At 71.9% G+C, this 56,375-nt stretch carries 54 protein-coding genes (2 of these 54 cut by a window edge); 39 read left to right on the forward strand and 15 right to left on the reverse strand.

Annotated features, from left to right (window positions below; translation table 11 throughout):
• From dop to uppS, 5 genes are all read left to right on the forward strand, one after another.
• Positions 1-29, forward strand: partial view of a depupylase/deamidase Dop gene (gene dop / locus ACWGJ2_RS07295; RefSeq protein ID WP_453345001.1) — the 3' end only. 1,483 nt of this gene lie to the left of the window's left edge; the window shows 29 of its 1,512 coding nt (coding positions 1,484-1,512); its start codon lies beyond the left edge, outside the window; the stop codon is at positions 27-29.
• A 143-nt stretch (positions 30-172) separates the two neighbouring features.
• Positions 173-388, forward strand: coding sequence for a ubiquitin-like protein Pup (locus ACWGJ2_RS07300; protein WP_453345002.1), 216 nt, complete (start codon positions 173-175; stop codon positions 386-388).
• Between the two features lie 124 nt (positions 389-512).
• Entirely contained in the window at positions 513-1,358 is an 846-nt protein-coding gene (gene prcB / locus ACWGJ2_RS07305; RefSeq protein ID WP_453345003.1) for a proteasome subunit beta, read from the forward strand.
• Positions 1,359-1,425: 67 nt separating this feature from the next.
• Complete coding sequence (gene prcA, locus ACWGJ2_RS07310) at positions 1,426-2,253, forward strand: proteasome subunit alpha (RefSeq protein ID WP_453345004.1); 828 nt, start codon at positions 1,426-1,428, stop codon at positions 2,251-2,253.
• Positions 2,254-2,569: 316 nt separating this feature from the next.
• Positions 2,570-4,189: a polyprenyl diphosphate synthase gene (gene uppS, locus ACWGJ2_RS07315; protein ID WP_453345005.1), complete on the forward strand. Its 1,620-nt coding sequence runs from the start codon at positions 2,570-2,572 to the stop codon at positions 4,187-4,189.
• 20 nt (positions 4,190-4,209) lie between these two features.
• On the opposite strand, the gene ACWGJ2_RS07320 is transcribed toward uppS, so the two are convergent.
• Positions 4,210-4,857: a hypothetical protein gene (locus tag ACWGJ2_RS07320; RefSeq protein ID WP_453345006.1), complete on the reverse strand. Its 648-nt coding sequence runs from the start codon at positions 4,855-4,857 to the stop codon at positions 4,210-4,212.
• 205 nt (positions 4,858-5,062) lie between these two features.
• A complete protein-coding gene (locus ACWGJ2_RS07325; protein ID WP_453345007.1) occupies positions 5,063-6,172 on the reverse strand; it encodes a LacI family DNA-binding transcriptional regulator in 1,110 nt (369 codons plus the stop codon).
• Positions 6,173-6,320: 148 nt separating this feature from the next.
• Between ACWGJ2_RS07325 and ACWGJ2_RS07330 the strand changes: the two genes are divergently transcribed.
• The 11 genes from ACWGJ2_RS07330 (at position 6,321) to ACWGJ2_RS07380 (ending at position 18,812) form a co-directional block, all read left to right on the forward strand.
• Positions 6,321-7,592: an MFS transporter gene (locus tag ACWGJ2_RS07330; RefSeq protein ID WP_453345008.1), complete on the forward strand. Its 1,272-nt coding sequence runs from the start codon at positions 6,321-6,323 to the stop codon at positions 7,590-7,592.
• A gap of 9 nt (positions 7,593-7,601) precedes the next feature.
• A complete protein-coding gene (gene pafA / locus ACWGJ2_RS07335) occupies positions 7,602-8,963 on the forward strand; it encodes a Pup--protein ligase (RefSeq protein WP_453345009.1) in 1,362 nt (453 codons plus the stop codon).
• Between the two features lie 165 nt (positions 8,964-9,128).
• Positions 9,129-10,091 (forward strand): FKBP-type peptidyl-prolyl cis-trans isomerase, encoded by a 963-nt coding sequence (locus ACWGJ2_RS07340; RefSeq protein WP_453345010.1) that lies wholly within the window; start codon positions 9,129-9,131, stop codon positions 10,089-10,091.
• A 173-nt stretch (positions 10,092-10,264) separates the two neighbouring features.
• The gene (locus tag ACWGJ2_RS07345) at positions 10,265-10,639 is read left to right on the forward strand and encodes an FKBP-type peptidyl-prolyl cis-trans isomerase (RefSeq protein WP_453345011.1); all 375 of its coding nucleotides are present in this window, start codon (positions 10,265-10,267) and stop codon (positions 10,637-10,639) included.
• Positions 10,640-10,813: 174 nt separating this feature from the next.
• On the forward strand, positions 10,814-11,860 hold the full coding sequence (locus ACWGJ2_RS07350; protein ID WP_453345012.1) for a helix-turn-helix transcriptional regulator: 1,047 nt from the start codon (positions 10,814-10,816) through the stop codon (positions 11,858-11,860).
• Positions 11,861-11,876: 16 nt separating this feature from the next.
• Positions 11,877-12,839 (forward strand): helix-turn-helix transcriptional regulator, encoded by a 963-nt coding sequence (locus ACWGJ2_RS07355; RefSeq protein WP_453345013.1) that lies wholly within the window; start codon positions 11,877-11,879, stop codon positions 12,837-12,839.
• Between the two features lie 189 nt (positions 12,840-13,028).
• A complete protein-coding gene (locus ACWGJ2_RS07360; protein ID WP_453345014.1) occupies positions 13,029-13,268 on the forward strand; it encodes a hypothetical protein in 240 nt (79 codons plus the stop codon).
• A gap of 211 nt (positions 13,269-13,479) precedes the next feature.
• A complete protein-coding gene (tatA, locus tag ACWGJ2_RS07365; RefSeq protein WP_453345015.1) occupies positions 13,480-13,773 on the forward strand; it encodes a Sec-independent protein translocase subunit TatA in 294 nt (97 codons plus the stop codon).
• A gap of 126 nt (positions 13,774-13,899) precedes the next feature.
• Complete coding sequence (gene tatC / locus ACWGJ2_RS07370) at positions 13,900-14,880, forward strand: twin-arginine translocase subunit TatC (protein ID WP_453345016.1); 981 nt, start codon at positions 13,900-13,902, stop codon at positions 14,878-14,880.
• A gap of 17 nt (positions 14,881-14,897) precedes the next feature.
• Positions 14,898-15,959, forward strand: coding sequence for a diacylglycerol kinase family protein (locus tag ACWGJ2_RS07375; protein ID WP_453345017.1), 1,062 nt, complete (start codon positions 14,898-14,900; stop codon positions 15,957-15,959).
• Between the two features lie 45 nt (positions 15,960-16,004).
• Positions 16,005-18,812 carry a DEAD/DEAH box helicase gene (locus ACWGJ2_RS07380; protein ID WP_453345018.1) on the forward strand — a complete coding sequence of 936 codons (2,808 nt, stop codon included), beginning with the start codon at positions 16,005-16,007 and terminating at the stop codon, positions 18,810-18,812.
• Here ACWGJ2_RS07380 and ACWGJ2_RS07385 read toward each other — a convergent pair.
• Together ACWGJ2_RS07385 and ACWGJ2_RS07390 are read right to left on the reverse strand one after the other, a co-directional pair.
• Positions 18,794-19,327: an ABA4-like family protein gene (locus ACWGJ2_RS07385; RefSeq protein WP_453345019.1), complete on the reverse strand. Its 534-nt coding sequence runs from the start codon at positions 19,325-19,327 to the stop codon at positions 18,794-18,796. The genes ACWGJ2_RS07380 and ACWGJ2_RS07385 overlap by 19 nt on opposite strands.
• Complete coding sequence (locus ACWGJ2_RS07390; protein ID WP_453345115.1) at positions 19,324-20,235, reverse strand: hypothetical protein; 912 nt, start codon at positions 20,233-20,235, stop codon at positions 19,324-19,326. The genes ACWGJ2_RS07385 and ACWGJ2_RS07390 overlap by 4 nt, the downstream gene beginning before the upstream one ends.
• Before the next feature lie 263 nt (positions 20,236-20,498).
• On the opposite strand from ACWGJ2_RS07390, the gene ACWGJ2_RS07395 reads away from it, so the two are divergent.
• Together ACWGJ2_RS07395 and ACWGJ2_RS07400 are read left to right on the forward strand one after the other, a co-directional pair.
• A complete protein-coding gene (locus ACWGJ2_RS07395; RefSeq protein WP_453345020.1) occupies positions 20,499-21,533 on the forward strand; it encodes an L-rhamnose mutarotase in 1,035 nt (344 codons plus the stop codon).
• A gap of 134 nt (positions 21,534-21,667) precedes the next feature.
• On the forward strand, positions 21,668-22,969 hold the full coding sequence (locus ACWGJ2_RS07400; protein WP_453345021.1) for a phosphatidylinositol-specific phospholipase C1-like protein: 1,302 nt from the start codon (positions 21,668-21,670) through the stop codon (positions 22,967-22,969).
• 141 nt (positions 22,970-23,110) lie between these two features.
• Here ACWGJ2_RS07400 and ACWGJ2_RS07405 read toward each other — a convergent pair whose 3' ends face one another.
• The gene (locus tag ACWGJ2_RS07405) at positions 23,111-23,977 is read right to left on the reverse strand and encodes a siderophore-interacting protein (RefSeq protein WP_453345022.1); all 867 of its coding nucleotides are present in this window, start codon (positions 23,975-23,977) and stop codon (positions 23,111-23,113) included.
• An 82-nt stretch (positions 23,978-24,059) separates the two neighbouring features.
• Complete coding sequence (locus ACWGJ2_RS07410) at positions 24,060-24,968, reverse strand: 5'-3' exonuclease (RefSeq protein WP_453345116.1); 909 nt, start codon at positions 24,966-24,968, stop codon at positions 24,060-24,062.
• A 337-nt stretch (positions 24,969-25,305) separates the two neighbouring features.
• On the opposite strand from ACWGJ2_RS07410, the gene ACWGJ2_RS07415 reads away from it, so the two are divergent.
• From ACWGJ2_RS07415 to ACWGJ2_RS07425, 3 genes are all read left to right on the forward strand, one after another.
• On the forward strand, positions 25,306-26,469 hold the full coding sequence (locus ACWGJ2_RS07415) for a quaternary amine ABC transporter ATP-binding protein (protein ID WP_453345023.1): 1,164 nt from the start codon (positions 25,306-25,308) through the stop codon (positions 26,467-26,469).
• Positions 26,462-29,086 carry an ABC transporter permease/substrate binding protein gene (locus ACWGJ2_RS07420; RefSeq protein ID WP_453345024.1) on the forward strand — a complete coding sequence of 875 codons (2,625 nt, stop codon included), beginning with the start codon at positions 26,462-26,464 and terminating at the stop codon, positions 29,084-29,086. The genes ACWGJ2_RS07415 and ACWGJ2_RS07420 overlap by 8 nt, the downstream gene beginning before the upstream one ends.
• A gap of 396 nt (positions 29,087-29,482) precedes the next feature.
• Entirely contained in the window at positions 29,483-31,099 is a 1,617-nt protein-coding gene (locus ACWGJ2_RS07425) for a TROVE domain-containing protein (protein ID WP_453345025.1), read from the forward strand.
• A 38-nt stretch (positions 31,100-31,137) separates the two neighbouring features.
• On the opposite strand, the gene ACWGJ2_RS07430 is transcribed toward ACWGJ2_RS07425, so the two are convergent.
• Positions 31,138-31,323, reverse strand: coding sequence for a DUF397 domain-containing protein (locus ACWGJ2_RS07430; protein ID WP_453345026.1), 186 nt, complete (start codon positions 31,321-31,323; stop codon positions 31,138-31,140).
• Complete coding sequence (locus tag ACWGJ2_RS07435; protein ID WP_453345027.1) at positions 31,320-32,126, reverse strand: helix-turn-helix domain-containing protein; 807 nt, start codon at positions 32,124-32,126, stop codon at positions 31,320-31,322. The genes ACWGJ2_RS07430 and ACWGJ2_RS07435 overlap by 4 nt, the downstream gene beginning before the upstream one ends.
• Positions 32,127-32,603: 477 nt before the next feature.
• Here ACWGJ2_RS07435 and ACWGJ2_RS07440 point away from each other — a divergent pair, with 477 nt between their 5' ends.
• A complete protein-coding gene (locus ACWGJ2_RS07440) occupies positions 32,604-33,362 on the forward strand; it encodes a helical backbone metal receptor (RefSeq protein ID WP_453345028.1) in 759 nt (252 codons plus the stop codon).
• Here ACWGJ2_RS07440 and ACWGJ2_RS07445 read toward each other — a convergent pair.
• Positions 33,310-34,431, reverse strand: a complete 1,122-nt coding sequence (locus ACWGJ2_RS07445) for a TDT family transporter (protein ID WP_453345029.1) — start codon at positions 34,429-34,431, stop codon at positions 33,310-33,312. The genes ACWGJ2_RS07440 and ACWGJ2_RS07445 overlap by 53 nt on opposite strands.
• A gap of 119 nt (positions 34,432-34,550) precedes the next feature.
• Positions 34,551-35,192 (reverse strand): class I SAM-dependent methyltransferase, encoded by a 642-nt coding sequence (locus ACWGJ2_RS07450; protein ID WP_453345117.1) that lies wholly within the window; start codon positions 35,190-35,192, stop codon positions 34,551-34,553.
• Positions 35,193-35,314: 122 nt separating this feature from the next.
• Here ACWGJ2_RS07450 and ACWGJ2_RS07455 point away from each other — a divergent pair, with 122 nt between their 5' ends.
• Together ACWGJ2_RS07455 and ACWGJ2_RS07460 are read left to right on the forward strand one after the other, a co-directional pair.
• Positions 35,315-35,905 carry a helix-turn-helix domain-containing protein gene (locus ACWGJ2_RS07455; protein WP_453345030.1) on the forward strand — a complete coding sequence of 197 codons (591 nt, stop codon included), beginning with the start codon at positions 35,315-35,317 and terminating at the stop codon, positions 35,903-35,905.
• 88 nt (positions 35,906-35,993) lie between these two features.
• Positions 35,994-36,947 carry a LysR family transcriptional regulator gene (locus ACWGJ2_RS07460; protein ID WP_453345031.1) on the forward strand — a complete coding sequence of 318 codons (954 nt, stop codon included), beginning with the start codon at positions 35,994-35,996 and terminating at the stop codon, positions 36,945-36,947.
• A 326-nt stretch (positions 36,948-37,273) separates the two neighbouring features.
• On the opposite strand, the gene ACWGJ2_RS07465 is transcribed toward ACWGJ2_RS07460, so the two are convergent.
• The 3 genes from ACWGJ2_RS07465 to ACWGJ2_RS07475 form a co-directional block, all read right to left on the reverse strand.
• Complete coding sequence (locus ACWGJ2_RS07465; RefSeq protein ID WP_453345032.1) at positions 37,274-38,014, reverse strand: gamma-glutamyl-gamma-aminobutyrate hydrolase family protein; 741 nt, start codon at positions 38,012-38,014, stop codon at positions 37,274-37,276.
• A gap of 162 nt (positions 38,015-38,176) precedes the next feature.
• Positions 38,177-39,664 carry an ethanolamine permease gene (gene eat / locus ACWGJ2_RS07470; protein WP_453345033.1) on the reverse strand — a complete coding sequence of 496 codons (1,488 nt, stop codon included), beginning with the start codon at positions 39,662-39,664 and terminating at the stop codon, positions 38,177-38,179.
• A 131-nt stretch (positions 39,665-39,795) separates the two neighbouring features.
• The gene (locus ACWGJ2_RS07475; RefSeq protein ID WP_453345118.1) at positions 39,796-40,542 is read right to left on the reverse strand and encodes a FadR/GntR family transcriptional regulator; all 747 of its coding nucleotides are present in this window, start codon (positions 40,540-40,542) and stop codon (positions 39,796-39,798) included.
• A gap of 148 nt (positions 40,543-40,690) precedes the next feature.
• Between ACWGJ2_RS07475 and ACWGJ2_RS07480 the strand changes: the two genes are divergently transcribed.
• The 6 genes from ACWGJ2_RS07480 to ACWGJ2_RS07505 all read left to right on the forward strand — a co-directional run bounded on the left by ACWGJ2_RS07480 (position 40,691) and on the right by ACWGJ2_RS07505 (position 46,391).
• A complete protein-coding gene (locus ACWGJ2_RS07480; RefSeq protein ID WP_453345119.1) occupies positions 40,691-42,055 on the forward strand; it encodes a glutamine synthetase family protein in 1,365 nt (454 codons plus the stop codon).
• Between the two features lie 83 nt (positions 42,056-42,138).
• A complete protein-coding gene (locus ACWGJ2_RS07485) occupies positions 42,139-43,551 on the forward strand; it encodes an aldehyde dehydrogenase family protein (RefSeq protein ID WP_453345034.1) in 1,413 nt (470 codons plus the stop codon).
• Positions 43,548-44,372, forward strand: a complete 825-nt coding sequence (locus ACWGJ2_RS07490) for a 3-oxoacyl-ACP reductase (protein ID WP_453345035.1) — start codon at positions 43,548-43,550, stop codon at positions 44,370-44,372. The genes ACWGJ2_RS07485 and ACWGJ2_RS07490 overlap by 4 nt, the downstream gene beginning before the upstream one ends.
• 78 nt (positions 44,373-44,450) lie before the next feature.
• Positions 44,451-45,374, forward strand: a complete 924-nt coding sequence (locus ACWGJ2_RS07495) for a DUF2510 domain-containing protein (protein WP_453345036.1) — start codon at positions 44,451-44,453, stop codon at positions 45,372-45,374.
• 90 nt (positions 45,375-45,464) lie between these two features.
• Complete coding sequence (locus tag ACWGJ2_RS07500; RefSeq protein ID WP_453345037.1) at positions 45,465-45,653, forward strand: hypothetical protein; 189 nt, start codon at positions 45,465-45,467, stop codon at positions 45,651-45,653.
• A gap of 219 nt (positions 45,654-45,872) precedes the next feature.
• On the forward strand, positions 45,873-46,391 hold the full coding sequence (locus ACWGJ2_RS07505; protein WP_453345038.1) for a proline dehydrogenase: 519 nt from the start codon (positions 45,873-45,875) through the stop codon (positions 46,389-46,391).
• A gap of 39 nt (positions 46,392-46,430) precedes the next feature.
• On the opposite strand, the gene ACWGJ2_RS07510 is transcribed toward ACWGJ2_RS07505, so the two are convergent.
• Positions 46,431-47,645 carry an amino acid deaminase/aldolase gene (locus tag ACWGJ2_RS07510; RefSeq protein ID WP_453345039.1) on the reverse strand — a complete coding sequence of 405 codons (1,215 nt, stop codon included), beginning with the start codon at positions 47,643-47,645 and terminating at the stop codon, positions 46,431-46,433.
• Positions 47,646-47,970: 325 nt separating this feature from the next.
• Here ACWGJ2_RS07510 and ACWGJ2_RS07515 point away from each other — a divergent pair, with 325 nt between their 5' ends.
• The 4 genes from ACWGJ2_RS07515 (at position 47,971) to ACWGJ2_RS07530 (ending at position 52,548) form a co-directional block, all read left to right on the forward strand.
• Positions 47,971-49,488: a hypothetical protein gene (locus tag ACWGJ2_RS07515; protein WP_453345040.1), complete on the forward strand. Its 1,518-nt coding sequence runs from the start codon at positions 47,971-47,973 to the stop codon at positions 49,486-49,488.
• A complete protein-coding gene (gene mycP, locus ACWGJ2_RS07520) occupies positions 49,485-50,783 on the forward strand; it encodes a type VII secretion-associated serine protease mycosin (RefSeq protein ID WP_453345041.1) in 1,299 nt (432 codons plus the stop codon). The genes ACWGJ2_RS07515 and mycP overlap by 4 nt, the downstream gene beginning before the upstream one ends.
• Positions 50,784-50,889: 106 nt before the next feature.
• Complete coding sequence (locus tag ACWGJ2_RS07525; RefSeq protein ID WP_453345042.1) at positions 50,890-51,636, forward strand: SseB family protein; 747 nt, start codon at positions 50,890-50,892, stop codon at positions 51,634-51,636.
• A gap of 162 nt (positions 51,637-51,798) precedes the next feature.
• Entirely contained in the window at positions 51,799-52,548 is a 750-nt protein-coding gene (locus ACWGJ2_RS07530; protein WP_453345120.1) for an MIP family channel protein, read from the forward strand.
• 20 nt (positions 52,549-52,568) lie between these two features.
• On the opposite strand, the gene ACWGJ2_RS07535 is transcribed toward ACWGJ2_RS07530, so the two are convergent.
• Positions 52,569-52,949: a DUF1844 domain-containing protein gene (locus ACWGJ2_RS07535; protein WP_453345043.1), complete on the reverse strand. Its 381-nt coding sequence runs from the start codon at positions 52,947-52,949 to the stop codon at positions 52,569-52,571.
• Positions 52,950-53,268: 319 nt separating this feature from the next.
• On the opposite strand from ACWGJ2_RS07535, the gene infC reads away from it, so the two are divergent.
• The 5 genes from infC to ACWGJ2_RS07560 form a co-directional block, all read left to right on the forward strand.
• The gene (infC, locus tag ACWGJ2_RS07540; RefSeq protein ID WP_453345044.1) at positions 53,269-53,940 is read left to right on the forward strand and encodes a translation initiation factor IF-3; all 672 of its coding nucleotides are present in this window, start codon (positions 53,269-53,271) and stop codon (positions 53,938-53,940) included.
• 115 nt (positions 53,941-54,055) lie between these two features.
• The gene (rpmI, locus tag ACWGJ2_RS07545) at positions 54,056-54,250 is read left to right on the forward strand and encodes a 50S ribosomal protein L35 (RefSeq protein ID WP_028431538.1); all 195 of its coding nucleotides are present in this window, start codon (positions 54,056-54,058) and stop codon (positions 54,248-54,250) included.
• 88 nt (positions 54,251-54,338) lie between these two features.
• Entirely contained in the window at positions 54,339-54,722 is a 384-nt protein-coding gene (gene rplT / locus ACWGJ2_RS07550) for a 50S ribosomal protein L20 (protein WP_453345045.1), read from the forward strand.
• Between the two features lie 177 nt (positions 54,723-54,899).
• Complete coding sequence (locus ACWGJ2_RS07555; RefSeq protein WP_453345046.1) at positions 54,900-55,757, forward strand: TrmH family RNA methyltransferase; 858 nt, start codon at positions 54,900-54,902, stop codon at positions 55,755-55,757.
• 111 nt (positions 55,758-55,868) lie between these two features.
• Positions 55,869-56,375, forward strand: the start of a protein-coding gene (locus ACWGJ2_RS07560) for an ATP-binding protein (RefSeq protein WP_453345047.1). Its footprint extends 666 nt past the window's final position; the window shows 507 of its 1,173 coding nt (coding positions 1-507); its start codon is at positions 55,869-55,871; its stop codon lies off the right edge, out of view.

Here is a 56,375-nt window from a genome sequence, read left to right on the forward strand (position 1 = left end):
ACCTGGTGAAGGTCCTGTCCGGGGGCTGAGAAACGGTAGATGTTGGCCGATCCGGGAATCATCGAGGTGGCTTCCGGGCGTTATGGCAAGTGAAGGGCCGATGTCAGTCCCTGCTTGTAGGGTCTGATCTTGTACGTCTCGCGTACACACCGAACCGAGCGGGGTGAGGGAAATGGCGACCAAGGACACCGGCGGACAGCAGAAGGCGACGCGCCAGACCGAGGAGACCGAGGAGGAAGCGCAGGACGCGCAGGTCTCCGAGGACCTCAAGGAGCGCCAGGAGGCGCTCTCGGACGACGTGGACTCCGTGCTCGACGAGATCGATGACGTCCTGGAGGAGAACGCCGAGGACTTCGTGCGGTCGTTCGTCCAGAAGGGCGGAGAGTAAGGCGAGTGACCCCCGTCCTGCGTCCCCGTGAACGGGGGCGCAGGACGGATGACATTCGCGGTCCCGGGTAAGGTCCGGGCAGTATTCCAAGATCTCTTCTTCACGAACTCGTGGAAGGAAACGCGTGGAAGCCAACACACGTGACACAGGGCGTCTGCCGGCAGCCTTCCTGACGCCGGGCTCGTCGTCTTTCATGGACTTCCTGTCCTCGCACGCGCCGGACCAGCTGCCGCACAACCGGCCGCTGCCCCGCGTGGAGGGGGCTGTGCAGGCACCGCACGGCACCACGATCGTCGCGGCGACCTTCTCCGGCGGCGTGGTGCTCGCGGGTGACCGCAGGGCCACGATGGGCAACGTCATCGCGCAGCGCGACATCGAGAAGGTCTTCCCCGCGGACGAGCACTCCGCGGTGGGCATCGCCGGCACGGCCGGGCTCGCGGTGGAGATGGTCAAGCTCTTCCAGCTGGAACTGGAGCACTTCGAGAAGGTGGAGGGCTCCCAGCTCTCCCTGGAGGGCAAGGCCAACCGGCTCTCCACGATGATCCGCGGCAACCTGGGCATGGCGCTCCAGGGCCTCGCCGTGGTCCCGCTCTTCGCGGGCTATGACGTGGACAGGCAGAAGGGCCGCATCTTCTCCTACGACGTGACGGGCGGGCGCTCCGAGGAGACGGGCTTCACGGCCGTCGGCTCCGGGTCCGTCTTCGCGCGCGGCTCGCTGAAGAAGCTGCACCGCGAGGACCTTACGGAGCAGCAGGTCGCCACCGTCGTGCTCCAGGCGCTCTATGACGCGGCGGACGACGATTCGGCGACGGGCGGCCCGGACCTCACCCGGCGGATCTATCCCATCGTCTCGGTCATCACCGAGGACGGCTATCGCAGGCTGGCCGAGGAGGAGATCTCCGAGCTGGCCCTGGCCGTGCACGAGGGCAGGCTCCAGTCGCCCAACGGGCCGCAGGCCCCGCTCTCCTAGGTTCCAGGCTCACCCACTGGGCCGTGGGCCCTTACGCACGCACAGGACAGGAAGGGACGGATAGCCGGTGTCGACGCCGTTCTATGTCTCACCCCAGCAGGCCATGGCCGACCGCGCGGAGTACGCCCGCAAGGGCATCGCGCGCGGTCGCAGCGTGGTCGTGTTGCAGTACGCCGACGGCATCGTGTTCGTTGCCGAGAACCCCTCGCGCGCGCTGCACAAGGTCAGCGAGATCTATGACCGCATCGCCTTCGCCGCCGTCGGCAAATACAACGAGTTCGAGAATCTGCGCATCGGCGGCGTCCGGTACGCGGATCTGCGGGGCTACACCTATGACCGCGACGATGTCACGGCCCGTGGTCTCGCCAACGTCTACGCACAGACGCTGGGCACCATCTTCTCCAGCAACGCGGAGAAGCCCTATGAGGTCGAGCTGATCGTGGCCGAGGTCGGCCCGTCGCCCGAGGACGACCAGATCTATCGCCTGCCGCACGACGGCTCGATCGTGGACGAGCACGGCTCGGTCGCGGTCGGCGGCAATTCCGAGACGATCGGCAACCACCTCAACGAGCGCCACCGCGACGACATGTCGCTGAGCGAGGCGCTGAAGCTCGCGGTCGAGGCCCTGGCCCGCGACAACAACGGCGGGGAACGGGACCTGACGGCCGAGCAGCTGGAGGTCGCGGTGCTGGACCGCAGCCGCCCGCAGCAGCGCAAGTTCAAGCGCGTCCTGGGCAGCCGCCTCTCGCAGCTCCTGGAGGAGAACGGCTCCGGCGCCACCGATTCGGGCGACGGAGACGGCGACGCCGAGTCCGGCTCGGACTCCGGTTCGTCCTCGGACTCCGACTCCGGCCCGCACAAGCCGAAGGGCAAGCCGTCGGCCGACGAGAAGTAGGCCCCACGGCCACCCCGCACCACCCCTGACAACGGTCCCCGCCAGGCAACGGCCCCGGCGGGGACCGGGTCGTTACCGGGGGAGTGGAAGGGAGAGCGGGAGCAGGGCCTGTGCGCTCCGCTGTACCGGGTCCGGGGCCCGTCGGGGCACCGGGTGTGTTCCGGGCCCGCCTGGCCCGTCTCGTGGCGCTTCACGGCCCCGCCGTGGCGTCCCGTACTCCTCTACGGCGCCCGGTACGCCACTGATGGGCCGGTGGATCGTTGGTGCTGGGGACAACGGTGGTGACGGTGGCGATGGGGAAGCGGTGGTCCGGGGAATGGCGGAGAGAGCCGGGGGTTTCGGTGAGTCGCCGGAACTGCGTGCGGCGTACGGGGCGTGCGAGGACGAGGTGCGGCAGTTCTACGCCGCGATGTGGGCGGCGATCGCCGTGCTGCCGACCGAGGTCCGGCCCGCCTTCTACGCGATTCACGGGTGGGCGGTGCGGACGGACCAGACCGCCGACGAAGGCGCACCCGAGGAGCGTGCGGCCCGGTTCGTCCGCTGGCGGTCCGACACCCTGGCCGAGCTGCGGTCCGGGCACAGCGCACACCCCGTACGCCGTGCGCTGGTGGACACGGTGCACAGGTGGGATCTCGACGCGGCGCTGCTCGTGGAGCATCTCGACACGGTGTGGGCCGACTGCACGGCGGCCCCGGAATTCGAGACGTTCGCGGACCAGCGGCGCTATATGAGGGGCAGCACGGGCGCTCTGGCGGAGCTGTGGACGGCCCTGCTGGAGCCGTGCGGTCCTGAGGTCTTCCGGCTGGCATCGGTACTGGCCGAGGCGTGCCAGATGAGCGACTTGTTCGAGGACCTGCCGGACGATCTCGCGGCGGGCCGGTGCTATCTGCCGAGAGAAGACCTGCGACGGTTCGGGCTGGAGGCCGATGACCTGCGGCGCGGGGAGCCGCGGGAGGCGCTGGACGCGCTGGTGGAGATCCAGCTCTCCCACTGGCGCGAGCTTCTGGACGAGGCCGTCCCGGTCGCCGCGATGGTGGGTGCGGAGTACCAGCCGTTCCTGCACACCCTGCTGCTGGGCGCGCAGATGCACTACGACGAGGTGACCCTGCTGCGGTCCCGGGTGCTGACGGAGGGAGTGGAGCCGCTGAGCGTGGACGGCGGTGCGCGCCGCCGTCCGGCCCGGCCCGTTCCGGGGCCGGTCCCCGGCCACCTCGCAGTGATCATGGACGGGAACCGGCGCTGGGCCAAGGTCCGCGGCCTGCCGGCGGACCAGGGCCACCGCGCGGGTATGCGCACGGCGATGCGGCTGGTCAACGCGGCGCAGCGGCTGGGCATCCGGCACGTGAGCATCTACATGTTCTCCACGGAGAACTGGGGCCGCTCGCAGGAGGAGGTGACCGCGCTGTTCGACGCTTTCGCCGACTGGATCGCCCGTGGCGCCGAGTGGCTGCACGGGCTCGGTGTGAAGGTGCGCTGGTGCGGGCGCCGGGACCGGCTCGACGCGTCGCTCGCGTCCTCGATCGCGCTGCTGGAGAGCATGACGTCGCACAACGACGTGCTCACACTGACCATGTGCGTGGACTACGGCGGGCGGGAGGAACTGACCGCCGCTGCCCGTGGGCTGGCCGCCGAGGCGGTGGCGGGAACCCTGCGCCCCGAGGACATCGGCCCCGCCGATCTGGCCCGGCACCTGTACGTGCCGGAACTGCCCGACGCCGACCTGCTGATCCGTACCTGTGAGCAGCGGATCAGCAACTTCCTGCCCTGGCATCTCGCCTACGCGGAACTGGTGTTCGACCCCGCACTCTGGCCCGATTTCGACTTGGCCCGGCTGCGGGACGCCGTCGACGCCTACGCGGGCCGCGGGCGCCGCTTCGGCGGGAACGACAGCCTGCCCGTCCAGACCGGCTGCGCGGAGCCGGTCCGGACCGGCTGAGCGTCCGGACCGGCGGTGACTCACTTCTTCGGCGGGGTGTACACGCCCTCTCCGGCCGCGTGCGCCAGCACCGTGTCCTCAGAGAACGCGGGCGAGCCGAAAGCGAGGGTGAACTGACGCAGCAGCTCCTGCGTGGGCCGCAGCGGTACCTCCTCGATCCGGACCTTCATCGGCTGGCCCGGCGGCACGTTCTCCGTCGTCAGCCGGCCCTCGTCCAGACCGGGACGGAACACCGGGCCGTGCCCGACGTCAGCACCGTTGATCAGATACTTGCCCGTCGCCTGGCCGTCCTTGAGGACGCTCTCCAGATCGACTGCCTGGACTGTGACGCCTGGCGTGCGGAACGTGATCCCGCCGTCCAGCCTCCCGGTGCCGTGAGCCCTGCGCGGGTCCGCCAGGGAGGGGTCGCCCTCACCGGAGCGCACGGGGAACCGGATCGCCCTGCCCCTGGCGTCCTTCACCGTCCGTGCCGGGGCCACCGGCTTCACCTCCGCCTGGTAGCGGTCCAGCAGAGCCTGGGTCTGCGGGGTCCAGCGGACCTCGGCCCAGCCGTCGGAGACCGTGCCCAGCCGGGTGGACGCGGCGGCGTCGGGGGCCGCGCCGGTGAATTGGGCGAGTAGTGGCGTGGCCATGGCCGCGCTCAGAATCGAACGTCGTGTTGCGTTCATCGCACCGTCCTTTCGCGGACCGCAGGTCACGGCCCGAACGGTCAACGGCCCACTTCCGCTTCCGGCAGACCGGCACGGCGCAGAACCACTCGAAAGCAGGGCGCATCCGCACCAGCGCACGTCGGTCTTGCGCGGCGAGCCGTTCCGCGCCCCGTCCCGTCACGGGCCCGCCGTCCCGCCCTGTGCCGTACGGCGCCCGCGAGGCTCAGTTCCGTGGCGCCGGGCCCGTCGAGCCGCGGGGGATCAGTGCGACGGGGAGCACGGCCGTGTCGGCGGGGCGCCCCTCCAGCACCGCCAGCAGCGCCCGCATGCCCGCGGCGCCCATCTCCTGCGCCGGCAGCCGCACCGTCGTCAGCTCGGGCTCGACGGCCGTGGCCAGCGCGAGGTCGTCGAAGCCGGTGACCGACACGTCCTCCGGCACGCGCAGGCCCAGCCGCCGCGCTGCCTTGCAGGCGCCGGCGGCCACCAGGTCGTCGTCGCAGATCAGCGCCGTCGGGCGGGGCTCGCGCGCAAGGGCCTCCGTGGCGGCGGCGAGCCCGTCGGTGACGCTGAGCCCTGTGGGACGGGTCCGTACGAGCACGGGCGCCCCGTCCCCGTGCCCCTCACCGAGCGCCTCCGCCAGCGCCCGCGCCCGTACGCCGAAGGTCCAGGAGTCCACGGCGGCGGCCAGGTGCGCGATGCGGCGGTGGCCCAGGGCCGTCAGATGGGCGACCGTCGCGCGCATGCCGTCCGCGATGGCCAGGTTGACGGTGGCAGCGGCCCGGTCGCCCTCCGGGTCGCTGTCCAGCATGACCAGCGGCAGCCCGTCGCCCTGCAACCCGTCGCCCCGTAGCCTCCCGCCACCTGGCCCTCCGCCCCGCAGCGCGGCCAGCGCCTCCGGGGCCATGGAGGAGGCGATGACGCCGTCCAGCGCGGCCCGCGCCGAGCCGAAGGGGTCGGGTGCGGGGCCGATGCCCTCGGGCGAGGGGTAGAGCACCACCCCGAAGTCGTGCTCGGCGGCGACGGCCGCGGCCCCCGCGTGCACACGGGCGAAGAAGTCGCTGGTCAGCGCCGGGACGACGAGCAGCGCCGTGCGGGTGCCGCCGAGGCGGAGGCTGCGGGCCGCGAGGTTGGGGCGGTAGCCCAGCGTCCGGGCCGCCGCACGAACCGCCTCGGCGGTACGTGCCGAGACCCTGCCCTCCCACTTGTCGCCCAGCACGAGCGAGACCGTGGCCTGCGAGACGCCCGCGCTGCGGGCGACGTCGCGGCTGGTGGGACGGGCCTGCCTGCCGTCGCGCGGCCGCGCCGCGTCCTCGTCCCGCCGGGTGCTGGTCACGCTGGGCTCCTCTCCCCCGGGGCCCCAGGGCCTCGGGAATCCCCGGGAACGGGGTGGACCCCGGATCAGCGACATGGTACGTATGACCACGCAGGTTATACGTACAACTCATCCAACCCCCGGTCACCGGGCGGAGAGGAGCCGACCGATGGCGACGGGCTATGCCGAGCTGCTGCGGGCCAGACACGCCATGCGGCTGCTCGCGGGGACGCTCGTCGGGAGGCTGCCGAACGCGACCGGACCGCTGGCGATCGTGCTCTTCACGCGCGCGGAGGGCGGCAGTTACACCCTCGCGGGCGTCCTCTCGGCGGTCTACGGCGTCGCCACGGCCGTCGGACAGCCCCTGCTGGGGCGGTTCGTCGATCTGTACGGGCAGCCCCGGGTGATGCTCCCGGCCGCCGCGCTCTCCGCGCTCGGCATGGGCCTGTTCGCGCTCCTGGGCACCGACCCCGTCGCGCTCGCCGCCGCAGCCGTGCTCGTCGCCGGGCTGTTCACACCCCCGCTGGAGGGCGGGCTGCGCGCGCTGTGGCCGAGCGTGCTCAAGCGCGAGGACCGCGTCCACTCCGCCTACGCGCTGGACGCGGTGGCCCAGGAGGTGATGTTCGCGCTCGGGCCGCTGCTGGTGACCCTGTTGGTGGCCTTCTGGAGCGAGGCCGCGGCGCTTCTGGTCATCAACGTCCTGGGCGTGCTCGGCGCCCTCTCCGTCGTCGTCTCGCCGCCCTCGCGGGCCTGGCGTTCCGCGCCGCGCGAGGCGCACTGGCTGGGGGCGCTGCGCTCGCCCGGGCTGCTGGCGCTGCTCGGCTCGTTCTTCTTCGTCGGCGCCGCGCTCGGCTCCATCGCCGTCGCCGCCGTCAGCTACGCGGACGACCATGGTGACAGCCTCATCTCCAGCTATCTGCTGTCCGCGCTGGGCTTCGGCGCGCTGGTCGGCGGAGTGGTGTACGGGGCGCGGCAGTGGGCGGGGCAGCCCGAACGGCGGCTGCGGTGGCTCTCCCTGGCCCTCGCGCTGGGCTATCTGCCGCTCGCGCTGGTGCCGGGGGTGGCCGCGATGACACTGCTGGCGGGTGTCGCCGGTGTCTTCCTGGCGCCCGCGCTCGCCTGCGCCTTCGTGGTCGTGGACCGGCACGCCCCCTCGGGGACCGTGACGGAGGCGTTCTCCTGGCTGGTGACCACCTTCGGTGTCGGTGCCGCCGCCGGTACCGGTGTGGTGGGTCCCGTCATCGAGTGGGGAGGTGCCTCGGCGGGCTTCGGCGTCGCGGGGGCCGGAGGGATCGCGGCGCTGCTCGTGCTGCTGCTGACGCGGGGCGCGCTCGAAGCTCCCGTCGCAGGTCCTGGCGGTGCGTCAGTCCGGGTGGCCAGGTCGGAAAATGATCGGAACGGTGCCGCCGAACCCGGTTTCAGATCAGGCCATCAGGCGTAATGTTCACTCATGGACCGCCGAATCTTCGGGCTGGAGAACGAGTACGGCGTCACATGCACGTTCCGGGGACAGCGGCGGCTGTCCCCTGACGAAGTGGCGCGGTACCTCTTCCGCCGTGTCGTGTCATGGGGCCGCAGCAGCAACGTCTTTCTGCGGAATGGCGCACGCCTCTACCTGGACGTGGGCTCGCACCCGGAGTACGCGACTCCCGAGTGCGACAACGTGACCGAGCTGGTCACCCACGACAAGGCGGGCGAGCGCATCCTTGAGGGCCTCCTCGTCGACGCCGAACGCCGCCTGCACGAGGAAGGAATCGCGGGCGACGTCTATCTCTTCAAGAACAACACCGACTCGGCGGGCAACTCCTACGGCTGCCACGAGAACTATCTCGTGGCCCGGCACGGGGAGTTCTCGCGCCTCGCGGACGTACTGATCCCCTTCCTCGTCACCCGCCAGCTCATGTGCGGCGCGGGCAAGGTGCTCCAGACGCCCCGGGGTGCCGTCTACTGCGTCAGCCAGCGTGCCGAGCACATCTGGGAGGGCGTCTCCTCGGCGACGACCCGCTCCCGGCCCATCATCAACACCAGGGACGAGCCGCACGCCGACGCCGAGCGGTACAGGCGGCTGCACGTCATCGTCGGCGACTCCAACATGTCCGAGACCACCATGCTGCTGAAGGTCGGCGCCACCGACCTCGTCCTGCGCATGATCGAGGCGGGCACCGTGATGCGCGATCTGACGCTGGAGAACCCGATCCGGGCCATCCGCGAGGTCAGCCACGACATCACGGGGCAGCGCAAGGTGCGGCTGGCCAGCGGGCGCGAGGCGTCCGCGCTGGAGGTCCAGCAGGAGTACTACGAGAAGGCGCTGGACTTCTGCGAGCGGCGTGGCATCCGCACGGGCCGGGTCGAGCAGGTGCTGGAGCTGTGGGGCCGCACCCTGGAGGCCATCCGCAGCCAGGAGCTGGACAAGGTCAACACCGAGATCGACTGGGTGATGAAGTACCAGCTCATCGAGCGGTACCGCGCCAAGAACAACATCACGATGTCGCACCCGCGCATCGCCCAGATAGACCTGGCGTACCACGACATCCACCGGCGTCGTGGCCTCTACTACCTGCTGGAGCGGAACGGGCAGGCCGCCCGCATCTGCAACGACCTCAAGATCTTCGAGGGCAAGTCCGTGCCGCCGCAGACCACGCGTGCGCGGCTGCGCGGTGACTTCATCCGGCGCGCCCAGGAACAGCGGCGGGACTTCACCGTCGACTGGGTGCACCTCAAGCTGAACGACCAGGCGCAGCGCACCGTGCTGTGCAAGGACCCCTTCCGCTCCGTCGATGAACGAGTGGAGAAACTGATCGCCGGAATGTGACCGGCGCCGGAATGTGACCGGATTTCTCCGGAGCGTGCGCTTGACCGTACGGAACCACGCGTGTGCGCCGGGAGAAGTCACCGTGTCGTGGGTGGCGGGGGTGCCCGGGCGTAGTCGTAGGGTTGGCTCGACTGCCCGGACACCCCTACACCGCGAGTTGGACACATGCTGCTAACAACCGGGGGAACGACTCCCCGTCTTTCCAAGAAGTTCGCGCGCCGCGCCGCCGCCGCGCTGGTCGTCCCCATGCTGATCGCGTCCGCCGCGGCCTGCGGCAGCGAGGACGGATCGTCCGACTCCAAGGGCGGCGCCCCCGCCGTCACCGGCGACGCGGGCAAGAAGCCCAAGGTCGCCAAGGGCGAGGGCGACCCGCCGAAGGACCTTCAGGTCAAGGTCCTCAAGGAGGGCAACGGCGAGAAGGTCAAGAAGGGCGACGCGCTCAACGCGGACTACCTCGGCCAGCTCTGGAACGGCAAGGAGTTCGACAGCAGCTGGAAGCGCGGTCAGCCGGCCACCTTCGAGATCGGCACCGGCAAGGTCATCAAGGGCTGGGACGAGGCCCTGGTGGGCAAGAAGCTCGGCAGCCGCGTCGAGATCGTCGTGCCCCCGGACAAGGGCTACGGCAAGCAGGGCCAGCCGCCTCAGATCCCCAAGAACTCGACGCTGGTCTTCGTCGTCGACCTGAAGAAGATCATGCCGAGCCAGATCGACGGCAAGGCCAGCGACGCCGAGCACAACTCGGAGCTGCCCAAGGTCAGCAGCAAGGTCGAGAAGGGCAAGGCCCCGTCCGTCGAGATGCCCGACGGCAAGGAAGAGGCGCCCGACAAGATCGTGAGCGAGACCGTGGTCGAGGGCGACGGCAAGACCGTCGACGCGAAGAGCACCGTCCTCGCGCACTTCACCGCCAAGCTGTGGAAGGGCGGCAAGCAGCTCGACGACACCTGGCAGCAGGGCGGCCCGCAGGAGATCCCGGTCTCCCAGATCCCCGGCTGGAAGGACGGCCTCAAGGGCGCCAAGGCAGGCAGCCGCGTGGTGATCTCGGTCCCGAAGGACGAGTTCCCCAAGGAGCAGCAGAAGCAGTTCAAGTCCGGCGTCGTCTTCTCCGTGGACGTGCTCAACGTCAGCTAGCGCCTGGCGGGAGAGTCCGGCGGGTCCCGGCAGGAGTGCAGGGGGCGCGGCGCGCCCCCCTCACCCACCTTTCACCCGCCTCGCCGGAGCGCTCCCAGGCTGGTCGCGCGCGGTGCTCCCGGGCGTGGCAGACTGGCGCAGTTGTCCGAAAGATACGTTCGTAGGAGCCATTCGTGAGCATCGACAAGCCCGAGGTCGACTTCCCCGAGGGCGAGCCGCCGGCAGACCTGGAGATCGTCGAGATCTGGGAGGGCGACGGGCCGGAGGCCAAGGCGGGCGACAACGTCGCCGTCCACTACGTCGGCGTCTCCTTCTCCTCCGGCGAGGAGTTCGACGCAAGCTGGAACCGCGGCAAGCCGCTCCAGTTCCAGCTCGGCGCCGGACAGGTCATTCCCGGCTGGGACAAGGGCGTGCAGGGCATGAAGGTCGGCGGGCGCCGTCGGCTGACCATCCCGGCCCACCTCGCCTACGGCGAGCGCGGCGCGGGCGGGGGCCGGATTCAGCCGAACGAGACGCTGATCTTCGTTTGCGACCTGGTCTCCGTCTGAGCGACGGCCGGTACACGTCCGAGGGCCCCGCGGCAGCCGCGGGGCCCTCGGACCGTTCCGGGCACCCCTCCGCACCGGCGTTCTCCCCGGCTGTACCCTTCGCTTTTGCCGGGCGTTGCCGGAGCGGTACGGTCAACTGCCGAGAGCAGCATGAGAGAGGGCAAGAGGGATCCCATGGCGATTGCCAAGGCCGAGCGGCTGATGAACCTCGCGCTGTGCCTCCTGGGAGCCCCGCGCCCGCTCACCAAGCGTGAACTGCGCGATTCCATCGAGGCGTACATCGAAGCGGGCGGCGACGACTCCTTCAACCGGATGTTCGAGCGCGACAAGGACGACCTGCGCGAGCTGGGCCTCGTCATCGACACCGTGGAGAACCTGGACGGCGAGACCGGCTACGTCGCCCGGCGCGACAGCAACCGCCTCCCTCCCGTCACGCTCGACGCCGAGGAGGCCACGGCGCTCAACCTCGCGGCCCGCGTCTGGCAGCAGGCCAGGCTCGCCGGGGCCGCGAGCGGGGCGCTCCAGAAGCTGCGCGCGGCCGGAGGCATGCCGCAGCAGCCGGAGGGCACGGAGAGCGTTTCCGGCGCGAGCGGTGCGGACGGCGCGGGCGGCGAGCGAGCTGCGGGCGGCGCGTCCGCGGGCCAGGCGGCGCAGCCGCACAGCACCCTGGAGCCCCATATCCCGGCCCGCGAGGCCGCGTTCGAGCCGCTGATGCTCGCGTGCCGCGACCGCCGCCCCGTCGTCTTCGACTACCGCAAGTCCAACGCGGCACACCCCGAGCGCCGCCAGGTCGAACCGTGGACGCTGGAGTGCTGGCGCGGGCACTGGTACCTCGCGGGCTACGACCGGGACCGGCAGGCCGAGCGTGTCTTCCGGATCTCCCGCATCACCGGTTCCGTCCGGTCCCGCGCCGGTGCCTTTACGGCGCCCGTGCCCGACCAGGTCACCGTCCGCGAGACCGTCGAGCGGTTCGCGGGCGAGAGCGCCTCGCGCAGCGCCCGTATCCGCCTGCGGTCCGGTTCCGGATACCCGCTGCGGGCCCGTGCGACAGAGGCGCGGGAGCTGGGCGGCGAGTGGACGGGCTGGGAGGAGCTGGAGGTGCCCTACGGGCACGGTCTGGACGCCTGGCTCGTCGAGTTCGGCGCCGACGTGATCGTGCTGGAGCCCGCTGAGCTGCGGGCCGACGTGCTGGACCGGCTGCGCGCCGTGGCCAAGGGCTGAGGGGGAGACGTACGGCATGGCATCGAACGCCATCGACCAGACACGCCGGATGCTGTCCCTGGTCACCTATCTGCGCGACCGGCCGGGGGCCCGCGTCGAGGACGTGGCCCGCGCCTTCGGCATCAGCACGGACGAGCTGATCTCGGACCTCAACGTGCTGCCGATGTGCGGCACCAGCTTCCGGGGCGGCGATCTGCTGGAGATCGACACCGACGGCGAGCGGATCTGGTGGCGCAACGCGGAGGCGCTGGGCAGCGACACGGCCCAGCCGCTGCGGCTGGCCGCCGACGAGGCCACGGCCCTGCTGGTCGCGGCGCGCGCCGTGGCGACCCTGCCGGGGCTGCGCGAGAGCGACAGGGACGCGCTGCGCCGGGCCACCGCGAAGCTGGAGGAGGCGGCGGGCGAGAGCGCCGGTGCCAGCTCCCGGCTCTCGGTGACCTTCGAGTCGGAGGGCGGGGTCTTCGCGGCCGTCGACCGCGCACTCGCCGAGCGCCGGAGGCTCTGGATCCGCTACTACTCACCGGCGCGCGACGAGCTGACCTCGCGCGAGATCGACCCGATCCGGCTGTTCGCCGTGGGCCACACCTACGTCGAGGCGTGGTGCCGCCTCTCCGAGGCGCGGCGCACCTTCCGGCTCGACCGCGTCGCGGAGATCCAGTTGCTGGACGAGACCGCCGATCCGCCGCCCATGGAGCTGCGCGATCTGAGCGAGGGCCTGGTCCAGCCCGCGGCCGAGGACCCCGAGGTCGTGGTGGAGGTCGGTCCTGGCGGGCGCTGGGTCGCGGAGTATTACCCGCACGACAGCGCCGAGGAGCTGCCCGACGGAGGGCTGCGGATCACGCTCCGTACGCCTGACCCCGCCTCGCTGCGGCGGCTCGCCCTGCGGCTCGGGCGCGACGGACGCATCACCGAGCCCGCCGAACTGGCGGCCAGCGCCCGCGAGGCGGCCCGACTGGCGCTGGCGGCGTACGGGGAGTGACCCCGGCCACCCGTGGGGTGCGCCGTGCGAGTGGGCTCCGCGAGTGCGCCCCGCGAGTGATACGGCCCACTCGGGTGACGGGTGCGCGTCGCGGGCGTGGCGCGGGCGTGGCGCGTTCCGCGTGTTCCGTGCGCCCGGGCGGGTGGGCGCCGTGACCCTCGGGTTCCGCTTGGCCGATAGGCTTCCCGCATGCTCTGGCCCATGTTCTTTGTCGCGCTCGCCTTCTGCGGAATCGCCGTGCTCGGCGTGCTGGCCGTCCGGGTCGCGCTGGAGGTGAGGCGCTTCTCCCGCGCCGTCGGGGACAGCGCGGAGCGGATCACGCTGGCCGCCGAGGACCTGGAGCGCGCGGCGCTTCCGCTGGCCGGGCGCGCCTCGCGCGCGACCGTACGCCCTGCTCCGACGACCCGTGCGGATTCCGCCGATCGTTGACGGCGCTCTCCAGTCTCGTACGGACGACCGGTACGCTGCTGTATGCGGCGTCTGTGATACGTGGTGGCGGTAATCAGGAGTACGCACGGGCATTGCCCCGCGTTCACTCCCCAGGGTTACGATCGCTGTCAGCACGACAGCACGACGCAGCCAGTCCGAATTCATACGGCAGGCACGGAAACACGCCGCCCCGGCGAGAAGGTAGTGGCACATGATCGCAGGTCTGAAGCCCATGGAGATCGTTCTGATCCTCCTGGTCATCCTGCTGCTGTTCGGCGCCAAGAAGCTCCCGGACATGGCCCGTTCGCTGGGCAAGTCGGCCCGCATCCTCAAGAGCGAGGCCAAGCAGATGAAGAAGGAGGGCGCGAGCGAGGACACCGAGGCGGGCAAGTCCACCGACGCCGAGCAGTCCGCGCCCCGGACCATCCAGGCGGCACCGGGCGATGTCTCGACGTCGCGTCCCGTGAGCGAGCCGGCCGCGCAGCAGCAGTCGAAGCAGAGCTGACGGCAGCCGAAGCGGAGCCGATCGACGGCCGGTCCGAAAACCGGCATGTGACCGGGTGAATGCCTCCTTCAAGGCTTCCCCGGCATCTTCTGGTAATTCCGACACTTCTGACAACGAGGACACGGGTTGCTCAAGTCCGCCCGCACAGAGGGTAAGCAGCAGAAGGACCCCGAGGGGCGGATGCCGCTCGCGGAGCACCTGCGGGAGTTGCGCAACCGTCTGATGAAGTCGGTGCTGGCGATTCTCGTCGTCTGTGTTGTCGCGATGATCTACTACAAGCAGATCGCCGATTTCCTCACCGACCCGGTCCGTGACTCCGTCGGCTGCACCAAGGGCTTCGGCCAGGCAGCCCAGGACGGCGAGACCTGTGCCGAGATCACGATCAACGGCCTGATCGCGCCCTTCACCATCATGCTGAAGGTGGCGCTGACCGCCGGTGTCGTCGTGGCCTCCCCGGTCTGGCTCTACCAACTGTGGGCGTTCCTCGCGCCCGGTCTGCACAGCCACGAGAAGAAGTACGCGCGCAGCTTCGTCGGCGCGGGCGTGCCGCTCTTCCTCGGCGGCGCCTACCTCGCCTATCTGGTCCTCCCCGCCGCCGCCAAGGCGCTGCTCGACTTCAGCCCCGACGGCACCGGCAACCTGATCCCGCTGGACGACTTCCTCGACATCGTCACCCGGCTCGTCGTCGTCTTCGGGCTCGCCTTCGAGCTGCCCCTGCTGCTCGTCCTGCTCAACCTCGGCGGCATCCTCAAGGGCAAGCAGCTTCTCGGCTGGTGGCGGATCATGGTGCTCTGCATCACGGTCTTCTCGGCCATCGCCACGCCCACCGGCGACCCGCTGACCATGGGCGCGCTCGCCGCTCCCATCGTGCTCCTCTACTTCGGCGCCGTCGGCGTCTGCCTCTTCAACGACCGCCGCCGCGCGAAGAGCGACCCCTACGCGGGACTGGACGACGACGAGGCGTCCGAGCTGGACATCCCCGAGGCGATCGGCACCTCCGAGTCCGTGCCGTCCCCGCGCGCGCTGCCCGAGGGCGAGAACGGCTCAGGCAACGGTGACGGACGCCAGGGCCCGAGCGGCCGGAACGGTTTCGACGACGCGACCTGATCCGGTACCGTCCGCGCGTGACCAGCGAGATCACCCTCTTCGTCAACCCGACGGCAGGCCGCGGACGCGGCGCCCACGCGGCACAGCCCGCCGCGCACGCCCTGCGGGAAGCGGGTTTCGCGGTACGCACCGTGGTCGGAAACGACGCCCCTGACGCGCTCGCCCGCGCCCGCGAGGCCGTCGCGGGCGGCACCGGCGCTCTCATAGCGGTTGGCGGCGACGGCATGGTCTCCCTCGCGCTCCAGGCCGTCGCCGGTACGGGCACCCCGCTCGGTGTCGTCGCCGTCGGCACGGGCAACGACTTCGCCCGCGCGAGCGGGCTCCCCGTGCGGGCCCCCGCCGAGGCGAGCCGCGTGATCGCCCGCGCGCTCAAGGGAGGCTGCGGCCGGGAGATCGACCTGGCCCGCGTCACCCGCGTCCCCGCTTTCCCCGGCCCGCGCGGCGCGGACGACACGCCGGGGCCCGAGACCGGTTCGGAAGCAGCCAGCCCGGAAGCGAGCGGTCCGGAATCCGTCGGCGCGCCGACGGACCCCCTCGCGGGCGCAGGGAAGCGACGGCACTGGTTCGGCACCGTCCTCGCCTCCGGCTTCGATTCGCGCGTCAACGACCGCGGCAACCGGATGCGCCACCCGGCCGGACGGCTCAAGTACGACCTGGCCATGCTCGCCGAGCTGGCCACCCTGCGCACCGTCCCGTACCGCCTCACCCTCGACGGCGGCGACGGCGGCGAGGGCGGCGAGCCCAGGCGGATCGTGGAGACCGAGGCCGTTCTGGTGGCCGTCGGCAACGGCTCCTCGTACGGCGGCGGCATGCGCATCTGCGCGGACGCGTCGATGACGGACGGGTTCCTGGACGTGACCGTCGTCGGCGCCTGCTCCCGCAGCACGCTGCTGCGGGTCTTCCCCCGCGTGTACAAGGGCACCCACCTCGGACATCCGGCCGTCACCGTCCACCGGGTGCGCGCGGTGACGGTGGAGGCGCGCGACGTGACCGCGTACGCGGACGGGGAGCCGCTGGGCGCGCTGCCGCTGAGGGCGGAGGCGGTGCCCGGAGCCGTGCGTCTCCTCATGGACGATTAAAGATCGTGATCTGTGTCAGAGGTGGCCGGTAGTCTCGTAGACACGATGACCGAGGACCTGTCCCCAGCAGAGCGATACACCGAGGCTCGGAGGCGCGCAGCCGAGCAGGCCACCGCTCTCGCCCCCTTCCGTGACCTGTACGACTTCGATCTCGACGCGTTCCAGGTCGAAGCGTGCCAAGCCCTCGAAGCCGGAAAGGGAGTGCTGGTCGCGGCGCCGACCGGCTCCGGCAAGACGATCGTCGGCGAGTTCGCCGTCCATCTGGCCCTGACGCAGGGCCGCAAGTGCTTCTACACCACCCCCATCAAGGCACTGTCCAACCAGAAGTACAACGACCTGGCCAAGCGCTACGGCGCGGACAGGGTCGGCCTGCTGACGGGCGACAACAGCGTGAACTCCGACGCCCCGATCGTCGTCATGACGACCGAAGTGCTCCGGAACATGCTCTACGCCGGTTCGCAGGCCCTCGTCGGCCTGGGCTATGTCGTCATGGACGAGGTGCACTATCTCTCCGACCGCTTCCGCGGGGCCGTCTGGGAAGAGGTGATCATCCACCTTCCCGAGTCGGTCACCCTGATCTCGCTGTCGGCCACCGTCTCGAACGCGGAGGAGTTCGGCGACTGGCTGGACACCGTACGCGGCCACACCGAGGTGATCGTCTCCGAGCACCGGCCCGTGCCGCTGTGGCAGCACGTGCTCGCCGGGCGGCGGATGTACGACCTCTTCGAGGAGAAGGGGGACAAGCGGGAGGTCAATCCGGACCTGGTGCGGATGGCCAGGATGGAGAACAGCCGCGTCGGGCCGCGCGAGCGCCAGCGGGGCCGCCCCAAGCGGGAGGCGGACCGCGAGCGCGAGCGGCGGCAGCGCTCCCGCGTCTGGACGCCCAGCCGTGCCGAGGTCATCGACCGCCTGGACTCCGAGGGCCTGCTGCCCGCCATCACCTTCATCTTCAGCCGCGCGGGCTGCGAGGCGGCCGTCCAGCAGTGCCTCTACGCCGGACTGCGGCTCAACGACCAGGCGGCCCGCACCCGGGTGCGGGAGATCGTCGAGCAGCGCACCGCCGACATCCCGGACGAGGACCTGCACGTCCTGGGCTATTTCGAGTGGCTGGAGGGCCTGGAGCGGGGCATCGCGGCGCACCACGCGGGCATGCTGCCGACGTTCAAGGAGGTCGTCGAGGAGCTGTTCGTGCGCGGCCTGGTCAAGGCCGTCTTCGCGACCGAGACACTGGCGCTGGGCATCAACATGCCCGCCCGCTCCGTGGTCCTGGAGAAGCTGGTCAAGTGGAACGGCGAGCAGCACGCCGACATCACCCCGGGCGAGTTCACCCAGCTCACGGGCCGCGCCGGGCGCCGCGGCATCGACATCGAAGGGCACGCCGTCGTCCTGTGGCAGCGCGGCATGGACCCGGGCGCGCTGGCGGGTCTCGCGGGCACGCGGACGTATCCGCTGCGCTCCTCCTTCAAGCCGTCGTACAACATGGCCGTCAATCTCGTCGGCCAGTTCGGGCGGCACCGCTCGCGCGAACTGCTGGAGACCTCGTTCGCGCAGTTCCAGGCGGACCGCTCCGTCGTGGGCATCTCGCGCCAGGTGCAGAAGAACGAGGAGGGTCTGGAGGGCTATCGCGGCTCGATGACCTGCCATCTCGGCGATTTCGAGGAGTACGCGCGGCTGCGCCGTCAGCTCAAGGACCGCGAGACGGAGCTGGCCAAGCAGGGCGCCGTGCAGCGCAGGGCCCAGGCGTCCGCCTCGCTGGAGAAGCTGAAGCCGGGCGACGTCATCCATGTGCCCACGGGCAAGTTCGCCGGGCTGGCCCTGGTCCTCGATCCGGGCACCTCCGGAGGGCGCAGCCCGAGCCACCGGCAGGGCTGGGACCCGTATCAGGACGGCCCGCGTCCGCTCGTGCTCACCGCGCAGCGGCAGGTCAAGCGGCTGGGCTCGGTCGATTTCCCGGTGCCCGTGGAGGCGCTGGACCGGATGCGGATCCCCAAGTCCTTCAACCCCCGCAGCCCGCAGTCGCGCCGCGACCTGGCCTCGGCGCTGCGCACGAAGGCGGGCCACCACGAGCCGGCGCGGCACCGCAAGCAGCGCTCCGAGGCGGCGGATGATGCCGAGCTCGCACGGCTGCGCACCGAGCTGCGGCAGCACCCCTGCCACGGCTGCGACGAGCGCGAGGACCACGCGCGCTGGGCCGAGCGCTATCACCGGCTCAAGCGGGACACGCGTCAGCTGGAGCGCAAGATCGAGGGGCGCACGAACACCATCGCGCGCACCTTCGACCGCGTCTGCGGCGTGCTGACGGACCTCGGCTATCTGCGCGGTGACGAGGTGACCGAGGACGGCCGCCGTCTCGCCAGGCTCTACGGCGAGCTGGACCTGCTGGCCTCCGAGTGCCTGCGCGACGGCGTCTGGGAGGGCCTGCCGCCCGCCGAGCTGGCCGCCTGCGCCTCGGCGCTGGTCTACGAGGCGCGTTCCAACGACGACGCGCTGCCGCCCAAGCTGCCGGGCGGCCGTGCCAAGACCGCACTGGACGAGATGGTCCGCATCTGGGGCCGTCTCGACGCGCTGGAGGAGGAGCACCGCATCCAGCAGACCGAGGGCGTGGGCCAGCGCGAGCCCGATCTCGGCTTCGCCTGGGCCGCCTACCGCTGGGCCGAGGGCCACGGCCTGGACGCGGTCCTGCGGGACGCGGACATGCCGGCCGGTGACTTCGTGCGCTGGTGCAAGCAGTGCCTCGACGTGCTGGGGCAGATCGCGGCGGCGGCCCCGGAGGGCGGCACGGTCGCGAAGAACGCCCGCCGTGCCACCGACGCGATGCTGCGCGGGGTCGTCGCCTACTCCAGCGTGGGCTGAGCCTGCTGAGCCGCGGGCCCGGCGTGTGCCGTCGGGCCGTGCGCCGTCGGGCTGTGGCTGTGGTGTGCCGCGTCCCCGTTCCGCTCCGGCGGCGCGGGGACGCGGCGCTTCACGGCCCGTAGCAACAGGAAGACGGCGACGCCGATGGGCGAGAGCAGGATCGACAGCACCAGCACCGGGCCCATGACCAGCGCGGAGATGCCCAGGGCGCGGGCCTCGCGGTACATCCACTGGCCCAGGAACAGGTCCCAGGCGATGACCTGCGCCCAGACCGCGCCCGCGCCGCCCGGCAGGGCCAGCAGCTCCTGCCAGGTGCCCAGGTCCGGGCTGCGTACGGCGGTCCACAGCTCGCCGAACACGGGCGCGGCCAGCGCGAGGTAGACCAGCAGCACGGGGACCATCGGCAGCGGCGAAGCGGCGATCCGGTCGGTGAGGCGCCGCCCCGGCGCGAGGATCATCAGCGCCCAGAACGGGGCGGCGAGCAGGAACGACAGCTCGAAGAGGGTTTCGGTCACGGGGTGCCTCCAGAAGGGGAGCGAAGTGCGTGGGCCGCGACGGCGGCCGTCAGCGCGAGGAGCACGGCGAGCGCGGTGAGCGTCAGCGCGTCGGGCCGGAGCAGTGGCTGACCGCGCAGCGCCTGCCACGTCAGCAGCGCGGTGAGGCCGCCCGTCGCGAGGGCCGCTGCCCGTACGAGGCGGAGGCGCACGAGCGGGTCCCGCAGCCGGGCGAGCCGGGCGAGCCGGGCAGACCGGGCCGGGTGGTCCGACGACCGGGGCAGGCGCGTCGCCACGGTGTCGAGGGCGAGGAGCAGCAGGGGCAGGGCCTGGAGTGCGTGCATGCCCACGAAGTGCGGTATCCGCAGGTCACCGCCGGTCGTGCTCCAGCCTGTGAGCGGCATTCCGGGGCCGCCGTCCGGCACGCCCACGGCGTGCGCGCCGCTCGCCTCCAGCGCGGGCGCCGCCTGCTGGGGGAGCGTCATCAGCACGCCCACCGCCATTCCGGCCAGCGCGATGAGGAGCCCGGCGCGCAGGGCGAGGGCCGCGGCCCTGTCGGGGAAGGGCACGCGGGCGAGGAGCACCGCGACGAGGAGCGTGGCGCCCCAGAAGAGGGCGATGGTGCCGCCCATGACCTCGAACAGCGTCGCGTCGAAGGGCGTCTCGGTGTTGAAGTGGCTGCGCCTGCCCCGGGCGGTCTGGAACACGATGATCACCATCTCCGTGGTCGCCGTCGCCACCAGGGCGGCCGAGGCGGCACCGACCGTCCTGCGGCGCCCCGGGATCAGGGAGAGCAGCCAGGCGAGCGAGAGCCCGTAGGCGGCGAAGGACACCGAGAATTTGAGCGGCTTCAGCCAGACCGGCGAGCCGAGCAGCGTCCTGTCGTCCACGAGCAGTCCGATGGCGCTGACCACGGCGAGCACGGCCATGGCCGCGGAGAAGAACAGCATCGGGCGGTTCCACGCGGCGACGGTGGCGACGGCGCGGGCGGGCGGCGGTACGGGGTCACGTCGGCGGCGTAAGCCGGAAGCGGCGGGCACGGCGGAAGCGGGCATGGGTCCCCCTGGGCGTCATGGCATCCGAATATGGATAGCGGCACTTGCTGCTATCGGTTAGGGGGACTATCTATGATGGAATCCGTGTTGGCAAGGGCCGTCTTGCGAACAGTCGGACAGAGCAGGGGAGTTGGGGCATGCGCATCGGTGAACTGAGCAGGAGGACCGGCGTCGCGATCCCGACGATCAAGTTCTACGTACGGGAGGGGCTGCTCCCACCCGGCGAGCTGACCAGCCCCAACCAGGCGCGCTACGGCGAGGAGCACGAGCGCAGGCTCCGGCTCGTCCGCGCGCTGATCGAGGTGGGCGGGCTGTCCGTGGCCGCCGTGGGCGAGGTGCTCTCGGCCGTGACGTCGCCGGACAGGCCGGTCCACGATGTGCTCGGTGTCGCCCAGTACAGCGTGACGGCGGCCCCCGAGGGGGACGGCGAGGGGCGTGCCGAGGCGGAGCGGGCCGTACAGCGGCTGAGCGAGCGGCGGGGCTGGCCCGCGGAAGCGGCCGAGAGCCCGGCGACGGCCACCCTCATCGACACGCTCACGGTGCTGGAACAGCTCGGGCACGGCGGCCTGTGGGGGCTGCTGGACACCTACGCGGAGGCCAGCGAACTGATAGCGGAGGCCGACGTCTCCTACGTCGCCGACGCACAGGACGCGGAGGCGGCGCCCGAAGTGATGGCCGAGCGCCTCGTGGTGGGGACGGTGCTGGGGGACACCGTGCTCATGGCGCTGCGCAGGCTCGCGCAGGAGGCGGGTTCGGCGCGGCGGTTCGAGGACGGCGGTCCGGACCACGAGAAGACCGCCCCCGCTTCTGCCCCCGCCCCCGCCTCCGCGTCGGAGGCCGGGCCCGGCGTCCAGCGCTACGGGAAGGTCATCAGGCTTCGGCCCGAGCACGCGGAGGAGTATCTGCGGCTGCACGCGCAGCCGTGGCCCGCCGTGCTGGAGGCGATCACCGCCTGCAACATCCGCAACTACTCGATCTTCCTCGACGACGGGCTGCTCTTCTCGTACTTCGAGTACGTCGGCGACGACTACGCCGCCGACACGGCCCGCATGGCGGCCGACCCGGTCACCCGTGACTGGTGGAAGCTGACGGATCCCTGCCAGGAGCAGACCGCGAACGCGGTGCCGGGGGAGTGGTGGACGCCGATGCGGGAGGTCTTCCACCACGACTGAGGCCCCGTCGCACTGCCGCTGTCACGCCCAGGAGGGGAACGCGGAGTTCAACTTGCCGCCCGGAGCGCGATGTTGACCAGGTGCGGGGGCGACGGCATGTTGAGCCCGTATCCGCCGCCTGACGGGAGACCCACGTGCGCCGACACCTCAGCGACCACCGGAACCACCGGGACAACCGGGACAACCGGAACCACCTGACCGGCCGGACCGGTTCCGCTCTCACACCCCGTACCGGCACGGTCCGCGCACGGGCCAGACCCGTGCTCCGCGGCTGGCTCCGCGCCGCGACCGCGCTCGCCGCCGTCGCGGCGCTGTCGTCGGCGGCCCAGGCCGCGCCTCAGCACGCGCCCCCGCGACACGGGCACGGGGGCGACCCGGCGGGCTCGCTGCGCCTCACCCAGGTGCAGGCCATGGCCACGCACAACAGCTACCACCGCGAGGCGTCCTTCGCCGAGCAGCAGCTCATGAGCCAGCACGACCCCAACTTCCAGACGCTGCTCTACAGCCACGCGTCCCTGCCCGTGCAGTTCGAGCGCCAGCGGGTGCGCGGCATCGAGCTGGACGTCTTCCCCGACCCCGACGGCGGGCTCTACGCGGACCCGCTGATCCGGAAGCAGGCCGGACTGCCCCCGCTCACCGATCCCGGCTGGAAGAAGCCGGGCTTCAAGGTGATGCACTGGGGCGACTTCGACTACGGCACGAGCTGTGTGACGCTCACGGGCTGTCTGAAACAGGTCAAGAAGTGGTCGGAGAACAGCCCGGGGCACGTCGCCGTGCCGATCCTGCTGGAGCTGAAGCAGACCGACCCGCGGCTGGAGGAGCGGGGTGGCGCCAAGAGTCCGCCCTGGGACACGGCGATGCTGGACGCGCTCGACGCCGAGATCCGTTCCGTCTTCCCCGACGAGGACACCGTCACCGCCGACGACATACGCCACCGGGGCGAGACCCTGGAGCGCTCTGTGCTCAAGCGCGGCTGGCCGAAAGTCGCTGACACCCGGGGCAAGACGATGTTCTTCATGGACAACGACGACCCGAAGCTCCAGGACGCCTACCGCGCGGGCGGGCGCGAGAGCCTTCAGGGCCGGGTGCTGTTCACCGACTCCGAGCCGGGGCGCGCCGACGCCGCCTTCATGAAGGTCAATGACCCGACCGGTGCCAACAAGGCTGTCATCCAGGACCTGGTGAAGCGGGGCTACTACGTGCGCACGCGCTCCGACGTCCCCCTGACGCAGGCGAGCACGGGTGACACGCGCATGCTGCGGGACGCGCTGGAGTCCGGTGCCCAGATGGTCAGCACGGACTTCCCGGTGCCGGGGCCGGCGGCGCGCTACGGGTCCGACTATGTCGCCGAGCTGCCGCCGGGGAGCGGTCCCGTGCGGTGCAACCCGGTCACGGCGACCGGGCACCGTTGCCCCGGAAATCGGCTGGAACGCTGACCCGGCCTGGAACGCTGCCCAGGCCCGGGGCGCCGACGCCGTGGGGCGGCCGGTCGGGCGACGGCCCTGGGCCGGGCCGTGCCGTGCCGCCCCCTTCCCCCTCCCCGCTCTCCGCGCGAGCGGGATCAGCTCCGAGCGGGATCAGCCCTGCGCCGCGCCCGCGCGCTCCGCCCCGCTCTCCTGCTCGGCCTCCACCTGCGCGTTCCATTCCTGCTTCGACGCCTGCCAGCCGTCCTCGTTGTGGCCGACGCGCCAGTACCCGGAGATGGAGAGCTGCTCGCGCGTCACCTCGCGCTCCAGGCGCAGGTGGCGGCGCAGCTCCTTCACGAAGCCCGCCTCGCCGTGCACGAACGCCTGCACCTGTCCGGCCGGGAACTCCAGCGCGCGGACGGACTCCACGAGCCGCTGGCCCACGGGGGCCGAGCCGCGGTGCAGCCACGTCACCTGCGCGCCCAGCGGCGCGTCCAGCTTCTGCTCCTCCTCGGGGCCCTCGACCTCGATCAGCGCGTACACGGGCGCCCCGGCGGGCGCGGCCTCCAGCGAGGCGGCGATGGCGGGCAGCGCGCTCTCGTCGCCGACGAGCAGGTGCCAGTCCGCGTCGGCGCCGGGCGAGTAGGCGCCGCCGGGGCCGAGGAACCTGATCTCGTCGCCCGGCTGGGCCTTGTCGGCCCAGGGGCCCGCGAGGCCCGCGTCGCCGTGCACCACGAAGTCGATGGTCAGCTCGCGGGCCTCAGGGTCCCAGCGGCGCACGGTGTACGTGCGGGTGACGGGCCACTGGTGGCGCGGGAAGTCGGCGCGGATCTGGGCCATGTCGAAGGGCTCGGGATAGGTGACGTCCGGCAGCGGGAAGAGCAGTTTGACGTAGTGGTCGGTGTGCTCACCGGCGGAGAAGTCCGCCAGTCCCTCGCCGCCGAGGACGACGCGCACCATGTGCGGCGTCAGTCGCTCCGTGCGCGTCACCCGCGCGCTGTGGAGCTGGGGCTTCTTACGTGCCGGACGTTCTGCCACGGTGGCCTCCCTGAAGCGCTGCGGCGATCACTGGTTAGGTTTACCTAACCTAACACCTCGGCCCGTGTGTGCGGAGACCTCCTCACGCCTGTTCAAGTGCGGACAGCAGCCTCTCCAGCGAGCCGCCGAGCCCCCAGCGCTCGCCGAGGCGCGCCAGCTCGTCCGCGTCGCGCGGGCGCGCGGGCAGCGCCGGGTCGAACTCCGGGAGCGCCACGTCGTCCGCGACGCGCACCACCTTCGGGGCCACGGCGATGTACGGGCGCGCCTCGTCCAGCTTCTTGCGCTGCGACGGGGTCAGCTTGGCGCCGGGGTCGTCGACGGCGGCCATGATCCCGGCGAGGTCCCCGAACGCGTCCAGCAGCTTGGCCGCGGTCTTCTCGCCGATGCCGGGCACGCCGGGCAGCCCGTCGCTCGGGTCCCCGCGCAGCAGGGCCAGATCGACGTAGCCGGAGCCGTCCACGCCGTACTTCTCGCGCAGGGCCTCCCCGTCGTAGGCGGCGAGGGTGCCCACGCCCTTGACCGGGTACAGGACGCGGACGCCGCGCTCGTCGTCGATGAGCTGGAAGAGGTCGCGGTCGCCGGTGACGATGTCGACGGGGCCCGTCGCGCGGGCGGTGAGGGTGCCGATGATGTCGTCGGCCTCGTAGCCCTCGGCGCCGACCCGGGCGATGCCCGCCGCGTCGAGCACGGCCTCGATCACCGGGACCTGGGGCGAGAGCGTGTCGGGGATCTCCTCGGCGTCGGCGCCCCCGGCGACCTCCTCGGCGACGCGGTGCGCCTTGTAGGAGGGGATCAGATCGACCCGCCACTGGGGGCGCCAGTCGAAGTCCATGCAGGCCACGAGGTCGTCGGGGTGGTGGTCGCGGACGAGTCTGGTGATGAAGTCCAGCAGCCCGCGTACGGCGTTCACGGGCGTCCCGTCGGGGCTCCTGACGGAGTCGGGCACTCCGAAGTACGCGCGGAAGTAGAGCGAGGCGGTGTCGAGGAGCATGAGGCGGCGCGCTGTTGTGGTCACGCCCCGATGATGCCGTATCCGGTGGCGCCGTTACGGGTGCCCGCTGACGCCGTAAGGGCGCCCGCGAATGCCCGAAAGCGGCGTTCAAGTGTGCGCACGGAGAGCGTTCTCCAAACACGCGGACGCATGTGACCCGCACCACTGCGGCGTTTACAAGCCATCCGGCGGGGCAGGTGCGCACGCGGACCGGCATCGGTGTCGCCTACATCGATTCCGTAAGGTGTGCATTTGTCCGGTAGGCCCGGATGCCGGTCGGCGACCCGCCAGCGGGGGAGGCGGGTCGTTTCCCGTTCCGCGACTTCGAGAGGTATATGTGTCAAGGCTGCAAGCCGAGAACCTGTACAAGGTCTTCGGCAAGAAACAGAACGAGGCGGTGACCCGGCTCGAAGCCGGTGCCGACCGCGACGAGCTGCGTGCCGAGGGCACCACGGCAGCCGTGATCGACGCCTCCTTCGAGGTCGAAGAGGGCCAGATATTCGTCGTCATGGGCCTCTCCGGATCCGGTAAGTCCACGCTGCTGCGGATGCTGAACGGCCTGCTCGAACCGACGTCGGGCCGCGTGCTCTTCGACGGCCAGGACATCACCCACCTCAGCCCCCGCGACCTGCGCGCCGTCCGCTCCAAGAAGATCAGCATGGTCTTCCAGCACTTCGCGCTCTTCCCCCACCGCAGCGTCATGGAGAACGCCGCCTACGGCCTTGAGGTCCAGGGCGTGCCCCGCGAGGAGCGTCAGCGGCGTGCCGTCGAGGCGCTGGAGCTGGCCGGGCTCAAGGGCTGGGAGAACTCCTGGCCCGACGAGCTGTCCGGCGGCATGCAGCAGCGCGTCGGCCTCGCCCGCGCCCTGGCCACCGACGCGGACCTGCTGCTCATGGACGAGTCCTTCAGCGCGCTCGACCCGCTGATCCGCCGTGACATGCAGGACCAGTTGCTTGAGCTTCAGCAGAAGCTCAAGAAGACCATCGTCTTCATCACCCATGACCTGAACGAGGCCATGCGCCTGGGCGACCGCATCGCCGTGATGCGCGACGGCCTGATCGTCCAGAACGGCACAGCCGAGGACATCCTGGTCCGCCCGGCGAACGACTACGTCGCCTCCTTCATCCAGGACGTCGACCGCTCCCGCGTGCTCACCGCGGGCTCGATCATGGGCGACGCCGAGCCCGTGGACGCGGCGGCGGTTCAGGGCGCGCCCGCCTCCGGCTCCGGCGACGACGCGGAGGCCACCGACGCGCACGCCACCGTGACGGCGGAGACCCCCATAGCCGAACTGTTCTCGCCGTTCTCCGTCAGCGACGACGCCGTCGTCGTGACGGACGCGGCCGGAACCCCCGTCGGCGTCATCGACCGCGAGCGGCTGCTGGCCGCCCTCGCCGAGGAGCCCCAGGTGAACGGCGGTGCCGCCACCGCGAGCACCGCCGCCACCGGCAGATCCGATGACGAGCCGAAGGACGCAGCAGAGGTGACCGCACGTGCCTGAGTTCCATCCCGGTGACTGGGTCGAGAAGGCCGTGGACTGGCTCCAGATCCACCTCGGCTGGCTCTTCGACTTCGCCACCACCGTTCTGACCGGCCTGAACGACGGCATCAACGCCGTACTCGGCGCGGCCGACCCGCTGATCATGGCGGGCATCTTCGCCGTCATCGCCTTCTGGCTCCGGGGGCTGCTCCCCGCCGTTCTCGCCTTCGTCGGATTCGCGGTCGTCGACTCCTTCGGACTGTGGGACGACGCGATGCTGACGCTGTCGCTCGTCCTCGCGGCGGCCGTCATCACCATCGTGATCGCCGTGCCGCTCGGCATCTGGGCGGCGCGCAGCGACAAGGTCAGCGCCACCGTGCGCCCGGTGCTCGACGTCATGCAGACGATGCCGGCGTTCGTGTACCTGATCCCCTGCGTGATGTTCTTCTCCGTCGGCCCGACCCCGGGTCTGCTGGCGACGATCGTCTTCTCCATGCCGCCCGGCGTGCGCATGACCGAGCTGGGCATCCGCCAGGTCGACAGCGAGCTGGTCGAGGCGGCCGAGGCGTTCGGCACCCGCCCCAAGCACACCCTCACGCGGGTGCAGTTCCCGCTGGCGCTGCCGACGATCATGGCCGGTATCAACCAGGTCATCATGCTCGGCCTGTCCATGGTCGTCATCGCCGCCATGGCCGGTGCCCCAGGGCTGGGCGAGCGCGTCTACTCCGCCGTCACGCAGCTCCAGATCGGCCTCGGCGTCGAGTCCGGCATCGCGGTCGTCATCCTCGCCGTGTACCTGGACCGCATGACGGGCGCCCTCAACCAGCGCGTCTCCCCGCTCGGCCGCCGCGCAGCGGCCAAGGCCGCCGCGCTCATGGGCCGGATGCGGTTCCTGCACTACAAGCCGGGCACCGCGGTCGCGATGTGCGGCGTCGTGGTGCTCGCGCTGATCGCCGGCGGCATGAACGTCGCGCACAGCGGCGGCGACGACGCCCAGGCCACCGGCGCGAACGTCGGCAAGGGCAAGCAGATCAACATGGGCTACATCCCGTGGGACGAGGGCATCGCCACCACGTACCTGTGGAAGGAACTGCTCGAACAGCGCGGCTACAAGCCCAACGTGAAGCAGCTCGACGCTGGCCCGCTCTACACCTCGCTCGCGCAGGGCAAGACCGACTTCCAGACGGACGCCTGGCTGCCCACGACGCACGAGCAGTACTGGAACAAGTACAAGGACAAGCTGGAGGACCTGACCGACTGGTACGGGCCCACCTCGCTGGAGCTGACCGTCCCCTCCTACGTCAAGGGCGTCGAGTCGCTCGAAGACCTCAAGGGGAAGGGCAAGGAGTTCAACGGGAAGATCATCGGCATCGAGTCCAGCGCCGGTGAGATGAAGATCCTGAAGGAGAAGGTCCTCAAGGACTACGGCCTCAAGGGCGAGTACAAGGTCGTCTCCTCCTCCACCTCCTCCATGCTGGCCGAGCTGAAGCGCTCCATCGCGAAGAAGGAACCGGTCGTCGTCACGCTCTGGTCCCCGCACTGGGCGTACAACGCGCACGACCTCACCAAGCTCAAGGACCCCAAGGGCTCCTTCGGCAAGGGCGAGAAGCTGCACTCCGTGGCTCGCAAGGGCTTCAGCAAGGACGAGCCGACGGTCGCCAAGTGGCTCAAGGACTTCAAGCTGAAGGAGAAGCAGCTCACCTCCCTGGAGAACGAGATCCAGAAGGCGGGCCAGGGCAAGGAGCAGGACGCCGTCCGCACCTGGCTCAAGGACAACCCCGGCCTGGTCAACAAGTTCGCGCCCGTCCCCGGCGGCAGCGGCGGTACGCAGAAGGGCAAGGACGCGGGCAAGTCCGTCAACATCGGGTACTTCCCGTGGGACGAGGCCATCGCGACCACCCACCTGTGGCAGAACATCCTCGAGGACCGCGGCTACAAGCCCAAGCTCAAGCAGCTCGACCCGGGCCCGCTCTACACGTCGCTCGCGCAGGGCCAGATGGACTTCCAGACGGACGCCTGGCTGCCGACGACGCACGAGCAATATTGGAAGAAGTACAAGGACAAACTCAGTGATCTGGGCTCCTGGTACGGGCCCACCTCGCTGGAGCTGTCGACGCCCAAGTACGTCAAGGGCATCGACTCCATGGAGGACCTGAAGGGCAAGGGCGACACCTTCGGCGGGAAGATCACCGGCATCGAGTCCAGCGCCGGTGAGATGAAGATCCTGAAGGACGTCCTCAAGGACTACGGCCTGGACAAGGAGTACAAGGTCGTCTCGTCCTCCACCTCCTCGATGCTGTCCGAGGTGGACCGCTCGGTAAAGCAGAAGAAGCCCGTCCTGGCCGTGACCTGGTCGCCGCACTGGGTCTACAGCAAGTACCCGATGAAGAAGCTCCACGACCCGAAGGGGTCCTGGGGCGAGGGCGACCAGATCCGCGTCACCGGCAAGAAGGACTTCGCGAAGGACTTCCCCGAGCTGGCCGGGTGGCTGAAGGACTTCAAGCTGTCCGAGAAGGACCTCGGCTCCCTGGAGGCCGCCATCCAGGAGGGTGGCAGCGGCAAGGAGAAGCAGTCCACCCGCAAGTGGATGGACGAGCACCCGGGCATCGTCGACAAGCTCGCGCCCGTCGGTAGCTGACCCCCTCCCAGGCCGGCGCCTCCCCCCCCCTGGCGCCGACCGCCCCGGCCGGGGCCCGGCCGCACACCCCTCACGGGACATGCGGCCGGGCCCCGGCTTTTTGGCGTGTGCGCTGTGAGCGGAAATTCGGATGACTCGCCGGGGTGCCTTCTTCTACTCTCTTTCATGTGAGCGGAAACGCCTTCCGGTGCGAAGGCGACGGGTACTTCGGTCGATTTGGGTTCGATTCCCTGAAGCACTCCGCGAAAGCGGAGTGCTGTCCCCGTCGTCGCCTCTGACCTCGGAAGACGTCTCCGGCGCACACGGCGCCCGGTGCGCTGGCCGCGGATACTTCCTCCTTTTAAGACACCGCAGCCGCATTCCGATCTCGGGCGCACTGAATTAACGGGGGAAAAGATGAGCAAGTTCAATGGAAGGGCAAGGAACACCGATAAGGACAACACCACGTGGGAGGGCAGCGCGGCATATGTCCGCGACACGCGGTCGGAGCTTGTGCTGCTGGCAGTGGTGAACATGGTCGGTGAGCAGACGTTCTACGAGGAGGCGGGTGAGCGCGACGCGCGCTTCACCCGCCTCGTGCGGTCCGTCGCCGTCGAGCACGGCGAGTGGACGACGCGGTTCGTGACCTGGCTGCGCGGCGAGGCGCAGATGCGCAGCGCGTCCCTCGTCGCCGCCGCCGAGGCCGTGCACGCCCGGTTGGCCGCCGGGCTGCACGGCGGCAACCGCGCGCTCGTGGACGCGGCCTGCGCCCGCGCCGACGAACCGGGCGAGTTCCTCGCCTACTGGACGTCACAGCACGGGCGGGCCCTGCCCAAGCCCGTGAAGCGCGGCCTCGGCGACGCGGTGCGGCGGCTCTACGGCGAACGCTCGCTGCTGAAGTACGACACGGACGCGCACGCGTTCCGCTTCGGCGACGTGCTGGAGCTGGTGCACGCCGCGCCCGATCCGGCCAAGCCGTGGCAGGGGGCGCTGTTCCAGCACGCGCTGGACCGGCGGCACGGGCGGGCGGCGGAGCGAGGCGTGTGCGGCGTTCCGGAGGAGCTGCCCATGGTGCGGGCGCGCGCGGAGCTGTCGGCGATGCCGGTGGTGGAGCGTCAACTGGTGCCCACCCAGCCGGACGGACCCGAGGTGCTGAGGGGCGCGGGCATGACCTGGGAGGCGCTCGCCGGATGGCTCCAGGGCCCGATGGACGCGGCGGCCTGGGAGGCGGTGCTCCCGTCCATGGGACTCATGGCGCAACTGCGCAATCTGCGGAACTTCGACGAGGCCGGGGTCTCGGACGAGGCGGCGCGGCTGGTCATGGACCGGCTGTGCGACCCCGCTGAGATCGCCCGCTCGCGCCAGTTCCCCTACCGCTTCCTCTCCGCGTACCGCGCGGCGCCCTCGCTGCGCTGGGGGCACGCACTGGAACGGGCGCTGGACGCCGCCACGTCGAACGTCCCGGCACTGCCTGGCCGCACGCTCGTCCTCGTCGACGCCTCGGGCTCGATGCGGGGTTCTGTGTCGGGGCGCTCGAAGGTGCGGCACGCGGACGTGGGCGCGCTGTTCGGCGTCGCGCTGGCGCACCGGGGCTGCGACGTCGAGCTGTACGGCTTCGCCGACCGTCCCTTCCGGCACGAACTCACGCCGGGCGGCTCCGTGCTCGGCGGGATCGACAGCTTCTGCGCACGCATCGGCGAGGTCGGCTACGGGACGGAGACGGTCGCGTCGCTGCGGGCCACGTACCGGGGGCACGACCGAGTGGTGATCGTCTCCGACATGCAGGCGTTCGCCGACTGGTCGTCCGCCGGACGGCGCGGCGAACGCAACACCCCGGTCTCCGAGGCGATCCCGGCCCACGTCCCGATGTTCGGCGTCAACACGACGGGCTACGCCCAGGCATCGATCGCCCCGGACACCCCGAACCGCTACGAGATAGGCGGCTTCAGCGACAAGCTGTTCACGATGGTCGGGTTGCTGTCGGGGGCGGGGGAGCGGCGGTGGCCGTGGGACGCGGAGGACGGCGACGTTTGAGGGGGGGCGGCCCTCGCCAGGTGGTGAGGGCCGCTCAGTCAGAATTGCGTCAGGAAGTGGTGCCAGGTGTCTCGGCTGACGGTGAGAGCGGGGCGGGTGACGTCCTTGCTGTCCCGTACGTGTATGGCGGCGTCGGGGATGTTGTCGGCAACCTCGACGCAGGCGTCGGGCTGCCCACCGCTGTAGCTGCTCTTCCGGAACACGGGGGTCTGGGAGTTGGTCATTTAGGCATCCGTTTCATGATCGCGTCTCGGGAGTCAACCGCCGACAGCGCATCTGCGGCCAGACGATCGTAGACGCGCTGCATGGTCTGCACTTCTGCTGGTTCGGAGGTCACTCTTCCCGTGGCGTGCCCTTCTGTGTAACCCAGCCGCGACCCGTCAGGCAGCGTGAGCAACGAAACGTACCCGGCCACCTGCGGAGCCGTGAACGGCAGCACCCGCACTGTCACATTGGGGTGTTCGCCCATTGCCAGTAGATGCTGGAGCTGGCCGTGTCGGATGACAGACGACCCCATGTCGCGATGGAGCACCGACTCATCCACCACGGCCCAGAGCCACGGTGGCTCTGCTCGTTCCCACACCCTCGCTTGACGTTCCATCCGGTCCTGGACGTAGCTGTCGACTTGGGTGGGGCTCCCCGCCTGCCCAGCAAGCATCACTGCTCGTGCGTATTCCTCGGTTTGCAGGAGCCCCGGCACACCTTGGGACCACTCGTGCATCGCTGTGGCTTCGAGCTGTTTGCGCAAGAACTCCCGCGCATAGTCGCGAATCTGAGACTCGGACAGCAGCCGCAGCAGGTTCACGAGGTCGTTGCCGAGGCCCAGGACGGCGCCCAGCCGTTTCGCGAGGTCTCTCGTGGGCACTTCGTTGCCCCGTTCGATCTCCGAGATCAGCGAACCCGAGGCGAACACCTTCTGGCCCAACTCGGTCTGTTTCCAACGGCGTTCCATGCGCGCGTCACGGATGCGGGAGCCGATGAACGCTTCGATGGACTCGCCCGGATCGATCTCACGGAGGGCAGGCATATGCCTCACTCGTTCCAGGGGTAGCGGACTGTGATGGAAACTCTTCCACAGCAACCGTCGGATTGTGAGCCTGGTCACTAAGAACCCGATCAGTGACCAGGAGCAACCACGTGGCGATCCCACCCCTCGAACCGCCCCAGCAGCCGGACCCTCCTCCGGGGGAGGGGCAGCAGTGATGAGCCGTATGACTCTGCGCGTATCGCGCGACTCCGGCCGTACTTGGGGGCCGACGCGCACCTTCGAGGAGCACCCTCCCGACCCCCGTGTTCTGCCGGACTCCTGGTTCAAGCTCCCGCCAGAACTGGAGCCCTGTGAGTGCCCGCGGTGCCGGGTCCGGCCCGTTCGCTTAGATGCTCCGCTGACCCGGCTCGACGTAGTGGTCTACTGCGGTTCGCTCAGCGCACTCGTCATCGCCCTGCTCGTAGGCATCGGCACGGCTCGCTGAGTGCTCGCGGCGCGCGGGCGTACGGTGCCTGTATGGCGAACACCGGCACCCGCACCCCCACCCGCACCGTGCGGCGCGTGGTCTCCCTCGTGCCCTCGCTCACCGAGGCCGTTGCCGCCACCGAGCCCGAGTTGCTGGTCGGCGCGACGGACTGGTGCAGCCATCCGGAAGGGCTGGACGTCACCCGCGTGCGCGGCACCAAGAACCCCGACCTCGCCCGGATCGTCGCGCTCGCGCCCGATCTCGTCATCGCCAACGAGGAGGAGAACCGTCCGGCCGACCTCGCCGCGCTCCGCGCGGAGGGCATCGACGTGCTGGTGACCGAGATCCGCGACGTGCCTCAGGCGTTCGCCGAGCTGGACAGGGTGCTCACGCGCGGGTGCGGGCTCGGCAGGCCGGGGTGGCTGGACGAGGCCGAGGAGGCGTGGAGTGCGGCGCGCGCCGAGTTCGACGTGCGGGCCCTCGTGCCCGTGTGGCGCAAGCCGTGGATGGTGCTGGGCCGCGACACCTTCGCGGGCGCGCTGCTCGACCGGCTCGGGGTGCGCAACGTCTACGCGGAGCACCCCGAGCGCTACCCCCGCATCCCCCTCGCTGAGCTGACCGCGCCGGGCCGCGCGGATGTGGCCGTACTGCCGGACGAGCCGTACGCGTTCTCCGCCGACGACGGCCCCGAGGCGTTTCCAGGGCTGCCCTCCGCGCTCGTCAGCGGGCGCCATCTCACCTGGTACGGGCCCTCGCTCACCGAGGCGCCCCAGCTGCTGGCGGGGGCGCTGCGAGCAGCGCTCCGGTGAGCAGCCCCCGTACCGTCCCCGCGCAGGCGGCGCACCACGCGACGGTCAGCGCCCCGTAGAGCGCGAGCGCCAGCCAGCCCAGCGCCGCAAGGCCCGTGTGCCGTGCCAGCGATGCTGCGCCCGTGACGCAGGTGCCCACCGGGAAGGTGAAGGCCCACCACGTCATCGCGAACCCCATCCCGGCGCGGAAGGCCCGCACCACCATCGCCGTGGCCAGTGCCAGCCACAGCAGCGCGAAGCCCGTCACCGGTACCCCGTAGAGCACCGCGGCCGAGGCGAAGGTGCCCGGCGCCGCGTCCGCGAGGTTGCCCATGGCCGTGGTGGACTGGCCCAGCGGTCCGAGCACCAGGAAGAGCGTCGGCGTCAGGGCCGGGGGCGGCGCCCCGTGGTGCATCAGGTGGGCGAAGACGGCGGGCAGGATCAGCAGCGTCGCCAGCAGGCTCATCCCGAACATCGCGAAGCAGCCGAGCAGCATCGCCAATCGGGGTTGCCCCGGCGGCAGATGGAGCGCGAGCTGCGGTCCCAGCGCCGCCGAGACCATGGGCGCGACGACGGGCAGCAGCCACACGGGCGAGGCCGCGCCCGGCTCGATCCTGTGCCGCACCACCATCAGATACGGCACGGCCGTCGCGGTCACCAGCGCCAGCGCGGTGCCCACGGACCACAGGACCGCGTCCAGGACGAGCCCGCCCGGCACCCCGGCCGCCAGGGCACCGCCGCCCACGGCGAGGAGCGCCATCGAGAGGCAGCCGTAGAAGGGCGCGACGGACGGGTCGCGCAGATGGGTCCTGGCCTGGTCGGTGTGGCGCAGCCAGTGCGCGGCCCGCGCGACGAGCAGCGTCAGGAGCGCCAGCACGGCCAGCGCCCACACGGCGGCGAGCACCGGGCCCGGGACCCGTACCGGCAGTGCGGCGCCCGCGGTGGCGAGGATGGCGGTGCCCATGACCGACGCGTACCAGTTGGGGCCGAGGTGGCGGACGGAGGGCCGGGCGGGGGAGGCGGGGGACCGGAAGGAGGCGGTGTCCCGGCGGCCGGGGTGCCGGACGTCGGCATGGGCGAGAGCGGTCATCTCCGCACGGTCGCAGCGGCGCACGGCTCCGACCAGCCCCTTCGCCTCTATGAGGCCATAAGCCCGGGTTATGTGCTGCTGCCCTGCCCTGCCCTGCCCTGCCCGGCCTGCTTGTCCCGTCAGTGTCCGCGACGTGCGCGCAGGACGCTGTCGTGGGTGTGGTGGGTGCCGACGGGGGCCGGGGACACACGTGGGCGGGTCTCGTCGACCTCGACGGCCCATGCGGGGCCGGTGAGTTGGAGGAGAAGGCGGGCGATGTCGTCGGCCTGGTAGTAGTCGGCGGGGTCGGGGCCGCCGTCCTGGCGCGGCGGCAGGTCCGCGAGTGCGTGGGTGGCGAACAGGAATGTGCCTCCGGGTGCGACGGCGTTCAGCAGGCCGCGCAGCGCGGTGTGACCGGGTCGACGCCTGAGCGGGAAGTAGTGGACGGACACCAGGCCGAAGGCGTCGGCCGGGGGCGGTGTGGTGAGCAGGTCCGTCGACTCCCAGGACACGCTGCCCTGGACATCCGTAGCGGAGACGGCGGCAGTGGCGGCGCGGCGCAGGGCCACCTCGGAGACGTCGGCCGCGGTGACGCGCCACCCGCGCCGGGCCAGCCACAGCGCGTCGCCGCCCTCGCCGCACCCCACGTCGAGCGCTCGGCCCGCCGGGCCCGCCGGACCCGGTGGCAGCTCCGCCGCCTCGGCCACGAGCACGTTGTTGGGTCCGCCGCTGAACACCTGCTCGCGGCTGCGGTACATCGTGTCCCAGTGCTGAGCATCAATGCCGTCCATGTCACGTCGTCCTTCCGCCGGTGGGTTCGCCGCTTCCGACGACAAGGTCCCGTCACCGCGCCGTCGCGGCAAAGTTCTTTGCGGAAACCGCAAAGCGGCAGCACGGTGGGCGCATGAACGAGGATCTCGACGCGGTGCTGGCGGCGGTCGGGCCCCGGCTGCGCGAGCTGCGCCGTCGGCGCGGCACCACACTGACCGCACTGTCCGAAGCCACCGGCATCCCGGTCAGCACCCTGTCCCGGCTGGAGTCGGGGCAGCGCAGACCGGGCCTGGAACTGCTGCTGCCGCTGGCCAGGGTCCACCAGGTGCCGGTCGACGAACTGATCGGCACCCCGCCCGCCCCCGACCCCCGGGTGCCCGCACGGCCCTTCACCCGCAACGGCATGACCGTCGTCCCCCTGACCCGCAAACCCGGCGGCCTCCAGGCGTACAAACACGTCCTGCCGGCGGGTCTCACGGACGGCCGCGAGCCCGAGCCACGCTCGCACGAGGGCTACCACTGGCTGTACGTCCTCAAGGGACGCCTGCGCGTCGTCCTGGGCGACAAAGACTTCGTGCTCACGGAAGGCGAGGCCGCGGAGTTCGACACCCACCTCCCGCACTGGTTCGGCAACGCCGACGACCGCCCCGTCGAATTCCTCAGCATCCTCGGCCCCCAGGGCGAACGCGTGCACATCAAGGCCCGCTACCGTCCCGACCGGTGAGGGCGGCCCCGACCGTCGGACCGCAGGACCGCAGGACCGTCGGGTCGCCGGACGACGCCGCGCGACGACACCGCATAGCCTGAGACCCATGCAAAGCGCCCACGAGGCGGACCCGGGTCCGCTCAGCCATCGCGTCCCCGACCTGGGCGGACTCCAGCTCCTGCTGGCCGTCGCGCGGCTCGGCAGCCTCGGCCGCGCGGCGCGCGAGAGCGGCGTCAGCCAGCCGGCCGCGAGCAGCCGGATGCGCGCCATGGAGCGTCAGCTCGGCGTCGCGCTCCTGGAGCGCTCACCGAGGGGTTCGCGGCTCACCGACGCAGGGACGCTCGTGACCGACTGGGCCCGCCGCATCGTCGAGGCGGCCGAGGGCTTCGACGCGGGCGTACAGGCGCTGCGCGACCGCCGTGACTCGCGGCTGAGCGTCGCCGCCAGCATGACCATCGCGGAGTACCTGCTGCCCGGCTGGCTGATCGCGCTGCGCACCGCGCGCCCCGGCACGGCCGTCTCGCTCCTCGCGGGCAACTCGGCCGCCGTCGCGGAGCGGGTGCGCACCGGCGAGGCCGACCTCGGCTTCGTGGAGGGGATCGGGCTGCCCACGGGGCTCGACGGGGCCGTGATCGGCCGGGACCGGCTGCTGGTGGTGGCGGCGCCGGGGCACGCGTGGGCGCGCCGTCGCGGGCAGGTCGGGGCCGAGGAGGTCGCGGCCACACCGCTGATCCTGCGGGAACAGGGGTCCGGCACCCGCCAGGTACTGGACGACGCGCTCGCCGCGCACGGCGGCCTCGCGCCGCCGCTCCTCGAACTGTCCTCCACCACCGCCGTGAAGTCCGCCGCCGTCAGCGGCGCGGGGCCCTCGGTGCTCAGCGAACTCGCCGTCGGCGAGGAGCTGTCGGCCGGACGGCTCGTGGAGGTCCCCGTCGCCGACGTGCGCCTGGGCCGCGAGCTGCGCGCAGTCTGGCCCCGTGGCGCCCGCCCCACGGGCCCGGCCCGCGAACTGCTCACCCTCACTAGGGGGCGCCCCACCTCACCGCACGCCGGGGGCTGAGGGCACGAGGGGTGCCGCGCTGTGCCTCGCACGGTGCTGTGCGGTGTGGGCTCCGCCTGGTCCGGGTGCCGCGTGGTCCCGGTCCCGCTGACGGGAGCGTCGCGCGGGACGCCGTGCCCGCGAGGCGGGTGCCGGTGCCGTAGGGGGTGTCGTCGCTGTCCCGTCTGGGCCGCCGGGGGCACCTCCCAGCGGTAGCTGGGGGAGTCCGGCACGCAGGCTCGCGGCGTTGTCGGTCGTCAGCGCGGCCCTCCCCGGCGGCCCCCGGCCTGGCGGCCGGACGACGCTACAGCGACGACACCCCTAGGTCCGCGCTGTTCCGCTCGCGCTCACAGGGAGGGCGTGTCCCGTGAAGAGGCAGCCGCTTCGCGGGCGTGGCTGACGAGGGACTCCATCACGCGCAGGTCGTCGCCCTCCTCGGGGTGCCACTGGACGGCGAGCACGAAGCCCTCCGCTTCCGGGAGTTCGAGGGCCTCGACCGTCCCGTCCTCCGCGTAGGCGCCCGGCGCCAGGCCCTCGCCGAGCCGGTCGGCGGCCTGGTGGTGATACGTGGGCACGGACAGCGGTTCCGGCAGCACGCGCGCGAGCAGTGTGCCGGGCACCGGCTTCACCTCGTGCGCCGCGAACACGCCGGTCTCCCCACGGTGCCCCTCCAGATGCTGGACGAGGGTGCCGCCGCGCAGGACGTTCAGCACCTGCATCCCCCGGCAGATGCCCAGCAGCGGCACGCGCCTGGCGAGCGCGGCCCGCGCGAGCGCCAGCTCCCACGCGTCCCGCTCGGGCGAAGGAGGCCCGGTCTCCGGCGCGGGCGTGGCGCCGTAGCACGCGGGTTCCACATCGGGGCCGCCCGCGAGGACGAGACCGTCGAGCCGTGCGACCACCTCGTCGGCGTGTGTCGGCGCGTCCGGCGGCAGCATGACCGCCAGCCCGCCCGCGCGCTGCACCAGTTGGTGGTATCCGGAGGGCAGCAGCGCGGCGGGCTTCCGCCACACCCCCCAGCTCACGCTGGACTCCAGATACGTGCTGACGCCGATGAGCGGGCGGGGGAACGGGTGGGCGGGCGCTGGCATGACGGAGACCTCTCAGGAACTGGTCGGACGCGGACTCGGACGCGGACTCGGAGACGGACACGGTCAGGGGGTCCGGCGCCGGACGAGGGGGCGACCCGGACTCGTCCGCCACCGTCAGTGTGCACCGCACGCCGCACACCGCCGGGCGGCCCCACGGCCGGGTCAGTCGAGTTCCGCCTCGGCCGCCGCCAGAGCAGCGAACTCCTCCTCCGGCGCGGCGGCGACGAGATGGTGCCTGCTGTAGAAGGTGAAGTAGCCGACGGCCACCACGTACAGGACCAGCGCGATGCCCGCCGCCTTCGGGTCGACGAGGAAGGTGGCGACCACGGCCGAGCACGCCAGCACGAAGGCGACGGACGAGGTGACGACGCCGCCCGGCGTGCGGTACGGGCGCGGCAGCTCCGGCTCCCTGCGGCGCAGCACGATGTGCGAGAGCGACATCAGGACGTACGAGATGGAGGCGCCGAACACCGCGATGTTCAGCATCCGCGCCCCGTCCCCCGAGAACGCGGCGAGCCCGAAGCCGAGCGCGCCCGGCACCAGCAGCCCCAGGTAGGGGGCCTTGCGGCGGCTGGTGAGGGAGAGGAAGCGCGGCAGGTACCCGGCGCGGGAGAGCGCGAAGAGCTGGCGCGAGCCCGCGTAGATGAGGGAGAAGAAGGAGGCGACGAGTCCGGCGAGGCCCGCGTAGTTGACGATGCGGCTCAGCGTGGTCGCGTCGCCGCCCGAGGCCGCTTCCAGGGCCGCGACCAGCGGATTGTCGGCGTCCTTGATCGCGTCGGAACCGGCCGCTCCCGCCGCAGGGAGCAGGGTGAGGACCGCGAGCAGCACCAGGATGCCGATGGCGAGCGCCATCGCGCGCGGCAGGGTCTTCGCCGGGTTCCTGGTCTCCTCGGCGGCCAGCGGCACCCCCTCGATCCCGAGGAAGAACCACATGCCGAAGGGGAACGCCGCCCAGATGCCGAGCAGCCCCAGCGGCAGCCAGGAACTGGAGCCGAGCGCCGAGCCGTCGACGGCGATATCGTCGAGGGAGCCCGCGTCGAAGTGCCCGAGGGCGCCGACGCAGAAGACGACGAGCGCGGCGACGGCGATGCCCGTGACCACGAAGCTGAAGCGCAGCGCCTCGCCGACGCCCCACAGGTGGATGCCGATGAAGAGCGCGAAGCAGACGAGGTAGACGGGCCACCCCGACTCCAGGCCGAAGAGGCCCAGCGACTCGACGTAGCCGCCGATGAAGACCGAGATGGCGGCGGGCGCGAGCACGTACTCGATGAGGATCGCGGTTCCGGTGAGGAAGCCGCCCCAGGTGCCCAGGGCGCGGCGCGCGAAGCCGTAGCCGCCGCCCGCCGTGGGGAGGATGGAGGACAGCTCGGCCAGCGAGAAGACGAGGCAGGCGTACATCGTGCCCATCAGCACGGTGGCGATGGCCAGTCCGCCGAAGCCGCCCTCGGCGAGGCCGAAGTTCCAGCCCGCGTAGTCGCCGGAGACGACGTACGCGACGCCGAGCCCGGTCAGCAGCAGCCAGCCCGCGCTGCCGCGCTTGAGGGCGCGCCGCTGGAGGTACGCGTCGGCGCTCTCCCCGGTGCCGGTTCCAGTGCCTTCGGGCACGGCGTCTTTGGGCACGGCGTTCTCGGGCACGGTTCCTTCGGCCATGAGCCACTCCTGCCTACGGCATTGGTGTGCGCCCATACCTTTGTGTGCGCCACACGTGTGGCGCAACCCCCGTGCGTTAAAGAAGGGTTACGGCTCCGCCGCGAGGGCCCGCCCCGCCGCCACGGGGACCGTCACGTCAGGAACCCCCGCAGCAGCGCCGCCGTCCCCGCGCAGTGCTCGCGCATCACCTCGCGGGCCCCGTCGGCGTCACCGTCGAGCACCGCTTCCACCAGCGCGGCGTGCTGGAGCTGCGCGTGCTCCAGGTTCCGCACCAGCAGCGGTATGCGCTCCAGCATCGCGTTCACCCGCGCCCGTACGGCCGCGTACTGCGCCGTCAGCGTGGGCGAGCCCGCCAGCTCGGCCAGGGTGAGGTGGAGGAACGTGTCGTGGCGCCGGTAGTCGTGCGGCGCCGCGTCCCGCGTCGCGTCCAGTGCCGCGCGCAGCCGCGCCGCCTCGGCGCCCGAGAGGCCGCGCGCGGCGCACAGTCCGGCCGCGCCCACCTCCAGCACCTCGCGGAAGCGCAGCGCGTCCTCGACGTCGCCCTCGTCCGCTGACGTGATGGCCCCCGCGCCCCCGTCCGCCTCCCCGCTACGGCGGACGAACGTGCCGCCGTAGCGCCCGCGACGGCTCTCCACGAGGCCCTGTTCCGTCAGCACCTTCAGCACCTCGCGCAGCGTCACCCGGCTGATGCCGAGCCGCTCCGCCAGTTCGCGTTCGGCCGGGAGCCGTTCGCCGTCCGGCACCAGGCCGAGCCGGACGATCTGGAGTATCTGCTCCAGCGCCTCCTCGAAGCCGTTGCCCGCGCGCACGGGGCGCAGCACGGTGGCGAGGCGGTCGCCCTGGTCCGCGCCCGTGACGCCGCCCCGGCCAGCGCGCATGCCGTCACCCGCGCCGACGCCCGTGTCGTTCATCCCGGACCTCTTCCGAATCAATGGTCTTCCCGACTACCTTATGGCTTCCGGTGGACCGACAGGAGGCCCTCACGTGCCAGACCGCACCGCAGACCGCATCCCACCGCAACGCACGGTGGAGCGCACCCCACCGCTCACCGTCGACGAGCTGCGCGCGCTCGTCGAAGCGGGCGAGATCGACACCGTCGTCCTCGCCTTCACCGACATGCAGGGCCGCCTCCAGGGCAAGAGATTCGCCGCCCGCTTCTTCCTCGACGAGGTCCTGGACCACGGCACGGAGGGCTGCAACTACCTGCTGGCTGTGGACGTCGAGCTGAACACCGTCGAGGGCTACGCGATGTCCTCCTGGGAGCGGGGCTACGGCGACTTCGCCATGCACGGCGACACCGGCACGCTGCGCCGCGTCCCCTGGAACCCCGGCACGGCGATGATCAACGCCGATCTCGCCTGGCACGACGGCTCGCCCGTCGTCGCCTCGCCCCGCCAGATCCTGCGCCGCCAGCTCGACCGCCTCGCCGAGCGCGGCTGGAGCGCGTACGTGGGCACCGAGCTGGAGTTCATGGTCTTCCAGGACACCTACGAGCAGGCGTGGGGCAGCGGCTATCGCGGACTCACCCCCGCCAACCAGTACAACGTCGACTACTCCGTCCTCGGCACCGCGCGCGTCGAACCCCTGCTGCGGCGCATCCGCAACGAGATGGGCGGGGCCGGGATGACCGTCGAGTCCGCCAAGGGCGAGTGCAACTACGGGCAGCACGAGATCGCCTTCCGCTACGACGAGGCCCTGACCACCTGCGACCACCACGCCATTTACAAGACCGGCGCCAAGGAGATCGCGGCCCAGGAGGGCCAGTCGCTCACCTTCATGGCCAAGTACGACGAACGCGAGGGCAACTCCTGCCACATCCACCTCTCCCTCCGCGACGAGGAGGGCCGCCCGGTGATGGCCGACGAGGAGGGCCCGTACGGGATGTCCCGCACCATGCGGCACTTCCTCGCGGGACAGCTCGCCGGGCTCCGCGAACTGTCGCTGCTCTACGCGCCCAACATCAACTCCTACAAGCGGTTCCAGCCCGGCTCCTTCGCGCCCACCGCCGTCGCCTGGGGTCCCGACAACCGCACCTGCGCGCTGCGCGTCGTCGGCCACGGGCCCTCGCACCGGCTGGAGAACCGGGTCCCTGGCGGCGACGTCAACCCGTACCTGGCCGTCGCCGGGATGATCGCCGCCGGGCTGCACGGCGTGGACCACAAGCTGGAGCTGCCCGAGGCGTGCACGGGCAACGCGTACACGGGCGAGGCCGAGCACGTCCCCGCCACCCTGCGCGAGGCCGCCGACCTGTGGGGCGCGAGCGCCCTCGCCCGCGACGCGTTCGGCGAGGAGGTGGTCGGGCACTACCTGAACATGGCGCGCGTGGAGCAGCGCGCGTACGACACCGCCGTGACCGACTGGGAGCGCTACCGCTCCTTCGAACGTATGTGACCGACGGGGCCGACGGCCCCGGCCCGCCCGCACGTCCGCACCACTCCGCACCACTCCGCACCACCAGGAACGAGGACACACCCTTGGCTGACCAGCACGAAGCGCGCGGTCACGGCACCGCGTCCCCGCCACCGCCCCTCCAGGTGATCAACCCGGCGACCGAGGAACCCGTCGCCACCGTCCCCTCCGCCACCCCGGCAGAGGCGGACGCCGCCGTCGTACGGGCAGCGTCGGCGCAGCGCGCCTGGGCGGCACTCGCACCGGCGGACCGCGCCCGGCTGCTGCGCCGCTTCGCTTCCGTCGTCGACGCGCACATCGAGGAACTGGCCCAACTGGAAGTGCGCGAGGCGGGCCACCCCGTGGGCAACGCGCGCTGGGAGGCGGGCAACGTCCGCGATCTGCTCGACTACGCGGCCGGGGGAGTGGAACGCCTGACGGGCCACCAGATCCCCGTCGCCGGAGGGGTGAACCTCACCTTCGCCGAACCCCTCGGCGTCGTGGCCGTGATCGCGCCCTGGAACTTCCCGATGCCCATCGCCGCCTGGGGCGCGGCCCCCGCGCTCGCGGCGGGCAACGCCGTCGTACTCAAGCCCGCCGAGACCACCCCGCTGACCGCACTGCGGCTGGCCGAGCTGGGCCTTGAGGCGGGGCTTCCCGAGGGGCTGTTCCAGGTGCTGCCGGGGGAGGGGCCCGTCGCGGGTGCGGCCCTCGTCGAGCACCCGGGCGTGGCCAAGGTGGTCTTCACCGGGTCCACGGCCGTCGGCAAGGAGATCATGGCCAAGTGCGCGGCGGGCGTGAAGCGCGTGACGCTCGAACTCGGCGGCAAGAGCCCCAACATCGTCTTCGCCGACGCCGACCTGGAGCGCGCCGCCGCCGCTGCCCCCGGCTCCTTCCTCGACAACACGGGCCAGGACTGCTGCGCCCGCAGCCGCATCCTCGTCCAGCGCGAGGTGCACGACCGCTTCCTGGAACTGCTGGAGCCCGCGGTACGGGCCTTCACCGTCGGCGACCCGGCAGACCCCGGCACCGACATGGGCCCGCTGATCTCGGCCCGGCAGCGCGAGCGCGTACGCGGCTATGTGCCCGAGGACGCGCCCGCGCTCATCCGCGGGGCGGCGCCGGAGGGCAAGGGCTTCTGGTACCCGGCGACGGTGCTGGCGGGAACACCCGGCGACCGCGCGGCGACGGAGGAGATCTTCGGGCCCGTCGCGGTCGTCATCCCCTTCGACGACGAGGCCGACGCCGTCCGCATCGCCAACGACTCCGACTACGGCCTCTCCGGCTCCCTCTGGACCCGCGACACGGGCCGCGCGCTGCGGGTCTCGCGCGCCGTCGCCGCGGGGAACCTGTCCGTCAACTCGCACAGCAGCGTCCGCTACTCGACCCCCTTCGGCGGTTACAAGCAGTCAGGCCTCGGCCGCGAGCTGGGCCCGGACGCGCTGGCCGCCTTCACCGAGACCAAGAACGTCTTCATCAGCACAGAGGAGCAGCCGTGACCGCCGAGACCACGCCCGCGTCCGGGAACACGCCCGACTCCGGGAACACGCCCGTCTGCCGACGCCTCGTCGGACGTACCGCCGTCGTCACAGGTGCCGGCAGCGGCATCGGCCTCGCCTCGGCCCGCCGCCTCGCGTCCGAGGGCGCCCACGTGGTCTGCGCCGACGTGGACACCGTGCGCGGCAAGGCGGCGGCCGAGGAGGTGGGCGGGCTGTACGTCGAGACGGACGTCACGGACCCGGGGCAGGTCGAGGCCCTGTTCGCGACGGCACATGAGACGTACGGCTCCGTCGACATCGCCTTCAACAACGCGGGCATCTCCCCGCCCGACGACGACTCCATCCTCACCACAGGGCTCGACGCCTGGCAGCGCGTCCAGCAGGTCAACCTCACCTCGGTCTACCTGTGCTGCCAGCAGGCACTGCCCTACATGCGGGAACAGGGCAGGGGCTCCATCATCAACACCGCCTCCTTCGTGGCCGTCATGGGCGCGGCCACCTCGCAGATCAGCTACACCGCCTCCAAGGGCGGGGTGCTGGCCATGTCACGTGAGCTGGGTGTCCAGTTCGCGCGCGAGGGCATCCGCGTCAACGCGCTCTGCCCCGGGCCCGTCAACACCCCCCTGCTGAAGGAGCTGTTCGCCAAGGACCCCGAGCGCGCGCAGCGGCGTCTCGTGCACGTTCCGGTGGGCCGGTTCGCCGAGCCGGAGGAGATCGCCGCAGCGGTCGCCTTCCTCGCGAGTGACGACGCGTCCTTCGTCAACGCGGCGGAGTTCCTGGTGGACGGGGGCATCGCGGGCGCGTACGTGACGCCGCTCTAGACGGCGTCACACACAGCTCGCTCACAGTGTCCACACGTACCGTCGCGGAGCGGTGTCCGCCGCACTAGAGTGCGACAGGTGAACACAGAGACCCCGCCCGGCTGGTATCCCGACCCCGGGCACGCGGGCAAGGGCCCCGCGCAGGAGCGCTGGTGGGACGGCACCGCCTGGACAGCGCAGACCCGCACGCGCGGCCCCGCCCGCGTGCCCCTCGTCGCGGGCATCGTCGGTGCCCTCGTCCTCGTCGCCGCGCTCATCGTCGGCGGGATCCTGTTCGTCGGCGCAGCGGACGACGAGGACTCCGGCTCGCGCGACCGCGCCGGTTCCTCGGACGGGCCCCGCTTCGGCTCACCGCAGCCGTCGCCCTCGGGACCCCAGCGGCAGGGCCCGCCAGGGCAGGAGGGGCCGGGCCAGGAGGGGCCGCAGCAGAACCCCGAGGCCCCGCCCGGCCAGCAGCAGCCCGACATGCCCGCCTCGGGCGTCGAGCTGCCCGTCCTGGACGGCTGGAAGGACGAGGGCGGCGGCGCCATGGTCACCATGGGCGAGTACAAGTGCCCGGGCGACGGCGGGGAGACCTGCCTGCGCGGCGCCGCGATGGTCATCGTCGCCGCCTCGGAGGGCTCGGCCGAGAAGGTGGCCAAGGCCGACATCGAGAAGCACGCCGAGTCGGCCTACAGCAAGGAGACCTACGGCGGCATCACCTCGCACAAGGTCCTCGCCACGGAGAAGACCACCGTCGCGGGCGAGGACGCCTACCGCGTCCGCTGGAAGATCACGAACAAGGTCAAGCCGGACGCCTACGTCGAGTCGGTCGCCTTCCCGCACCCCGACGGTTCAGGGCAGATGCTGGTGCTGCGCACCGGGTTCGACATCCACAAGGACGCCCCGCCGCAGGACGACATGGAGAAGCTGTCCGAGGGCATCAAGGAGAACCCGAACGCCACGGGCGGCGGCACCGGCGGCACGGGCGGCAACGGCAAGGAGATCGCGTACCGGCACTGAGCCTGTTCGCCGAGGCCCGGCCGGTCGGTCCTGCGAGGCGGACCGTAGCCAAGCTCGTCCCCGGGAGGGCTCGTCGGGCACCATGCTCGTGTGACGAACAACGAGGAAGCCGACGCACCGTCCATCAGCACAGGGCTCGTTACGGGCATGCTGATCGGCATTCCAGCCGGGCTCGTGCTCGGGCCGGCTGTCTTCGACAGCATGGCGATGGGCCTGGTGCTCGGCGGAGGCGCGGGCGGAGTCCTTGGCGTCACTCTCCACGCGGTGCGACGCCCGTAGCGTCAGGTCCTGTAAGGCTCCCGCCGGTCGAAGGCACGCTGATCCGGCACCCGAGCCGATCCGCTATCCGAGCCGATCCGGCACACGGGCCGAGGGGCACGGGCACCGCGCCCGGGCCCCGCACGGCGTCACGGCACCCGGCACGCACGCCACGGCAACCCCGACACCCCGCGCACCCCGGGCTCGGGCGCGCGCCGCACCCCGGCAGACTAAGGACGCATGGACGCAGGTCTCGCGGCCCTGCTCGGCGCCGCCGTCGGTTCCCTCTCCACCCTCGGTGCCGCCATCGTGGGCGGCCGGGCGCAGGCACGAGCGCAGCAGGGCCAGTGGCGCCGTCAGCAACGCCGCGACGCGTGCGCCGGTTATCTCAGCGCGCTTCACGACCGCGACCTCGCCATGGACGCCGTCCTCGACGCGCTGCGTCCGGCCGGGCCCGATCTGCCCGACGTGGACGAGAAGGTACGCCGCTTCATCGGCCTGGCCCGCGAGGTGCACCGCGCCGTCGAGATCGTCATCCTCGAGGGCCCGGCCTCCCTGGCCGAGGCCGCCGAACGCGTGACCCACGCCTCCCACGACCTGGCGCGGGTCATGCGGCGTATGGTCGAGCGCGCCCACGCGGGAGACGCCACCCGCAAGGCCGAGAACACCGCCCTCGCCGCCGAACGGGAACGCGCCCTCTACCAGGCGGTGAAGGACTTCCGCCTCGCGGCACGCGACACCATCGGCGGCACGCGCTGAGCCCGGCCACCCGCACAGGAATCCGGGCCCCTCACCCCGTCACAGGAACGTGTGCCCCTCGCCCCGGTACGTGGGGACCGTCGATGTGACGCGGCCGTCCTCCACCAGGTGCAGCTCGGCGAACCGCTCGCACAGTTCGCCCGCCTTCGCGTGCCGGAACCACACCTTGTCGCCGATCAGCAGATCGTCCGCGGGCTGCCCCCGCAGCGGGGTCTGCACCTCGCCGGGGCCCTCCTGCGGGTCGTACCGCAGGCCCCGCGGCAGATACGGCTGCGGCAGCCGGTCGGGGCCCGGCGCGCCCGAGGCGGGGTAGCCGCCACCCAGCACCGTCACCACGCCGACCCCCGGCCTGCGCACCACCGGCATCGCGAACAGCGCGGCGGGGCGCGCGGTGAACGAGGTGTAGTTGTCGAACAGGCGCGGCACGAACAGGCCCGAGCCGGCGGCGATCTCCGTCACCGCCTCCTCGGCCGCCGTGTGCTGGACGCTGCCCGTACCGCCGCCGTTGACGAACTCCAGGTCGGGCGCGACCGCGCGCACCGCCCGTACGGCCGCGCCCCGTCGTGCCGCCAGCTCGCGCCGCGCCACCGTCTGCATCATCCGCACCGCGCGCGAGCGCAGCGGGCTGCCGGGCACCGCGTCGCCGACGCCCGCCACATGGCCCTCGTACGCCATCAGCCCCACCAGCCGGAAGCCCGGCCTGCGCACCACAGAACGCGCCAGCTCGGCCAGCCGCTCGGGGGAGTGCAGCGGGGAGCGCAGCGCGCCCACCCGCACCCGGCCGCCCAACAGCCGCAGCGAAGTGTCGAGTTCGAGACAGACGCGGATCTCCTCGGTGCCGCCGTCGCGGGCCGCGTCGATCAGGGAGAGCTGGGACGGGTCGTCCACCATCACCGTCACGGAGCGCGCCAGCTTCGGGTCCGCTGCCAGTTCCGCGTAACCAGCGCGGTCGGCCGACGGGTAAGCGAGCAGCACGTCCTCCACACCGGAGCGGGCCAGCCACAGCGACTCGGCGAGCGTAAAGCTCATCACCCCGCTGAAACCGTCCCTGGCGAGCACCCGCTCCAACAGGGCCCTGCACCGTACCGACTTGGACGCGACGCGGACCGGTTTGCCCGCGGCGCGCCGCACGAGTGCGTCGGCGTTCGCGTCGAACGCCTCCAGATCGACCAGCGCCAGAGGGGCGTCGAGGTGCGCGGTGGCGCGGTCGTAGCGCGCGCGGTCGGCGGCGGGGTCAGCAGTCGTATCGAACACCTGGGCAGCTTGCCAGAGCCCCGCCCTCCAGCACAGCCCTCTCCGGGCCCGGTCGCGTCTCGTTGTGCCTCGGGCCGGGTTGCCGCGGATACCTGTTCGCACCGTAGAGTGACGGCCGCACGCTGCGACACCTGACCAGCGGCGTGTTGTCCGATACGAACCGGCCTGCCCCGAAAGGCATTCGTGTGGGGTGGCACTGCGCGCGGGAGGGGTGCAGATGAGCACTGATGCCGACCGCACCGGCGTGCCCCTTCCGCCGGTGGCCCCACCCCGTCCCAGCTTTCCGCCCCGCCCCGTCGTGCCCCCGCGCCCCAGCGTCCCCCCGATGCCGAAGGACCCGCCGTCCACGGCATCCGCCGCGCGCGCGGAGACCGGCGGCCCGGAACCGGCAGAGCCGGCAGAGCCCGCCGCACCGACCGGGACCGGCACACCGACCGGGACCGGCACACCGGCCGGGACCGGCGCCGTGCCGGAGGGCGCGGAGACCCGCAGGGACCCGAGCAAGGAAGACGAGCCCGACCCACAGATGCCGCACCACACGGATGCGGAGGAGTACCGGCTGGCACCTCCCCGCGGGCGCGGAGACCGCCCGCGCCCGCCGATACCGACCGCGCCGCCCCAGCCTCCGCCGCCCACAGGCCGCCCCATCACGGGCCCGCGCCCCGCACCGCTCAGCGACGTGCCCCCGCCGCCGTCCGGAGCGCCCGCCATCGGCCCGGCCGCCCGCGCCTCGGCGGAGGGCCCCGACGGGGACGGGCGCGTGCCCGAGCCGAAGGACCCGGTCGAGCCGGTCACTGCCGCCGGGCCGCTGCGCCCCCTCGGCACCAGCGACCCGCTCGCCACCGGCAACCCCCTCGGGACCGGCAACCCCCTCGGCACCGGCCGCACGCTCGGCATCCCGGGGCCCCGCGAACCGGAAGGACCCGGAGCACCCGGAGCCCCTGGTGTGCCCGGCGCTTCCGGCAGGCCGGGCGCGCCCGGCACGACGGGCGCCACCGGAACCGTCGGCTCGGCCGCCGAACACGACGCGGAGCGCTCAGCACCGCCCACCGCGCGTCCCTGGTCCGTACTCGACCCGGCGCGTGGCCGCCCGGCCCGCCGCACGGTCGCCGCTGCCGCCTGCCTCGTCCTCGGCGCAGGGCTGCTCGGCGGCTCGGCCGCCGGCGTCTGGCTCTCCGACGACCCGGGCGAAGCGGCGGCGGCCCAGGGCGACTTCGACCGCACGCGCGGCCTGTGGCACAACGTCCCCGTCGACGAGCTGTTCCCGCCCGTCCTCAAGGGCGAAGGGGCGGGTCCCGGCGGCGCCGACCGGCGCTGGACGCGGGTCGCCGTGGCGCCCGACAGCGACTGCGCGAACGCCTTCGACCCCCTGCTGGCCAAAGCGCTCTCCCCTGCCGGGTGCAGCCGCCTCGTACGCGCCACCTACGCGGACGAGACGACGACCAGCGTCACCACCGTCGGCCTCGTCTTCACCCGCGCCGACGAGGCCACCATGGGGTCGCTCAGGAAGCGGTTCGCGCTGGAGAACCTCACCGACCGCACCGATCTGATGCCCCGTCCGTACGCGGCGCGCGGCACCGTCGCCGCCGACTTCGGCGACGCGCAGCGCGCCAGTTGGACCGTCCGCGTACTCGACGACGCGCCCGTCGTCGTCTACGCCGTGACCGGGTTCGCCGACGGACGCGTGGTCAGCGATCCGCAGGCCGCGTCCGCCGCGACCGACAAGGGCGAGAACTCGGCGGCGGCACAGGCGGGCCTCGGCCACGACGCGCAGGGCATCGCCGACCGCGTCGAACGCGGACTGCGCAAGGCGTCGAAGGCGGCCGGAACGGAAGACGAATGAGCGAGCACCGCCCCGGCCACCCCGGCCACTCCGGCCACTCCGGCACGACGTGGCACCGGTCCGGCCCCGCGAGCACCCGGTCCCGCCGCACCCCCCGTCGCACGACCCGCCGCACGACCCGCCGCACGCGCGCCCTGGCCCGCAGGGGCGGCGCCGTGCTGCTGGCCGCGCTCCTCGCGCTCGCCCCCACGGCGGGCACGGCGCACGCGCAGGGCGAGGGCGTCCAGGAGCGGTTGTGGGGCCTCAAGGCCATCCACGCGCAGGACGCCTGGAAGACCACCAAGGGAAACGGCATCACCGTGGCCGTCCTCGACACCGGGGTGGACGCCGACCACCCCGACATCAAGGGCAGCGTCATGGAGGGCAAGGACTTCGTCGGCATGGGCGCCAAGAAGGGCGACCGCGAGTGGGCCAGGCACGGCACCGCCATGGCCGGGATCGTCGCGGGCCACGGGCACGGCAAGGGCCGCAAGCAGGGCGTCCTCGGCGTCGCGCCCGAGGCCAAGGTGCTGCCCGTGCGCGTCCTCCTCGAAGAGAGCGACCCGGACCGCAAGAAGGCCCGCAACGCGCGCGGCGGCGCCCTCGCCGACGGCATCCGCTGGGCCGCCGACCACGGCGCCGACGTCATCAACCTCTCCCTCGGCGACGACAGCGACTCGGCCCACCCCGAGGCCCGCGAGGACGCCGCCGTCCGCTACGCACTGCGCAAGGGCGCCGTCGTCGTCGCCTCGGCTGGCAACGGCGGTGAGGACGGCGACCACGTCTCCTACCCGGCCGCGTACCCCGGTGTCATCGCCGTGGCCGCCGTGGACCGCAGGGGCGCGCGCGCCGCGTTCTCCACGCGCCGCTGGTACGCGACGGTCGCCGCACCGGGCAAGGACGTGATCATCGCCGACCCCGACCGCCGCTACTACGAGGGCTGGGGCACCAGCGCCGCCGCGGCCTTCGTCTCCGGCGCCGCCGCGCTGGTCCGCGCCGCACACCCCGACCTCAGCCCCGCGCAGATAAAGGAACTGCTCTCGGACACGGCGCGCAACACACCCGAGGGCGGACGCAGCGACGCCCTGGGCACGGGCGTCGTCGATCCTTCGGCCGCCATCGAGGTCGGCACCAGCGTCAAGCCCCGCAAGCAGGAACCGAGCCAGCTGCCGTACCGCAGCCAGTATTTCGGCACGGGGCCCGACGGCGAGGGCCACGCGGTGTGGGCGGCGGTCATCGCCGCGCTGGTCGGCGCGCTGCTGGTCGGGGGCGCCGTCGCGCTCCACCGGGGGCTGCCGCGTCGCCGCGACGGCTGAGGCGCGCGCGGGGGAGTGGGGACGGCGCCCACCGTCCCTACTCCCCGCCCGCCCCACGCGTGCACCGGCCTCGGGGCGCCAGGACCCCGCCGGATACCCTCGGGGCGTGGCGCTCAAGAACATCCCCGACCCCGGTTTCGCCGACGACGACGGCTCGGCCGACCCCGCACTGACCGAGGCCCTCGCCGCCTGGCAGGCGGCACCCTCGGATCCCGGTACCGAGGCGCGGCTGCTCACGGCGCTGGCCGGGGCCCGGCTGCTCGTCCCCGTCGTCGCCGTCCTGGGGGAGAGCGAGGCCGGCGAGGACGGGCTGCGCCGCGAGAAGTCCAGCGACATGGCGGTACCCACCCTCACCGCACCCGGCGGACGCAGGGCGCTGCCCGCCTTCACCTCCACCGCCGCACTGGCCCGCTGGCGCGCCGACGCGCGCCCCGTGGCCGTCCCCCTGCGCCAGGCGCTCCAGGCCCTCGCCCACGAGGGTGCCGACACCCTCGTCCTCGACCTCGCGGGCCCCGTCACCTACCCGCTCACAGGCCCCGCCCTGCACGCGCTCGCCGAGGGCCGTACGCGCACGGACCCGGCCGCCGACCCCGTCGTCGCCGAGGCCCTGCGCGCAGTGCTCGCGGCCGAGCCCGACGTGGCAGGCGCCCACCTGGCCCCCGGAGGCGAAGCCTCCGACGGCACCCTCGCGCTCTCCCTCGAACCCGGAGCCGAGGCCCGTACGGTCGCGGAGCGGCTGGCCGGGGCGCTGGCCGGGCACGAGACGCTGCGCTCCCGGCTCGTGCACGGGCTCGACCTCGCGCTCCTTCCGCCCGGCAGCACCCTCCCGGAGCGGGCCCTCTACCGGCGCTGACACCCCGAGGCAGGGCCCCGCGGCGCCTCGGCGTGCGGCCCGGCGGAAGGCGGCGGACACTCTAGGAGAGATCGGGAAGGACCGGATCTCCCGACCACCCGGACGTGACGGGAGGGTGTCATGCCGACCATGTCGTCCATGCAGTCGTCTTTGCGGTCGTCCATGTCGGCCGAAGAGGTCGAGACGAACCCGCAGCCCTACGCGGCGGAGTTCCTCGGAACCCTGCTTCTGGTCTTCTTCGCGGTCGGCGCGGCCGTCCTGTCGAGCGAGTACATCGGCACCCTCGGCGTCGCGCTCTCCTTCGGCTTCACCCTGCTGGCACTCGCCTACGCCATCGGGCCGATCTCGGGCTGCCATGTGAACCCGGCGGTGACCCTCGGCATGCTGATGGCCCGGCGCATGAGCCTGCACACGGCCATCCGCTACTGGATCGCGCAGCTCGTCGGCGCGATCGTGGGCTCGGCGCTGCTCTTCCTGGTGGCCAAGCAGGTGCCGGGGCTCCAGACCGACGAGGCGTTCGGCAGCAACGGCTTCGGCGACCGCTCGGCGGTCCACATCAACGCCTTCGGCGCCTTCGTCGCCGAGCTGATCCTGACGATGCTGCTGGTCTACGTCGTGCTGTCGGTGACCCACAAGGTGGCCGTCGTCGGCTTCGACGGGCTGCCCATCGGCATGGCGCTGGCCGTCGTCCACCTCGTCGGCATCCCGCTGACGGGCACCTCCGTCAACCCGGCCCGAAGCATCGGCCCCGCCCTCTTCGCGACGGGCTCCGCGCTGACGCAGCTCTGGCTGTTCATCGTCGCGCCGCTGATCGGCGCCGTCCTCGCGGCGCTCGTCCACCGGGTCACCCACCCGCAGACGGGCCGGGACGAGCTGGCGAACGCCGAACCGGCGGAATCCACGAGCCGCTGAACGGCGGCCCGGTGATCCACTCAGCCGTAGACGGGGCCCGTGAACTTCTCGCCGGGGCCCTGGCCGGGCTCGTCCGGTACGAGGGACGCCTCGCGGAAGGCGAGCTGGAGCGACTTCAGGCCGTCCCTGAGCGGTCCCGCGTGGTAGGAACCGATCTCGGTCGCGCTCGCCGTGACCAGCCCGGCCAGCGAGTGGATCAGCTTCCTGGCCTCGTCCAGGTCCTTGTGCTGCTCGCCGTCCTCGGAGAGCCCGAGGTTCACGGCGGCGGAGCTCATCAGGTGCACCGCCACCGTGGTGATCACCTCGACGGCCGGCACGTCCGCGATGTCGCGGGTCATGCTGTCGAAGTCGGGGTTCTGACCGGAGGGCCCGGCGGATCCGGAAGGTGCGGTGTCGCTCATGCGGCACACCCTATTCCCCGCCCGGCTCGTACGGACGTGTGGGGACCACTCGCGCCCCCTGGTATGCTGGGAAATCGACCGGCTGAAGACTGTGCTCTCGCATATTGCGTTGGTGCGGTCTCCAGCCCGCAAGTGGAGGCTCTTCAAACTCCCACCTGGCGATCTCCCGGATCGCGGGTCAAAGGTCAGGCTGCGCCCCGTGGGTTCTCACGGCGGTGCTCCGGTCCATGAGGAGCCCCGTCTGTGTCCTGTCCGGGGCGTTTTGTGCGTTCCGGCCCGGTGGTCACCATTAACAGACTCATGTGCGGCCGTTCGCCAGATGGCCGCGCGGTGCACCCGAGGAGGCCCCATCAGCGCCGAGCCCCGCATCAACGACCGGATTCGTGTCCCCGAGGTGCGACTCGTCGGTCCCAGTGGCGAGCAGGTCGGCATTGTGCCGCTTGCCAAGGCCCTGGAGCTTGCGCAGGAGTACGACCTCGACCTCGTCGAGGTGGCGGCACAGGCCCGCCCGCCTGTCTGCAAGCTCATGGACTACGGAAAGTTCAAGTACGAGTCGGCCATGAAGGCCCGTGAATCGCGCAAGAACCAGGCGCACACGGTCATCAAGGAGATGAAGCTCCGGCCGAAGATCGATCCGCACGACTATGACACCAAGAAGGGTCACGTCGTCCGGTTCCTCAAGCAGGGTGACAAGGTCAAGATCACGATCATGTTCCGCGGTCGTGAGCAGTCCCGCCCGGAGCTGGGCTTCCGCCTGCTCCAGCGGCTCGCTGACGATGTGGCCGACCTGGGCTTCGTGGAGTCCAACCCGAAGCAGGACGGCCGCAACATGATCATGGTTCTCGGTCCTCACAAGAAGAAGACCGAGGCGATGGCCGAGGCCCGCGAGGCGCAGGCCGCACGCAAGGTCAGCCGCCACCAGAGCGAGAACCCTGGTGAGCAGCCGAGCGAGCAGCCCGCCGAGCAGGCCGAGGAGCCCGCCGAGGCGTGAGCCCCTCCGGGGGCACCCGCCCCGGGAAACACACACGAACGACTTGGTGCTTCCGTGTGCCCGTCCGTCGACGGGAGGACGAGGGAAGCACCACCGACGAGGAGAGTACGGCGACATGCCGAAGAACAAGACGCACAGTGGTGCCCGCAAGCGCTTCAAGGTCACCGGCTCCGGCAAGGTGATGCGCCAGCGCGCCGGTCGCCGCCACCTTCTCGAGCACAAGCCCTCGACACTGACGCGCCGCCTTGCCGGCAAGACCGAGATGGCCCCGGCCGACGCCAAGAAGGTCAAGAAGCTTCTCGGCAAGTAAGACCCCCGCACGACCGGGACCCATTCGTTCCGGGCCGGATGGATGAGCGGAACCATGCTCACCGGCCCCGCCTACAAGGAGTTATCAAGTGGCACGCGTCAAGCGGGCGGTCAACGCTCAGAAGAAGCGCCGGGCGATCCTGGAGCAGGCCAGCGGCTACCGCGGCCAGCGCTCCCGCCTCTACCGGAAGGCGAAGGAGCAGGTCACCCACTCCTACGTCTACAACTACAACGACCGCAAGAAGCGCAAGGGCGACTTCCGTCAGCTCTGGATCCAGCGGATCAACGCCGCTGCCCGCGCCAACGGCATCACCTACAACCGCTTCATCCAGGGTCTGAAGGCCGCCAACATCGAGGTGGACCGGAAGATGCTGGCCGAGCTGGCGGTCAATGACATCAACGCGTTCGCCGCGCTCGTCGAGGTGGCCCAGAAGGCCCTGCCGAGCGACGTCAACGCTCCGAAGGCCGCCTGAAGCACGGCCGCAGAGCGCGCGTGTACGGACCCGCAGGCCCCTGGCCTGCGGGTCCGTCATTGTGTGCGGGGCCAGTGCGGGGCCCGCACCGCCGCATCCGGCGCCAGACCCCGTGACAGGCCCGGCGCCAGCCCCAGTGACAGACGACGTGACGACGTGAGAAGTGAGCCGCCGCCCATGGGCACCCCCGAGCTGATCTCCCCGCGCTCCGCGCGCGTGGCCGCCGCGCGGCGGCTGGTGCGCCGCAACTTCCGCGGCAAGGACCACCGCTTCCTCGCCGAGGGGCCGCAGGCCGTACGGGAGGCCGTCGCGCACCGAGGCGCGGACGGCGGGCCCACCCTGCTGGAGCTGTTCGCCACGCCCGAGGCGGCACAGCGGCACGACGCGATCCTCGCCCGCGCCCGCGCGGAGGGCGCCCGCGTCCACCTGGCCGACGAGGCGACCCTCGCGGACATCGCGCAGACGGTGACCCCGCAGGGACTGGTCGGCGTCTGCCGCTTCGTCGACCGGCCCTTCGCCGACGTGCTCGCCGCGCGCCCCCGGCTGGTCGCCGTCCTCGCGCACGTGCGCGACCCGGGCAACGCGGGCACCGTGCTGCGCTGCGCCGACGCGGCGGGCGCCGAGGCCGTCGTCTTCACGGACGCCTCCGTGGACCTCTACAACCCCAAGGCCGTACGCGCCTCGGCCGGGTCGCTCTTCCACCTCCCCGTCGCCGTCGGCGTGCCCGTCGAGGAGGCGGCGCGCGGCCTGGGGAAGAGCGGGGTGCGGGTGCTCGCGGCAGACGGCGCGGGCGAGAGCGATCTCGATGAGGAGCTGGACGCGGGAACCATGGGCGCGCCCACCGCGTGGATCTTCGGTAACGAGGCGTGGGGGCTCCCGGAGGAGACCCGCGCACTCGCGGACGCGACGGTGCGCGTTCCGATCCACGGCAGTGCCGAGAGCCTCAATCTCGCGACGGCTGCCGCCGTGTGCCTGTATGCCTCGGCCCGTGCGCAGCGGTCCGCTGGAGGGTGCCGCTCCGTCACCGAGAGCTAGTAGGGTGGCGGGCCCGGGACGGGGAAGTCCGGAGGGGAGAGGGGGTGCGGCGTGGTGGATGTGGAGACTCCTGGGAGGCGCGCGCGCGGCGCCCCGGCCACTGAGCACACCGTGACCTCGGACGAGGGCGCAGGTCCCGAGCGGATCGGCGGCGCCCCCGCGGCCCCCCGCGTCGAGCTCGTCCGCTCCTTCGGCGCGCCGGGACAGCAGCGCCAGGCCGCCGAGGACGCGCTCGGCCTCCTGCCCGACGACCTGCCGGACGGCCTGGTCGTCGCCGATCACACCGGACAGGTGATCTGCTTCAACAGCGCGGCGGCCCGGATCACGGGGCGCAGCGCCGAGGACGCGCTCGGGCGCCCCATCCACAGCGCGCTGCCGCTGGAGGATCTGGAGGGCCACCGCTGGTGGCAGCTCACCGATCCCTACGGCGGCCTCGCCACCCGCAAGAGCCAGCCTGAGCGCAACCTGCTGCTCCCGGGGGGCCGCGAGGTGCTGGTCTCCGCGCGGTACGTCCGCACGCGCCCCACGGGCCCCGTGCACCGCCTCGTCGTCACCCTGCGCGGCACCGAGGCCAGGCGGCGCACGGAGCGGGGACACGCGGAGCTGATCGCCACCGTC

This window comes from Streptomyces sp. NPDC054796 (assembly GCF_053611545.1).

Coding starts and splice junctions, on each gene's coding strand:
- ACWGJ2_RS07300 (WP_453345002.1), top strand. CDS start 173: ATGGCGACCAAGGACACCGGCGGACAGCAGAAGGCGACGCGCCAGACC.
- uppS (WP_453345005.1), top strand. CDS start 2,570: ATGGCGGAGAGAGCCGGGGGTTTCGGTGAGTCGCCGGAACTGCGTGCG.
- ACWGJ2_RS07320 (WP_453345006.1), bottom strand. CDS start 4,857: ATGAACGCAACACGACGTTCGATTCTGAGCGCGGCCATGGCCACGCCA.
- ACWGJ2_RS07330 (WP_453345008.1), top strand. CDS start 6,321: ATGGCGACGGGCTATGCCGAGCTGCTGCGGGCCAGACACGCCATGCGG.
- pafA (WP_453345009.1), top strand. CDS start 7,602: ATGGACCGCCGAATCTTCGGGCTGGAGAACGAGTACGGCGTCACATGC.
- ACWGJ2_RS07340 (WP_453345010.1), top strand. CDS start 9,129: ATGCTGCTAACAACCGGGGGAACGACTCCCCGTCTTTCCAAGAAGTTC.
- ACWGJ2_RS07350 (WP_453345012.1), top strand. CDS start 10,814: ATGGCGATTGCCAAGGCCGAGCGGCTGATGAACCTCGCGCTGTGCCTC.
- ACWGJ2_RS07355 (WP_453345013.1), top strand. CDS start 11,877: ATGGCATCGAACGCCATCGACCAGACACGCCGGATGCTGTCCCTGGTC.
- ACWGJ2_RS07360 (WP_453345014.1), top strand. CDS start 13,029: ATGCTCTGGCCCATGTTCTTTGTCGCGCTCGCCTTCTGCGGAATCGCC.
- tatA (WP_453345015.1), top strand. CDS start 13,480: ATGATCGCAGGTCTGAAGCCCATGGAGATCGTTCTGATCCTCCTGGTC.
- ACWGJ2_RS07380 (WP_453345018.1), top strand. CDS start 16,005: ATGACCGAGGACCTGTCCCCAGCAGAGCGATACACCGAGGCTCGGAGG.
- ACWGJ2_RS07390 (WP_453345115.1), bottom strand. CDS start 20,235: ATGGCCGTGCTCGCCGTGGTCAGCGCCATCGGACTGCTCGTGGACGAC.
- ACWGJ2_RS07395 (WP_453345020.1), top strand. CDS start 20,499: ATGCGCATCGGTGAACTGAGCAGGAGGACCGGCGTCGCGATCCCGACG.
- ACWGJ2_RS07410 (WP_453345116.1), bottom strand. CDS start 24,968: ATGCTCCTCGACACCGCCTCGCTCTACTTCCGCGCGTACTTCGGAGTG.
- ACWGJ2_RS07425 (WP_453345025.1), top strand. CDS start 29,483: ATGAGCAAGTTCAATGGAAGGGCAAGGAACACCGATAAGGACAACACC.
- ACWGJ2_RS07430 (WP_453345026.1), bottom strand. CDS start 31,323: ATGACCAACTCCCAGACCCCCGTGTTCCGGAAGAGCAGCTACAGCGGT.
- ACWGJ2_RS07435 (WP_453345027.1), bottom strand. CDS start 32,126: ATGCCTGCCCTCCGTGAGATCGATCCGGGCGAGTCCATCGAAGCGTTC.
- ACWGJ2_RS07440 (WP_453345028.1), top strand. CDS start 32,604: ATGGCGAACACCGGCACCCGCACCCCCACCCGCACCGTGCGGCGCGTG.
- ACWGJ2_RS07445 (WP_453345029.1), bottom strand. CDS start 34,431: ATGACCGCTCTCGCCCATGCCGACGTCCGGCACCCCGGCCGCCGGGAC.
- ACWGJ2_RS07455 (WP_453345030.1), top strand. CDS start 35,315: ATGAACGAGGATCTCGACGCGGTGCTGGCGGCGGTCGGGCCCCGGCTG.
- ACWGJ2_RS07460 (WP_453345031.1), top strand. CDS start 35,994: ATGCAAAGCGCCCACGAGGCGGACCCGGGTCCGCTCAGCCATCGCGTC.
- ACWGJ2_RS07465 (WP_453345032.1), bottom strand. CDS start 38,014: ATGCCAGCGCCCGCCCACCCGTTCCCCCGCCCGCTCATCGGCGTCAGC.
- eat (WP_453345033.1), bottom strand. CDS start 39,664: ATGGCCGAAGGAACCGTGCCCGAGAACGCCGTGCCCAAAGACGCCGTG.
- ACWGJ2_RS07475 (WP_453345118.1), bottom strand. CDS start 40,542: ATGCGCGCTGGCCGGGGCGGCGTCACGGGCGCGGACCAGGGCGACCGC.
- ACWGJ2_RS07505 (WP_453345038.1), top strand. CDS start 45,873: ATGGACGCAGGTCTCGCGGCCCTGCTCGGCGCCGCCGTCGGTTCCCTC.
- ACWGJ2_RS07515 (WP_453345040.1), top strand. CDS start 47,971: ATGCCGAAGGACCCGCCGTCCACGGCATCCGCCGCGCGCGCGGAGACC.
- mycP (WP_453345041.1), top strand. CDS start 49,485: ATGAGCGAGCACCGCCCCGGCCACCCCGGCCACTCCGGCCACTCCGGC.
- ACWGJ2_RS07530 (WP_453345120.1), top strand. CDS start 51,799: ATGTCGGCCGAAGAGGTCGAGACGAACCCGCAGCCCTACGCGGCGGAG.
- ACWGJ2_RS07535 (WP_453345043.1), bottom strand. CDS start 52,949: ATGAGCGACACCGCACCTTCCGGATCCGCCGGGCCCTCCGGTCAGAAC.
- infC (WP_453345044.1), top strand. CDS start 53,269: ATGGCCGCGCGGTGCACCCGAGGAGGCCCCATCAGCGCCGAGCCCCGC.
- rpmI (WP_028431538.1), top strand. CDS start 54,056: ATGCCGAAGAACAAGACGCACAGTGGTGCCCGCAAGCGCTTCAAGGTC.
- ACWGJ2_RS07555 (WP_453345046.1), top strand. CDS start 54,900: ATGGGCACCCCCGAGCTGATCTCCCCGCGCTCCGCGCGCGTGGCCGCC.